Genomic DNA, 57,671 nt, shown 5'->3' with positions numbered 1-57,671 from the left:
CGCCGGTTGATGAACCCGGTTCGCCGTTCGACGTACCGGTTCGCGACCACTTGAAGCGAATATCGGCCGGTTCGCAGCTTTAATTGGATATCCAAGGCGTCCCCCTCCTGTTCGCGCGTTCCATCCTTACGAGCGGGAAGTGCGATGGCAAAAGAAGATCCCGAAAAAAGAAACGGCCCGCAGCTTGAAATGAGTCTATCACATTGAAGCGCAAAATCAAGATGCGAAAGCGGGAGCAGCCGGAGGGAGCCGGGCCGCGAAGAAAAACGTCCACCGCCGTATTTCGAGGATGCAAAGAAACGTAACGGACGCCACGGAGCTTATTTCGCGAAAATCGGCCGTTCTCCAATCGCAACGGACACCACCTGCGCTTATTTGCTCCGAACCGCCGGCCAAAAGGGGGTTTTTCACTAAATAGCTGAGCCTGTGTCCGTTACAAAAAAAATAAGCCGAAATGAGGCTCAATAGCGGCCGCCATGACCGTTAGACCTTGGAACTTGGGCCAGTCCCGCCGCAGGCAGCAGGAAACCCGCTCCGGCTTCGGCGCTTAAGCGAAGGTCGGGACGGACGGTCTTTTCTGTGCAAACCGAACTTTTTGGTTGTGCCGAAACGGCAGCGGAGAAGAAAAACGGGATGGAAATGCTCCCGCTAGTTTCGGTCATTTCCCGTTTCCGGGCAAAACAACGGGAAAACGTCCCGCTACATTCGTCCAAACCGCGCTTTTCGCCGACTCGGCGCCAATTTACCTGGAGCTTTTCCAGGTATTTCGACAGTCTTGCCTACAGCGGAGCGAGTTAACGGGAGGTTTTCCCGTTCACCGCCCGGCAGGATAAAGATCAGCCGGACACGGAAACGAAAGGCGCCGCTCGCCCCATGCTTTAGCGTTCTTTTCGTTTGCTCCGAAAAGATATAAACGCTTGACCAGGAAACAAGAGCAGCCCGCCGGACTCAGGTCCGACAGGCTGCTCGCTGCGCTTACAACGCGGGCACTTTGGCGAAATGGTTCGCCACTTTGCGGATCGCGCGGACGATGTCTTCGACGTCCTGCTCGGTGTAAAACTCGTTCACGCCGAACCGGATCGCCGTCTGCAAAATCGCTTCCGCGTTCGGGCACAATCCTTCCTCGTACGTAATGCCGGTCAGGTCGAACGGGAAGTGGCTGCCGAGGTACGCCTGCCGCTTCTGGAACAGCGGCTGCATGTACATCACCTGCGGGATGTAGCCGGCCGAGTTCGGAATGCCTTCGGCGGCCAGCGCCTTGCTGAATTCTTCTCGCGTGCACGTCAGCTTCGACTCGTCGACGCGCATCATGTAGAACCAATACGTGCCGTAGTTGCCGGCTTCGACTTTGTGCGGCTCGATGCCCGGCAGTCCGGAGATGCCGGCGGTGATCCGGTCGCCGAATTTGTTGCGCTGCTCGCATATCCACGGCAGCTTTTTCAGCTGCGCGATGCCGACGGCGCCCTGCAGCTCGGTCATCCGGTAGTTCGGAGCGACGTAATGCAGCTCCTTCTGCACCGTGTCGCCGAACCGTTTGAAGTTTTTGTCCGCGAACGCGTGCGTCGTCAGGAAGTCCTGCTCGTCGCCGGAATTGACCGTCACGATGCCGCCGTCGCCGGTCGAAATATGTTTGAAGTCGTTCGTGCTGAAGCAGCCGTAATCGCCGATCGTGCCCGCCAAACGGCCTTTGTATTTCGTCAAATAGCTTTGCGCGCAGTCTTCGATCACCTTCACGTTATGCTTGCGGGCGATCGCCATAATCGCGTCCATATCCGCCGGATTGCCGGCGAGATGAACGACCAAAATCGCCTTCGTGCGCGGCGTGATGCGCGCCTCGATCGATTTCGGGTCCATGTTGTACGTATTCGGATCGAGGTCGGCGAACACCGGAATGGCGTTTTGGTACAAAATGCCGATCAGCGTCCCCTGGTCCGTAATCGGGCTCGTAATGACTTCGTCGCCGACGGTAACGCCCGCGGCGCCGAGCGCCACGTGAATCGACGCCGTGCCCGACGTCGTCGCGACGCTGTACTTGACGCCGTACAGCTCGTTAAAGTTCGAGAGAAACGTTTTCACCTTTTTGCCGAAATGGTAAAACAGCGTATTTTGCTCGAGCGCCTCCAGAAGCTCCTTCGCTTCGTCCAAGCCGAACCGCTTGCCCGTCCCGAACGGCGTCGTCTTCGTCTTCGGTCCGCCGTGAATGGCGAGCTTTTCCTGACTCATCGTGCACGTCCCCTTTATCCCTTGGAATGCCTTCATTATAGTATCCGGGCTTTTCCGCTACACGCCAAATTGTGTAGGAAAATAGGTCAAAAATTGCTACAATGGGATCAATCAAAACGACCTTCGGCGAGGGACGACGCGCATGACGACTTATCCGATCTTTCAGGACAGTTTGCGGCTCAGCACGTTCAAAAAAGGCGAGTTTCCGCTCTTCATCACGCATTATCCGTTGAAGCACGGCTATCCGAACCACCATCACGAATTTGCGGAAATATCGCTCGTGACGAGCGGCAACGGGACGGAAATCGTCGGCGGCGAGGAGCACCGGCTGCAGCCCGGCAGCATATGCCTGCTGCCGCCTTACCATCTGCACGCGCTCCGGCTGGACGACGGCAAGCCGCTGTATAAATTTTGCTGCATGTTCGATATGAATTCGCTGTTTCAGCCCGCTTTCGCCGAAGTCGGCGGGTGGCTCGTCAAGCTGTCCGACGAAACGAAGCCGTATTACGACCTGCCTCCGGACGCGTTCGAGGCGATCAAGTCGGTCTTATCCGCGCTCGAAGCGGAATCGGCTTCCTCGTCGCTCGGCAAGCAAGGCTTTATGCGCATCAAGCTGCTGGAAGCGATTTATTTGTTTTTCCGCCATCATCCGGCTTTCGCCTCGTTCGGGCAACCGGTCGAGCTCAGTCCGGTCGAGTGGGATTTCGTCAAATACGTCAACACCCATTTCATGGAGGAAACGATATCGCTCGAGGAGGTCGCGGGCAAATTCGGCGTCAGCGTCTTCGTCGTTCGCGGGGCGTTCAAGCGGCTGCTCGGCAAAAATTTTCTCGAGTATTTGCACCAGCTGCGCATTCGCCGCGCCTCCAGCCTGCTGACCGCGACCGATATGTCGGTGGCGGAAATCGCCTACGACGTCGGCTTTTCGTCGCTTCGCTCGTTTACGCGCGTGTTCAAGGAGACGACCGGACTCAGCGCGACCGATTACCGGAAAAAGCAGCGCGAGCGGGCGGAATGAAGCGGTTTGCGCCTTTTGTCCGGACAGCTACGGCTCACCTTAACTTAAACCGTGCGAAAACGCTTTATGCAAAAAACGGGCGACATCAGCCGCGCGGAATACCGGTGCTTCCAAAAAAAGAAGCCGCCCTGAAGCAGCTCCACCATTCGATAAATCACTTCGTCAAGGAATCTGTAATTATTCCGCTTCAACAAAATCTTTATCGGTTGCAACGTAAGGGCGAGAATTGTTTTGAATAATTCGGACCGCGTTTAAACCGATCATTTGAGCGGGTATGGACGTGTTGCCGTCCGGCAAAATGGGAGAGACGGATAGATCGGCTACTTTCAGGTTTTTTGTACCGAACACGTCCAGATTTTCGTTGACGACTCCGTCCCGAACACTTTTCGCCATTTTGCATTGCCCGCCGTAATGGTAGAAGTTCGAATAAGAAGCTCTGGCGTATCCACTAAGCTGTCTTCTTTTTTCCTCCTCGTCGGGAATCGTAAAGATCGCTTCGGGCGGATATACCACTTTATGAATGCCGCTGTTTTTCCGTCTGGCCTCTTTAATAATATTGTACAAGTTGATATATTGATCCACCATGAAATCCAGATCGTTCGTACCCGGCTGCAGCGGATTGAAGGTAAACGACGGAAGGGCTTCGGGATCGCTATGAGCGGCCATGATCGTCCCCCTGCTTCTCGGATTCAGGTCAACTATGCCGAAGCTCATAATATTGACAGGCTTCGTCACATCAAGTTCCCACCCGTTGCTGGCCACTTCCTGGGCGGGAAGAAAGATCGGCGCGGGCACTCCTTGCAGCTGCAAGCGGCGGCCCTCCGAGCTTTTCCTGTGCTCCGATTTAAAGGCGCCCAAGGCGATAGGCTGATTCGGATCGGCTGCCGCTATCGGCAATATTTGAGACGTATCCACTTCAACTCCGAGTCCGACATACGCGTGAGTTTGCAAATGGTAGCCTACGTTCGGATTTTCGATTAACGGAGCGATCCCCGCACGAATCAAATCGCGCGATTTTCCGATCCCCGACCGCTGCAAAATGACGGAGGAGAAAAAGCCTGCCGAAACGATAACGCCTTTTCGGGCAAACGATCGATGCGAAACGCCGTCTTTGACATAATCGACGCCGACCGCGACGAACGACCCTTCCTTTTTCCTGAATACGATTTTGTTCACCGTCGTTTTGGCGAAAATGACCAGCTTTCTTTTTCCAACCCCAACCTCGTCGGGATGCCGTTCATTGCCTTGAGTTACAATACTTTCGTTCAAGTACCCCGTTGCCGTCGACGAGCGGGCAATCCTGCCGCCGACTTCTTTCTGGGTAAACTGGTTTTTGTAAAACGTGCAGTCTCGCACCCCCGTGTTATAGTCCTCTACAACGGGAATACCCAATACTTTTGCCGTCGCGTTGGCCAACGTTTGAATAAGTCCGTTCGAAGGAATGTGCTGCTGTCTGACGAATATCGGCCCTTTTCTTCCTCTTTCGTTCGGATTTTGCGTTTGTCCGGTATACGTTTCATTTTCGATAAACAGAGAACGAACTTGATTGTAGCTCCATTGTTTGCTGCCGACAAGAGCCGCCCACCTGTCGTAAAGCTCCCGGCTCCCGCGGATGGCGAGCATATAGTTGACCTCCGAGCTCCCCCCGATCACCCGACCGTTGATCGTTGTAAGCTGCCGCTGAATGGACGGCTCCGCTATGGATAAAAGGTTGAGGGCGTATTTATTGTCGGTTGACAAAGGAATGGCCTCCAAAACGTTCGGACTGCTTAACTGCGTCGTACTGTTAATTCCCGGCTCGAGAACGAGCACGGAAGTTTGCTTGTCATCCGTCAATTTTTTGGCTATGACTCCGCCCGCCGTTCCGGCGCCGATGACGATATAATCGAAAACGTTTTTCTTGATTGCTTTCTTCTTATTGTGTCCCGTTACTTGCTCTGACCCGCCTGCCGCCATGGCGCCGTTCTTTTTGCGCAATTTCTTTATTTTTTTAGATTCCATCACTCTCTCTGCCTACTTTCAAGTAAAGTGACTATCTGGTAGTCAACATATGGAGATAGTCTCTCTTTTGTGTAGGTAGAGAACCAAACGATACCGCTTATTTTTCCGATCGTCCGCTAGTCCGGCCGTTATTCGCCGCGCGCATTCAGCCAACATTCAGCCAACTTTCATGCTCGTTTCAGTTTGTTTTCACTTGAAATTAAGAAACCGACGGTACGATATTCCATGTGAAGGAGGTGAGCGACCGGTCCCGCCGAAGTCCGGACCAACCGGCTTCCCGCCTTCGCCGATACCGGCGGAGCGACGATCCCAACCAACTATAACGGAAACGGAGTGGAGAACGAATGAAACGACTGAAAACGATAACGGCGACGACGATGGCACTTGCGATTACACTGGGCGGCGGCTTGTGGGCGAGCAGCGCCCGCGCGGCCGATACGGCTCCCGATACAACGCAAACGCAGCAGCTTCAAACGGACAAAACGTTCGGAAAACGTCTCGAACGGGCGCAGTGGTCCGGGACGAACGGAACGGCAAACGGAACGGCGGACAAGCCGATCCGCAAAGGACATATGCGGGTCAAATCCGACGAAATCGCCGCGCTGCTCGGTTTGACGCAGGACGAGCTGGGCGAAGCGGTCAAATCCGGCAAAACGATCGCCGCGATCGCAAGCGAGAAAGGCGTCGACGTCCAAACCGTCATCGACGGCATCGTCGCGGCCCAGACGGAGCAGCTGGACCAGCTGCTCGCGGACGGCAAGCTGACGCAGGAGCAGTACGACAGCCGCAAAGCCGGGCTGGCCGACTTCGCCGCGAAGCTCGTGAACGGCGAAGCGGGCGGCAAAGGCCGGGTCCACATCAAGCGCTTCGCCCCGCAAAACGGCGACGGCGCGGCAGCCGAAGCTTCGGACTCCGCGGTATCGTAAGCAAAGCAAAAGAGGACGGCCCCGTGCCGTCCTTTTTCTATGCAAGCATCAACAGGACGCGGCTGCAAACGGCCTCCCTTGTTTACTATCCCCCGCTTTTTGGAAAATATCAGCGGAGAGTCAAGGTCTTTGGGGACCGCTCAAGCGAACGCACCCGGCATTTCGGCCCGACCCGCTATCTTCGTCAAGCCGCTTTCGTATTCACTCTTATCGTCGGAGCGTTCCACAGCTCGTTCCATTTTTTGATGGCGGCGATCATGATGACGATGCCGAGCACGAGCATAATGATGGACAGGATGCCGTTCAGCACGTTGTAGCCCGCGTTCGACGGGTTCAAGTAAACGTTCGCGACCATCCAATACCCCGCATACATGACCGTCACGAACAAATAGGCGAGCGGAATCATGCAGGTGAGCGCATACCAGCGCTTGTCGGCGATTTTCAGGATGACGGTAGCCCCGACGATCAGGCCGATCGCAGCCATCAGCTGGTTCGATACGCCGAACAGCGCCCAGATCGAGCTGATGTCGCCCGAAACGAGCAGATAGCCCCACAGGAAGCAGGCGAGCGCGCTGGCGAAAATCGAGCCCGGCAGCCAGTCGGCTTTTTTGAGCGGTTTGTACAGCTCGCCGAAAAAGTCCTGGATCAAGTAACGGGCGACCCGCGTTCCGGCGTCGATCGCCGTCAGGATGAACACCGCTTCGAACATGATGACGAATTGGAAAAAGTACGACGACAAATGGCTGAACCACGGAATTTTCGTAAAAATGTACGTCATGCCGACGGCGAGCGTCACCGCTCCGCCCGTCCGGCCTTCCAGATTGAGCCCGATTTTCTCGGCGAGCTCCGGCAAATGGACGACGTCCATGCCGAGCGTCTGGAACACCTTCGGTGTCGAGTTGATGGCGACATAGTCGGCCGGCTGCAGGGCGGTCGCGGCGACGAGCGCCATAATGCCGACGACGCATTCGACGAGCATCGCGCCGAAGCCGACCGCTTTAATGTCGCTCCAGCGGTTGATCATTTTCGGCGTCGTCCCCGAGCCGACGAAGGCGTGGAAGCCGGATATCGCTCCGCAGGCGATCGTGATCGAGACGAACGGCCAGACCGGACCGGCCAAAATCGGGCCGCCGCCTCCGACGAACGACGTAAACGCCGGGAACTGGATCGCCGGATTAATGATGAACACGCCGACGATGAGCGCGATGAAGACGCCGATTTTCATAAAGCTGCTCAAATAGTCGCGCGGCGCGAGCAGCAGCCATATCGGCAACGCGGCGGCGAAAAACGCGTAAATCGGCAAAATGTAGCCGAGCGTATGCGTATCGAGCGTAAGCAGGTCGCCGAGCGCCGTTTGCTGAATGGACGGGCCGGCGAACACGCCGATCATGAGCAAAATGAAGCCGAGCGTCGAAGCGAGCTTCAGGTTGCCGGTTTTTTTGTACAAAATGCCGACGAACATCGCGATCGGAATCGTAATGGCGACGGCGAACGTCCCCCACGGGTTGTTTTCGAGGGCGTGCAGCACGACCATCGACAAGCCGGCCATCGTAATCGTAATGATGAACAGCATCGCCAGTCCGGTGCAGAAGCCGGCGACCGGGCCGAGCTCTTCCTTTGCGACCTCGGAAAGCGATTTCCCGTTTTTGCGCATCGACGCGAACAGGACGACCATATCGTGCACGGCGCCGCCGATGACCGCTCCGATGAGCAGCCAGAGCAAGCCGGGCAAATAGCCGAACTGCGCGGCGAGAATCGGGCCGACGAGCGGACCGGCCGCGGCAATGGCGGCGAAATGGTGTCCGAACGTCACCCATTTGTTCGTCGGCACATAGTCTTTGCCGTCCTGAAGCTCGTGCGCCGGCGTCGGCTTGGCGTCGCTGAGCTTTAATACTTTGGCAGCCATAAACGTCCCGTACAGACGGTAGGCGATCAGAAGAATACAGATCGATCCGATAACAATTGAAATCGCATTCATGCAGGCGCGCCCCTTTCGTAGTTCGTAATCCCGATTATAGATGGTGAAAACGAACATTGGCGGTTTTCAGCGCAGAACGCGCGAGAAAGGGCTTAACTTGCACAAAACCGGGCTTGAGGCGCACGATGCGAGCCGCGGGCCGCATAAGAACCGGGCTTAGCGGCATACATTGTCCGTCCCCGATCCATCCGATAGCCCTAAAGCCCCGAACGCCTCGCTAAAAGCCGAGCAGCTGCTTCAGCTCCTTCATGTACGTCCGGCTGACCGGCACGGTCGACCCGTTCCGCATGATGAGATTGCAGGTCGAGTGAAACCACGGCTGAATTTCGACGACGGCGTCGAGGTTGACGATAAACGCGCGGTGCACGCGGAAAAAGGGGCCGTCCTCCAGCTTGCGCTCGAGCGAGGCGAGCGGCTCGTTCACCCGATAGGCGCGCTCGTCGGTCGCGATGATCGTCTTCCCGTCCTCGAAGCCGACGTAGACGATGCGGTCGACCGAAAGGAGCATAATGCGGTCGTCGACCGAAACGGGGAGCCGTTCGAGCCTTTCCTTCGCTCTCGGCCGGCGCGCCGGTACGATCGAGGCGGCCCGGCTTTCCTTCAGCTCGGTCCGTTTGAGCAGTTTGTCGACCGTCCGCTTGATCCGGCTTTCTTCGAACGGCTTCAGCACGTAATCGATCGCATCCAGCTCGAACGCCTGAAGCGCGTACTCGTCGTAGGCGGTCGCGAACACGATGTCCGGCGCCGGCTCGTCGACCTCCTCCGTCAGCCGCTTGGCGATGTCGACCCCGTTCTCTTCGGCCAGCTGAATGTCCAGGAAGACGACGTCGGGCCGCAGCTCGCGAATGAGCCGCAGCGCCGTCTCGAACCGGTCCGATTCCCCGACGACGTCCACCTGGCCCGTCCGGCGCAGCAAATAGGCGAGCTCGTCGCGAGCGATCGGTTCGTCATCCACGATCAAAGCTTTCAGCATAGCGATCCTCCCCTTGCGAATCCTGTATCGGCAGCCGAATCGTCACCTTCGTCCCCTCGCCCGGAACGCTTTCGATGCGAAAGCTGCCTTTCGCTCCGTAAATTTCGTCGATTCGCTTGCGAATGTTATACAGCGCCGTCCCCGTCCCTTCCGCGGACTCGACCGTCTTGCTGCCGAGGGCGTCGAGCAGCCCGGGCTCGATTCCGCGGCCGTTGTCTTCGGCGACGAGCGCCATATGCCCGTCCTCGCGGTACGCCCGCAGCACGATAAGCGCGCTGCCGGCCGGCGTTCGCGCGGGAAACGCGTAGCGCAGCGCGTTTTCGACGAGCGGCTGCAGCGTGAACGGCGGCACGCCGACCGGCTCGAGCGACGGATCGATTTCCATCCGCAGCGCGTATTTGTCCGGAAATCGGGCCTGCTCGATGGCGAGATACGCCCTCACATGCTCCAGCTCCTTGTAGAGCGGAATCAAGATTTGGCGCGCCCCCTGCAAATTGCTGCGGAAAAATACGCTGAGCTGCAGCAGCAGCGTCCGCGCCTGCTCCGGATCGGTCCGGCACAGCGCGGAAATCGTATTGAACGCGTTGAACAAAAAGTGCGGATGCACCTGCGCCTGCAGCGCCTTGATCTCCGCGTCTTTCAGCAGCTTGCGCTGCCGCTCCGCCTCCGCCAGCTCGAGCTGCGTCGAAAACAGCTTGCCGAGCCCTTCCGCCATTTCGCGCTCGGCGCGGTCGAGCGTGCGCGGATTTTTGAAATACAGCTTGAGCGTGCCGACCGTCTGCTCCCGCACCTTGAGCGGCAGCACGATCGCCGCCTGCAGGACGCAGTCCGGCTTGCTGCATTGGATTTGCTGGCGCGAGCCCGCTTCGCCGGTCGTCCCGGTTTCGAGCACCTGCCGCGTCAGCCGGGTCGAGATGCTTTGCAGCGCGATATGATGATCCGCCCCTTCTCCGACGTGGGCGAGCACGCGATGGCGGTCGGTAATCGAGATCGCGTCGGCGTTCGTCCATTTCAGAATGACGTCGGCCGCATGCCTGCACGATTCCGGGTTCAGCCCTTGCCGGAAAAAGGGCAGCGTTTCGTCCGCGATCGAAAACGCCTGCTGCGTATGCAGCGCGCGGGTTCGCGATTCTTCCCGCAATATCGATTGAATGATCAGCATGAACAAAAACGTGCCGAAGCCGTTGACGACGATCATCGGCACGCCGATGACGCGCACGAGCGCGACAGCGGCTTCAAGCGGACGCGCGGCGAGCAATATGATGCCCATCTGCGCCGCTTCCATCGAAATGCCGATGACGACGGCTTGCCAGAGCGCCTTGTTTTCCCATACGCGGATTCGTCTGCCGATCCATCCCGTCACGATGCCCGCGAGTATGCTCGACAGCCCGCAGGAGAGCGCCGTAAAGCCGCCGAGCGTAAACCGGTGCAGCCCGGCGATGAGACCGACGCCCGTCCCGACGAGCGGGCCGCCGAGCAGGCCGCCGATGACGACGCCCATGATGCGCGTATTGGCGATCGCCCCGTCCGGGCCGATCCACGCTTGCCAGGCCGCGGACGAAATCGAGCCGCCGCCGCGAATTTGCACGCCCGTATAGTTGCTGAGCACCCCGAACGCGCCGAATATGAGGATAAGGCTTATTTTTTCCGTATAGCCGTGCTCGTGATAAACGATGGAGCGAAACGACTTCAGCCGGGAGAGCAGGATCGCCACCATCAGCAGCAGGCCGACCCGTTCCAGCATGAGCGGCAGCAAGCCGATCACGACACCTCACACTCCTTCGTTCGACAAGATCTTTCGCATAAGCGCGAACGTACGATATTCGTCCATTATACTCGTCCGAGTTAGTTTACAGTACTCCCGATTTCGTTATTCCGTTTTGAAAAATACGGAAAGAAAGGGAAACGAAAAACACCCGATCGCGTCCGATCAAGTGTTTGCAGGGCGCGCCGCGTTACGCCTTCAGCGCCCGGTACCGTCCGCGCGCTCGAGGCGGGACTGCTGTTGCGGCGGTAATCGCTCGGCGAAAAAGCGGGTGCCGGAAAGACGAAAAAAAGGAAAAGTCCGGCTCGCCATGAACCGGACTTTTGCCTCCTTGCCGCTACCTCCTTTCGCTAAAGCGCCCCTTCTCCCCGCTGGATCAAGGCCGCCAGCCGTCGTCGCCGCCCAAAACGGCGCCTGCGTCGTACTCCGCCGCCTCCCGCTCCGACAGCTGGCGCGACCAGCCGACGCGGGCTTGCGGCGCCGCTCCCGGCCCGCGGCTGTCGTATTCGGCGTACCGGGCCGTCTTTTCCCGTTCCGGGTCCCGCCAATTGTGCCAGCCGGCCGGTATGACGAGCCCGTCCATCCAGGTGCGGATAAACGCGACGCTCGCATGCGGACGCCACGGCCTGCCGAGATAAACGTCCTTCACGCCCGGATCGCCGGTAATGCGGCAATCGAGAAACACGTAGCCGAACCGCCGCTCCGGCGGCGTCGACGCCGCGGTCAAATAGCTGCCGCTCCGCTTGCTGTGAATGACGCAGCGATCGAACACCGCCGTCGCCGCCCCGAAAATAAAGTCGACGTCGCCTTCGATCCGGCAATTCTCGTAATACTGCCTGCCTTCGGCCGTATACAGCGTATCCTGGTAGCCCAAAAACGTCACGTCGCGAAAGACGGCCTTGTCGCTCTGCACGAAGGCGGCCACCGCCTGACCGGTTCCTTGGCCCGAGTCGTTTTGGATCGTCAACCGTTCCGCGGCGAACCGGTCGCCGTAGACGAATACGCTGGCGCTGCGAAACGTGCCGAGCGGCTGGCCGTCGTCGCCGGGCGTATGCGCGTTGTCCGAATTAACGAGAACGGTGCCGTCGCGGCTTTCGCCGACGAACCGGACGTTCGTTTTCGACTGCGGAACGACCAGCTTTTCGCGGTAAACGCCGTTTTTAATCGATATCGTGACCGGCGTCTCGGAATAATCGGGCAGCCGGTCGACCGCCTCCTGAACGGTCGTAAACTGACCGCTTCCGTCGCGGGCTACCACGATCGGATCATTCATTTCGCGAAGCGTCATCGGCGCATCCCTCCTTCATCGATTTGGCGCGCTCGAGCAGCGCCGGAATCCGCACCCCGAAGCAGTACGACTGTCCGACGTCTTTTCCGGAGCCGGAAGGAACTCCCGCGCTATGGGCAAAAGCGCTCATCGCCTTCGCGAGCAGCTCCCCGTCCCCGGAGTACAGATAGCCGTACAGGACGGCGGGCGTCACCATTTTGTCGGTTTTGGCGTTATGAACCCGCTCCCCGCCCGACAGCATCGAATGGGTATATTCCCATGCGCCGACGTCCGGCAGCCAGTTCAGCCTCGCAAGCCGCCGGGCCGCTCGCACGACCGTTTCTTTGGCCCGAACGTCTCCCGTCGTTTGCTCGTACAGGACGAGCGACTCGAGAACGGGCGAGCCGATGACAAACGTGCCCCAGTTGTTTTTCGTCGTCGGCCGGCTCATCGTCCCCTTGAAGTCGCCCTCGAGCGGGTCGTGGCAGTCCAGCACCGTGCGGACGAGCAGGCTCGCCGCCTCCAAATAAGCCGGCTTCGGAAATGTGCCGTACGCCGCCAGCATCGAAACGACCGGCCATGTGATGCCCCGCTCCGTCCCTTCCGCCACGCCTCTGCCCAAAATATCGGCGCTCCACGTATCGGCGACCTTCAAGGCGACGTCTCTCGCCCGCAAATCCCCCGTGAAGCAGTAATATTCCAGCAATCCGCGAATCCAGGCGTGCGAGCCGAGCTTCGGCGTCTCCGAATTATGCCGCTCGCCGTGCTGATGCACTTTGCCCGCATGCGGACCGGCGTGGCAGACGTCGATGTCCATCATATGCCGCGCGGCCGGCAGCGCGTACCGCTCGAACCAATCCCGTCCCGCGCCGCGGAGGAAATGAAGCATGCCCACATGGGCGTAATCGTACTCGCCGTTGTTCCATACGCCCGGCTTGCCGTATTGGTCGTCGCCGAAGTTCCGGTCTCCGTACAGACGCAGCGCATCGCGCCGGCGCAGGCAGGAAGCGAGCGTATCGTCCACCGCTTTCTCGTAGTCTTCGTACCGGTCGGAGCGCGGAATCAGGTCGCCCAGCGCGCCGCTATCCGTGTACCAGTCCCACGGGGCGAGCGCGAGCATCGGGCGGTGAAACGCGGCGGACATGCGGCGCGCCGCTTCGTCGCTCAAGTCCGGCGCGGCGAAGGCGAGCAGCAGCTCGTGCGTGCGCGCTTCCCCCGGAGCGAGCGAGTAACGGTCCAGCATCTGATTCGCCGGAACGAACGAATCTTTCGTATCGGACCGCCCGGGCAGCAATCCGATCGTCAGCTCGTCCCCGTTCGTCTCCACGCTTTTCGGATAGGTTTCGGCAAAATGCCGGATCGTCGCGACAACGGCCGCGCGCCCGTTTCGCGCGGCGAGCCAGCCGTCGTGCCGACCGTTCTCCCGCCGATGCTCGGGCGCCGCCGGGTCAAGCGCGCCGCAGCCGTATTCGTCTTCGGCATAATGTATGATCCCGAGCGTCCGGCCGGGCGCGACGCCGTCTTGCTCGTACAGGACGCCGTCCCCGCCGCCCGCCGATATCCGCTCGACCGGCATCGGCAGACGGAGCGCCAGCTCCGCAAAATGAGCGCCGTCCGGTCCGGCGGCGACCGTATGGGTCAGCTTCAGCTCCGTTTTCCCGCGATACGCTTCGATCCGGATCTCGTACGCCAACCGGCCCCGCAGCCCGTCCTCGGCGCCCGATTCGGCGGCTTCGCCCGCTTGCGGCTGCTTCGGCGCCGGTACGTAGCTTCCGGCGATTTTGACGATCGCCCGCTCCGTGCCGTTTTCCTCGACGATCCGTTCGCGCGGCTTTCCCGCCACGTACCTCGTTCCGCCCGCTACGGTTTCCGCCGTACCGTACAATCCGCCCTCGGCGGACGAAACCGGCCGCCACGCTTCGCCCGCTTTCACCTCAATGCCGCTTACGAGCGCGCCGTCCGCGCCGATCGTGCCGCGCCAAACGCCCGTATCGAGCAGCACGCCTTCCGGCGTTTCCGTCGCGATACGCCGCGGCGCAGTGCCGTCGTCGAGGCCGACGTCGTCCGCCCTCGGCTCTGCGACGAGATCGTACCGCCGCTCCGCGCCCGCTTCCGCGTCCGTCCGGAAGTGGAGCAGCGCCCATTTCACGGCGATGCCGTCCTCCCAATGGGCGAGCGGAGCGAATTGGGCCGGCACGCGCCGGCCGTCCTGGTCGTAAAGCGCCAGATCGCCCGCACGGCGAAGCCCCGCCGTTTTCGGCACGGGAATCCCCGTCGCGACCGGCTCGTTTCGCCGCGGAAACGGCAGCGTGTTGCGGACCGACAACGTAACCAGCCGGTTCATGCTCGTCCCCCCGTTTCTTCGCAGCCGCCGGATCGGCCGGAATCGCCCGGCGATTCGAGCGGCCGGTAGCGAAAGCGGCGGAATACGGCGGTTCCTTCCCCCGCGGCGTCCAGCCCGACGCGCAGGCTGAGAAAGCCGCCGAACGTATTGTGATGGAAGCCGGAGGCGTCGGCCGTTTTGTCGTATTTGCGCCAATGAACGCCGTCCTCGCTGTAATGAAACGATACGATATGCCGGTCGTTCCGTATGCGCACCCTTACACGGTCGCCCCTGCACGGAATCGAGGCGTACGATTTGTGCGAACGGAAATGGCGCACTCCGCCCGCCGACACCCCGATGCCGAGATAGGCTTGCTCGTTGTAGTACAGCATCAGCCTGCCTTCGGCGCCGCCGCGGACGATCACGTCGACTTCCGCTTCATAGGCGCAATCGCCCGCCATGTACAGAAGCGGCGCAGGAGGGGATTCGCCCGGCGCGCCGTCGACGCGCAGCTCCCCGCCGCCCGGACGGAATCGCTCCCGCCGCGGTTCGCCGTACCACTGCCAATGCAGGCCGAGCCGGTCGTCTTCCCAATCGTCGCCCGCGACGTGTCCGCCGGCTTGCGGCTCCGCTCCCTGCGCGGCGGCTTTTGCAAGCTCCGTCCGTTCCGCGCCGGTTCCCGAGGCGATATTGTACCAGCCGTCGGCGGTCCATTCGACCTTCTGCAGCAGCGTTTGACGGCCGAGCGTATGAAAGCCGTTCAAATAGCCGTGGTACGCGATATACCAGTCGCCGTGCGGCGTATCGGCCAGCGTGCCGTGGCCGCGCGACCACCAGCGCTCCGACGCGGAGGCGGTACGGACGATCGGATTGTAGGGCGAATGCTCCCACGGCCCCCACGGCGTCCGCGATCGGGAGGAGACGACCATATGGCTCGTCGGCGGGCCGGCGGTTCCCCCTTCGGCGGCGGTCATGTAATAATAGCCGTTTCGGTACGTCGCCTTCGGCCCTTCCAGACCGAACGCCTCCACCTCCCATTCCGCCGGATAATGCCAGCCTTCGTAAACCCGCCTCGGCGGCCCGACGACCGACATTCCGTCGTCCGACAGCGGGACGATGTCGATCCCGGACACGTACAAATACCGGTTGCCGTCCGGACCTGCGACATGGCCGGGATCGATCCCCTTCAGCTTCAGGTCGACCGGCCGGCTCCACGGGCCGTGCGGCGAATCCGCGGTCACGACCCAATTGGTGCGGGCGGCGGGAAAGTAGATGTAAAACTTGCCTTCATGACAGACGAGCTCCGGCGCCCAGACGTCGCCGACGTATTCGTGCAGCGCGGCGGATATCGGCGTCCAGCGGAGCAAATCGCGGGAATGCCAAACGATCAGCCCGGGCACGTGCTTGTATGACGTATGCGTCATATAGTAATCGGCGCCGACGCGGATGATCGACGGATCGGCATAATTGCCCTTCAGCGCCAAAACGACCGGCGCTTCCGCAATGTCGGCGTTCGCGGTACGATGCATGGACGGTTCGCCCCTTTCTCCTTTTCGCTGTCGGCGCTTCCTGCGGCAAAAATCGAAGGGAGTCCGCCCGCGCCCGCGTCCCCCCTTCCGCTTTCGGCCGGCGTTCGGCGCCGGTTATTTCGCCTTCAGCTCGGCGATTTTTTTGTCCGCCTGGTCTTTCGCCTGCCGCAGGGCGGTATTGATGTCGATTTTGCCGGTAGCCAGGTTCACGATATGCTGGGTCGCGGCTTTTTCCACGTCGGCGTCGTACGGCGTCTTGCGCATGACCGGCGCGAACTTGTTGTGGAAGGCGGCCTGCAAGTTTTTGCCTTTGTACGCGTTCGTGCCGTACGCCTTCTGGATGTCCGGATTTTTCAGCACGGTCATGTTGCCCGCCTTGGACGCTTCCGTCTGGAATTCGTCGGAGAGCAGGTACTTGATGATTTTGAAGGCGTCGTCTTTGTTTTTCGCGAAAGACGGAATCGCGAAGTAGGTCGGATACGACTGGCTGCCGACGTCCGGACTGTCCGGGTACGTCGGGTACGAGGCCATATCCCAGTTGAAGCCCGCTTTCGCGAAATTGGCGTTCCCCGCATGATGCTGAATCGTGCCGAGCATCGCCGCCTTGCTGTCGTAAAAATCTTGGGAATCGGCGACTTTGTCCCCCTTCGCGGCCATGAACGACCGATAGCCCGGGTCTTCCGCCGGAACGTACAGCGGCTCGAATATTTTTTTCCACTTCTCGTCGTCGTACGTGGACAGTCCCGTTTTCGCATCGACGTACGGCATGCCCAAGCTGTTCAGCTTGATTTGATGCTGGCCGGACAGCGCGAGGCCGACATACGTCACGCCGTTTTCGGTACGGTTCAGCTTTTTGGCGGTATCGTAAATTTGCGGCCACGTCATGCCGTCCTTCGGATACGCGACGCCGAATTTGTCGAAAATGTCCTTGTTGTAGTAGAGCACCAAGTTCGTGTTGAACACCGGCAATCCCCACAGCTGGCCGTCCGCGTTGTTTTTCATCGAATCGATCAGGCTCGGCTCGATCCGGTTCAGATCGAGGCCGTACGTTTTGACCATGGCGGAAAGATCGTACTGAAACTTGAATACCGGAACCTCGTTGAAAAAGGAGCCGATCGACCGGGTGTAAATGTCGATGTTTTCGCCGGCGGTAATCAAATTTTCCAGCCGGATCTCTTTGTTCGTCAGCTTGTAATTGATCGTCACGTTCGGGAACTTTTTGCGGATCGCATTGCCGAACAGGGCGTCCAGCTGATCGGCCGTCGTGCCGCCGGCGTCGGTGATGTCGATCGTGACCGGCTTGTCGATCGTATCGGTCGCCTTGCCGCCGCCGGCATCGGCGGCGCCGGAGCCCGCGCCGTTTTCTTTATCCGTCCCTCCGCAGCCGGCGGCCGCCGCCGCGAGCAAGCCGAGGACGACGGATAACGTTACGTGTTTTTTGAACATGCAAACCCTCCTCTTATTCGTTCTGACCGGTCCGACCGCGAGGATACAGCGCTTTCCTTTGCCTGAAGGACAATGGCTTCGCGCGAACGGCCGCCTCCCGCGCTTGCCGTCTTTATGCGCGCCGCCTTACGTTCGGAGCCCGGCAGCGGCGCTGGGGCGGTCCGATCCGCAGGCGGGCCGTTGCGCGAAAGCGTTTACCCCTTCTCTAGCTTCAACGAGCAACAAGCGAGCTTTCCTTTCGGATAGCCTGTTACCGCTTTCAGTATATCGCACATAAGTGCTATATTCTTCATATTTGGATGTCATTATGCGATATAAATTGATTTTAATTGTCTTATTATACCCGAAACGGCAGCGGAGCGGGAAACGAGACGGAAATGTTCCCGTTATTGTCGCCGGTTTCCCGTTTCCGGGTAAAAACGGGATAACGCCCGTTGCAAGGGTCCATGCCGTGCTTTCGCCGATGCGGCGCCATCTGAACCGGGGCTTCTCCCGTTCGTTCGAAACGACACCGATAGGAGAGCGAGTAAGCCGGAGATTACGAAACGGAAAACGCCGAAACGGGAACGCATAACGGCCGCTGTGTCCGCACGGCCCGGCCCCCGTCCGGCTCGCTTCTTGCCGGTTTCGAACATAGGCTAACGAACCGAGACATCGTTATCGGAGCCGAATGCGGCGCTTTACTTTTGTAACGAACTCCAATAATGCTATTGCCGGCAAACCGGTCCGATTTCCTCCACTTTCGGCTCGATAACGATACGAGGATTCGTTAGCCTGAAAAACGATCGTTTTTCCGTCCCATAAGCATCGGACGATTCGTTAGCCACTGAACCCGGTTCCGCCGGCTGCGAAGGAGCGGGCGAAAGGCTCCCAAGCGGTCAGGACGGCCGCTACAGCGCCTTAACGATATAGGCGCGCCCCGTCTCCGTCGGAAACGAGATCGTCTTCGTCGAGCCCGAATCCGCGACCGAATCCGCATCCGCATCCGCGTCGGTCTCGATCGGCCGGCCATCCGCCGATACGCGCGCCGCGTTTCGGTCCAGCATCAACCGGCAGCGGCCGCCCAGCGCGGAGCGGATCGCCGCCGTCCGCAGCTTACCGCCTTCCCATTCGATATCGACGACGAAGCCGCCTCTCGCCCGCAGCCCTTCCGCGCGTCCCGACTCCCACGCCTTCGGCAGGGCGGGCAGCAGGCGAATATAGCCCGCGTGGCTTTGCAGCAGCATTTCGGCGATGCCCGCCGTCCCGCCGAAATTGCCGTCGATCTGAAACGGCGGATGGTTGTCGAACAAGTTCGGCAGCGTCGATTGGCGGAGCAGCTCCATTACGTTCGCGTACGCCTGCTCCCCGTCCTCGAGCCGGGCCCACATGTTGACGATCCATGCCCGGCTCCAGCCGGTATGCCCTCCGCCGTGCGCGAGCCTGCGCTCCAACGCGACGCGCGCCGCCGCGGCCAGCTCCGGCGTTTCCTTCACGGTGATCGCGCTGCCCGGATGAAGGGCGAACAGATGCGAAATGTGCCGGTGCCCCGGATGCTTCTCCTCGTAATCGGCAAGCCACTCCTGCAGCTGGCCGTGCTTGCCGACGCAAGGCTCCGGCAGCCGGGCCAGCGTCTCCCGGAACGGCGCCGATTCGCCGCCCTCCCCGAGCAGCTGTCCGGCCTCGACGACGGCCTCGAACAATTCCCGCAAAATTTGGCTGTCCATCGAAGGACCGGCGCACAGCTGCCCCTGCTCGCCGTTTGGCAGCACATACGTATTTTCCGGCGATACCGAAGGACACGTGACGAGACGGCCGTCCCCGCTATCGATCAAATAATCGAGGAAAAATGCCGCCGCTTCCTTCATCGTCCCGTAGCAGCGGGCCAAAAAGTCGCGGTCGCCCCCGAACCTGTAATGCTCCCATAAATGAAGGCACAGCCACGCCGCTCCCATCGGCCAATGCGTCGCAGGCAAATAAATGTCCTGCGGCGCCGTGTCGGCCCAAATATCGGTGTTGTGATGGGCGACGAAGCCGCGGCAGCCGTACATGCGCCGCGCGGTAACCCGGCCGTTGACGCGCATCCGCTCGATCAGGTCGAACAGCGGCTCGTGGCATTCCGCCAAGTTGCACGTCTCGGCCGGCCAATAATTCATCTGCGTATTGATGTTGATCGTATATTTGCTGTCCCAGGGCGGACGCATATGCTCGTTCCAGATGCCCTGCAAATTGGCGGGCAGCGAGCCCGGACGGCTCGACGCGAGCAGCAAATACCGGCCGTATTGAAAATACAGCGAAACGAGCCCGCTGTCCTCTCCGCCCTCGCGGACGCGTTCCAGCCTTTCGTCCGTAGGCAGCTCCGCCGCGGCGGCCGCGTCGTCCGAGCCGCGGATGTCCAGCCGCACCCGCCCGATCGGGGCGGAAACGTCCGCGACATGGCTGCCGCGCAGGGCATCGTACGTTTTCGCCGAAGCCTCCCGCACCGTTCGCATGCACTCCGCTTCCGGATCGGCACGGCGAAACGTCGTTTCGGCCGCCAGCAGCAGCGTGACGCGGTCCGCCCCTTCGACGAGCAGATGCTCGCCGATCGTCCTAACGCTTCCGCCCTCGGGATAGGCGGCCAGCACCGCGCAAAAGTCCGAGCCGCCCCGGCCGCCGCAATGGCCCTTCATGACGAGCATCCGGCCTCCGCTCGAGCGAAGCTCGTCCACGTAACGCTGCTTGCCCCGCGTCAAACGGGCGGCAAAGGAGATACTGCCCTTGCGATCCGCCGCCAGGCGGACGACGAGCACACGATCGGGATAGCTGGAAAAATACTCTCTCGTATGGCGCACCCCGCCAGCCGTATAGGAGACGGCGACGACGCCCGCGGCGAGGTCCAGCTCCCGGCGATAATCGCCGTAGCCGGCGTGATCGAGCTGAAGCGAAAGTTCGCCGAGCGGCATATAATGGCGCTGGCTTTCGGGCGTGCCGGACAGCGCCATGGCGGCGAGACGATGCGCCTCGCCGAGCCGGCCGTCCAGAATAAGCCGCCGGATCGCCGGCAAATGCTCGAGGGCGTCCGGATTGTTGCGGTCCGCCGGCCCCCCGTACCAGACGGAATCTTCATTGAGCTGAATGCGCTCCCGGTCGGGAATGCCGAACACCATGCCCCCGAGGCGGCCGTTCCCGATCGGCAGCGCCTCGTTCCATTCGGCGGCAGGCTTGCGGTACCATAAGAAGGGACGGTTCGCGTCGTTCATCGTTTTATTCCCCCTTCGACCGTTCTTCGACCGCCGATACGCGGAACCAATCGACGTCGGCGTATCCGCCGACCGCGGAGGCGGGGCGCTGCCCGGAGATCGCGAACAGCCCGGTTTTGGCGCCGACCCAATGGCCTTTCCGCGCCTCGAACACCGGCGCTTCCGCCGGACGGAACGACACGCCGTCCGCGCTCCAGGCGAACGCGCAGCGCGCGCCTTCCGTCACGGTCACGCGCAGGTACAGCGCGCCGGAGTCGCCGCCCCCGTCCGCTTCTTCATTGCCGACGCTGACGCCACCCCCGCTTCCGTTTCCGTTCCGCGCCGTCTTCTCCCGCCACAGCTCGCTCTCGCCCTCCTTGTCGCCGACCGTCAGGCTGACGGCCAGGCCGCCGGCGCCGTCCGCGGTGCGCAGGACGCTCAGCGTCGCGTAGCTGTAGCCGAACACGACGATGCCGGCCCGTTCGCCGGCGGCAAGCCGGGATCCGTCCAGCTTGGCCGTCGCCTCGAACGACGGCGCGGGAAACTTTTGCAGCAGCAGCTGCGGAGCCATATACAAGCCCGGCGCATCGTGCGGCGCCTGTACGGCATACAGCCGCAGATGGCTCGGCCTCTCTTCGAGTCGGTACCAGCTCTCCTGCGGATTCGCCTGCCACTGCCATTGCAGCCCGAGCTCCGCCGCGTCGAACTCGTCCGAAGCGGCCGGCGTCTCGATCGGATACGAGCGCCCGACATTCGGCTTCCGCATGCGCAGGACCGGTTCGCCGACGCCGTCCCCGTCGCGATCTTCGCCCATCAGCGGCCAGCCGTCGCGCCAACGGACGGGCTGCAGATGGACGATGCGGCCGTACGCTCCTTTGTCCTGGAAATGCAGAAACCACGATTCCCCCGAATCCAGCTCGACCCATCCGCCCTGATGCGGACCGTTGACGGGGGTATCGCCCTGGCGCAGCACGATTTTGTCCTCGTACGGACCGAACACGCTTTTCGAGCGGAACACGACCTGCCAGCCGGTCGCCACGCCGCCGGCGGGAGCGAAAATGTAATAATAGCCGTCCTTCTTGTACAGCTTCGGTCCTTCCAGCGTCGGATGGTCCCGCTCGCCGTCGTAGACGATCGCCCCTTCGTCCAGCAGCCGCGTGCCGTCCGGCGACATGCGGCAAACGCGCAGCTTGTGCTTGATCCCGCACCGGCTGTTCGCGTAGGCGTGCACGAGATACGCCCGACCGTCGTCGTCCCAGAACGGGCACGTGTCGATCAAGCCTTTGCCTGCGTGAACGAGATGCGGCGGAGACCATTCCCCGGCCGGATCGACCGCCGTCGTCATGAAGATGCCGACGTCCGGATCGCCGTAAAAAATCCAAAACTTCCCGTCATGATGCCGGATGCTCGGCGCCCATACCCCGTTTCCGTGCTGCGGCTTGTCGTAGCCGGGCAGCTCCATCCGGCGGATGGCGTGACCGATCAGCCTCCAGTTGACCAAATCGTTCGAGCGCAAAATCGGCAGCCCCGGAATATGGCCGAAGCTGGAGGCGGTCATATAAAAATCGCCGCCGACCTTTACGACGTCCGGGTCGGAATAATCGGCATGCAGCACCGGGTTCGCGAACGTGCCGTCTCCCTGGTCGGACACCCACGGCTCACGGCTTGACAATCGATCGGTTATGCTCATCTTCGTTTCCTCCTTCATCGTCGCGCGCAAGCGTCTTCCACAGCCAATCGTACGATTTCGCGCCGCTGATTTCGTGTCCGCCGGCAAAAAAATCGGCCTCGAGCTTATCGCCCGCTCCCGCCGCCGCATAAATGCGGCCGAGCCGCTCGTACGCCTTGACCGCGCCTTCCGCCGGAAACACCTGGTCCCGGGCCCCGGACTCGATCAGCAGCGCCCTCGGCGCGATCAGGCCGAGCAGGTCCGGCATTTCCGCGTCGAGCAGCACGCCGGGAATGTAGTTGTCCACGCAGTGGGCTCTCGTCAAAACGCTGTCCGCGAACGTATTCGCGTAGCCGCTGACGACGGCCGCCTTCACGCGCTCGTCCAGCGCGGCGGTAAATCCGGCGACGAGTCCGCCGCCGGAAATGCCCATGCAGCCGATGCGCGCCGGATTTACGTCGCCTCGGGACTGCAAGTAGTCGATCGCGCGCATCGTTTCGTACATGCGCACTCCGGCGATCGTCATCCCGAGCATGAGCAGATGGACCGACAGCCGCAGACACGAGCTTTGCTTCGGGCCGGCCGCCTTGTCCTCGGGGAATCGCCTGTCGCCGAAGCCGAGCAGCTCCGGCGCCGCGACGACGAAGCCGCGCCGGACGAGCTCCACCGCGAAATCGCGGTGCAGCGTCGGATCGCCCGCCCGCTCGGAGCCGTCCGGCTCCAGCCCGACGATTTCCCTGCTGCCGTACCCGTGGCCGTGGCAGGCGACGACCGCGGGCGTTCCCGGCTTCGCTCCGTCGGGAACGAGAACGTACATCGGCATCCGCACGCCGGCATACGTCGTCACTTCGACCTTCTCGCGCACGTAGCCGTCTTTCCGCGTCCGCTCCGTCACGGTATGCGACGGGTCCGGCTCTTTCCCTCGCTCCGGAAACCCGCCGAGCCGCTGCGCGAATCGCCCGGCGAGCCGCTCCCGCCAGCCGGGCCAGTCGGCGGCGTCCGGCCCGAGCTCGTCCGAACGAATGCGCCCTTGCGACAATTGCCGCAGCACATGCTCCGGTCCCTGCATAACTACCCCTCCGTTTACATTTTCGGTTCGGTAAAGTTAAAAGCGTCTTGATTCTCGCTTCAATTCGTGAAAAAATTGATTTAATTTGCGATATCGAAAGGAGAACGTCCCCGATGATACCCGATACCCCGCCCAAATACGAAATCGACGACGCCGCCTTCTCCATCCAACGGATGAAACGGTCCGGCTATTCGAAGATGCCGCGCCCGCACGTCCACGATTTTTACGAGCTGTATTATTTGCTCAGCGGGGAACGGGTTTACTTCATGAACGGCAGCGTCTATCTCGTCCGGAAGGGCGATCTCGTCTTCGTCAGCCCCGGCGACCTTCATTCGACGGCCAGCTCGGAGGTGCTCGAGTTCGAGCGGGTGCTCATCCACGTCTCGGCGCCGTTTCTGGCCGACCCGGGAGCCCGCGCGTCCGACCTGCTGTCCGCCAATCGTTCCGGCCTGATCCGCTTCTCCATCAAGGAACAGGCGCGCGTGGAGCGGCTGCTGCTGCAAATGATGGCGGAATGCGAAGAACGGCAGCCGGACTACGACATTTGCGTCCGCGCTTCGCTGCTCGAGCTGCTCGTCTGCATCCGGCGGGCGGAACGGCAGCAGCATCGGCCGTCCCCGCAGGCGGACGCCCATCCGATGCACCAAAAAATATCGGAAATCGCCGCCTATATCCACGAGCATTATCCCGAGCCGATCACGCTCGAATCGGTCGCCAAAACGTTTTACATCAGCCCTTCTTACCTCAGCCGCGTCTTCGTCAAGCTGACCGGCTTCCATTTCCGCGAATACATTCAAGTGGTGCGCGTCCGCGAGGCCGAGAAACGGCTGAAGCAGACGAAGGACAAAGTGCAGGCGATCGCCGAGCAGGTCGGCTTCGAGCATATCGCCCATTTCAACCGGATTTTCAAAAAGCAAACCGGCCTCTCCCCGCTCCGGTACCGCAAGCACAGCTGACACGCCCTTGCGTCGGCGGCGGGACAAGCCGCGCGCGCCGAAGCCGAATGCGCGGGCTCCCGACAGCCGGATAACGGTCGAGCCGGAGCGGCGCCGAAGCTCCCGGCGCGCGGCGATTCGCCGCATGACGGCGGTCGGCAACCGCAGGGCGGGCGTCATTCCGTCCGCACGCGGCCGGCCTTCACCTCCGGCGCGAGCTCGAGCGTCCGCCCGAACGGGGGCGGCTCCAGCCCGCGGCAGACGATGCCGTCCGACCGCGGGCCGGAAACGCGCAGCAGGCAGCCGCCATCGCCGCCGTTCCCGCTCCCGCTCCCGCTCCCGCTCTCGCCGGACAGCCGCTCGATCCGCGCGCCGACGCAGTCGTCCAAGACGACGAGCGGTCCGCCGCTTGTGCGGATGTGCGCGTTCCGCAGCGTCATGCGGGCCGCGTTCGCGCACCGCGCCCCACGCTTGCCGGAAAAGCGGAAGCCGTCGATCGTCAATCGCTCGAGCGGCATTTCCGGCAGCCCGTTGACGAGCAGGCCGGTTTCGGCGCCCGCACACCAAACGTCCCCGATCCGGATATCCCGGAAGACGGGCGTCTCCTCCGAGACGGGTACCGGCGTTTTGCCCGCTTCGCCCGACCCTTCCTTCCCTTCGTAAAACAAATGGAACGATACCGCTTCCGCTTTGATGCCGAGCATCCGAATCCGTTCGATCCGGATCCGTTCGACGACGCCGCCGCGCCCTCTCGCGCTTTTGAACCGAAGGCCGATGTCGGTGCCGATAAACGTGCAGTCCGACACCGTCACGTCGCGGACGCCGCCGGACATTTCGCTGCCGATGACGAAGCCGCCGTGGCCGTGATAGACGGTGCAGCCGCGCACCGTAATAAACTCGCACGGCTTGCCCAACGCACGGCCGGCGGCGTCCTTGCCCGATTTCAGGCAGATCGCGTCGTCGCCGACGTCGAACGTGCAGTTTTCGACCAGCGCGAACCGGCACGAATCGAGATCGAGCCCGTCCCCGTTTTGCGAATGCCACGGATTGCGGACCGTAACGCCGCGAACGGTAATATGCTCGGACGCCCACGGATGCAGGCACCAGGCCGGCGAGTTTTGAAACGTCGGCCCTTCCAGCAGCACCCTGCGGCAATGGCGCAGGCTGAGCAGCACCGGCCGCAAATAGTCGCGCACCTCGCGATAGGCGGCGATGTCCGTCCGCTTCTCCCGGCGCAGGCGGGCCACGATCTCCGCGCCGTTCATCGCGGCTTCGGACGGCCACCACATGCCGCCCGCTTCATCGACGACGCCGCCGGACGCGACCAGCTTGCTCCACTCGCCCGCGGTCAGCTTCGCTTTTTTGACCGGCCGCCACGCCTCGCCTCCGCCGTCGAAAATGCCCGGGCCGGTAATCGCCACGTCGTGCAAACGCTCGCCGTCCAGACCGGAGCGGCAGCGGAACGATTCGCTGCCTTCGTAGCTGGACATCATGAGCGGGTAGTCGTCGAAATCGGTACTGAACCGGATGAGCGCCCCCGCTTCCGCATGCAGCTCGATCCGGCTGCGCAGCTCGATCGGCCCGGTCAGCCATATGCCGGGCGGAATGACGACCCGTCCGCCCCCGGCTTCGGAGCACGCCCGAATCGCCCGGGCAAACGCTTCCGTATTGCTGTGGAGGCCGTCGCCGACGGCGCCGTAGTCCGTAATCCGAAAGCTTGCCTCCGGTATTTGCGGAAGCTGAACGATCGGCATGGCAAGGCGCTCCTTCCCCGTCTGTTCGATCCGTATGCTCATCCTTTGCTCTCCCTTCCGCTCTGAACGCCCCTATTATAGAACATGGAACCACTATTTTACTTGCACCGGATCGTCCATTTTCGCCGTAAATTGACTTTATATGTCCTTTTGCCGAGCCGGACCGGCGGCTTCCCGTTCTGCGGGGCGAAACTTTCGCGGGCGATGCGCCGTATTCATGTATACTGTAATCGTACATCGCGGCAAGAAAGGAGCGCACCCCGTTGTCATTCCCGACCCCGGACAACCGAAAATGGTACCGGAAAAAAAGAAACGCCGCCCGCATCGGCGCGGCGGCGATCTGGCTTGCCGGCAGCGCGGCGATCGCGGCGGCGTATTCGGCGGACGAACGTCTCGTCCTTTGGACCCAGCTCGGCATCGGATGCGCCGCGCTGTTGTTTTTCAGCTTTTTGACGCCGTATGTCGTCCGCCTGGCGAAACGTCGACGCTACCCGAAAGGGTATAACCTCTTATTCGCCGCCGTATTCGCCAGCATGCTGCTCTATATCGCCGTTCTGCTCGGCGGAACCGTGCTCGACATCGCACAAGGACCCGTCACGACGAAAGCGACCGTAGCGGACCGATGGGATCCGAGACGCGGCGGAGACCAAGTGCGGTTTGCCGACGGAAGCACGTACGAGGTGTTCAAGGAGTACGTTCGGCTGGAGAAAGGACATACGTATACGGTCAAATTGTTCAAGCACAGCAAAATCGCGATCGGCATCGAACGGATCGACGTCAATAACAGATAGCGCCATGCCATTCGCCTTCGAGCGGCGCGGGAGGAGGCACCGGCAGCTTCAGCTCCTGTGCGGCGATTCGAAGGTATTTGACGGAATACGGCACCCGGATATCGGACGGAGATGCGTTATACCCCAAATAAAAGGCCGGATCGACATGATTCAGCAGCTTCAAGTCGTTCCGGTACAAGGCCGCGTCCCACCGAACGTTCGAGATCGAGCGGATGACCGCTTCAACGGGCCACTCGGTTTCTTTGGCTATCGCCGGCGCGGCCCGATAAGGCTCCTCGCGAAACAAACGGCCGGCGAGCAAATGCGCCTTCATGTAGGCCACGGTTACATCCTCGTGGGCGAGAACCCAACGTTCGTCGGCGGCCACGCCGGCCAAAAGGCCCGAGGCGAGCTCGCGCTGAAAGACCGCAATGCCGATCCCCTCGTGCCGAACGAGACTTAAATAAGGCTCCCACATCATCGTCGCGTTCAATCTGCCTTGACGCAAGCTCTCGATGCTGTCGTCGATCGAACGGTGGATGATGTTCAGCTCCGGCAAGCGATGGGATTCCAGCAGCTTTCTTAACCGGTACTCCGCATTCGTACGAAAGGTGGTTGCGATGGGGAGCGTGGCGAGCTCGGACAAATCGTTCAGAACGGTCCCGTTCGGCACGACGAACGCGAATCCGCCCCCTCTCGGGGATTTCCCTCCGGCCGCGAGCAGAACGGGATGGAAGTCGGGCATGATTTGGCTCAGCAGCCGGCATACGGACAAGGCATAATCGCCGAAGGTGGCGATTTGGATTTGCCCGGCCAGCATCCCTTTCACGAGCTCCATGCCGTCCTTGGCGCGATGCCACCGGACATCGATCCGGTCGCTCGGCCGAATGCGACCGAGCTCCTGCTCGAACAGCCCCAACTCCTTGATGACGATCGGACTCCACATATGCGTCGAAACGGGCGTATACCCGACCGTGATCGCCAAGACCGGCGGGGCGTCCTCGGGAACGCGCCGCATCCGGCTCAAGCCGCGGTACCAGCGCTGCAGCTCGTTTTTGTCGAAGTAAATTTCTTTCCCGATCTTGACGCTGGGCATCTGTTTGGTTTTGCGCCAGCGATCGACCGTCGAGCGGCTGACGTCCAGTTGTTCCATCACCTCTCGAATCGATATATATTGAAATTGGTCTTTGAGCACGATCGAATCCCCCGCATTGTAAAATAATGGGCATTATCGTCAATAATGGTCATTCCACACTTATTTTCGTCAAATCGTTGACAAGCAGCATCGTTATTCCTAGTATAACGATAAGAATAGAAAGATATCAACGCCGTTATCGGCTAATGAGGAAAGGAAGGATCGATTTGTCGAACACAGTAAGCGCGGAATGGCTCCGCGAACGGCTGCGCGATCCGGACTTGGCAATCGCCGACTGCCGATTTGTGCTCGGCGATCCGGCGGCGGGCAAGCTCTCGTATGAGAACGGTCATTTGCCGGGAGCGGTTTATTTCGATCTGGAGCGGGATTTGTCCGGTCCGATCGGCATCCACGGCGGAAGGCATCCGCTGCCCGAAGCGGAGCGGCTCGCCGCCAAGCTCGGGGCTGCCGGGATCGGCGGGGCCTCGACCGTTGTCGCCTACGACGATCAAGGAGGCGCCATGGCGTCGCGACTTTGGTGGATATTGAACTATTACGGTCACACGCAAGTCTATGTGCTGGACGGCGGCTACGGCGGCTGGATCCGTCGCGGATATCCGCTCGAGACGGAAGTCCGGTCCCGCCCCGCCGAAACGTTCGTTCCGCGGCTTCGGCACAATTGGCTTGTGGACGCGGCGCAGGTCAGACGGAGATTGGGGGACGAGGCCGCGATACTCGTCGATTCGCGCGATGCGCGAAGATATCTCGGGATCGAGGAACCGATCGACAAGGCGGCCGGCCATATCCCGGGCGCGGTCCATTACGATTGGAAAAGCGTCTTTACCGCGGAAGGAGCTTTGAGGGAGCCGGCGGAGCTGCAGGAGCATTTCCGGGCGCTCGATCCGGCTAAAGAAATCGTCGTCTATTGCGGGTCCGGCGTCACCGCATGCGCGAACGTTCTCGCCCTGACGGAAGCCGGATACGCGAACGTCAAGCTGTACGGCGGGAGCTGGAGCGATTGGATCACGTACCCGGACCATCCGATCGAAACACAACCGGAATCGAATAGCTGACCGGACAGCCGGAGGCTAAGATCGTCACAATGCGCGAGTCGCGACGGTCTTGGCCTTTTTTGCATCCAAAGAAAGGAGTCGTGAACAACAATGAGTCATCGATCGGGACAGATGCATCTTACGGTAGCGTTACAAGGGGCCGGCTATCACCCGGGGAGCTGGCGACATCCCCGGGCCGAGGCGGATCGATTGGTCGATCCTTCCTACTATTACAAGCTTGCGCAGACCGCCGAACGCGGCAAGCTCGATCTGCTGTTTCTGGACCTAACGGCGGTCGGCGAACGTCAACGGTTGGCGGGAAGCGAACCCGGTTTATTGCTCGAGCCCTTCACCCTGCTCGGGGCGCTCGCCTCGGTGACGGAGCATATCGGGCTCGGCGCCGCCGTATCGACATCCGTCATCGAACCGTTCGCCGTCGCTCGTCAATTGTCCGCTCTGGATCATCTCAGCGGCGGCAGGCTGGCGTGGCTGGCCGGCACCGCGGTCGATTTGGAGCCCAGACGACTTCGAGGCGGCCCGCCGGAGCTGTCGCGGCCCGAGAAGCTTGCCCGGCTGCAGGAATTTTTGCAGGTCACCGCTCGTCTGTGGGACAGCTGGGAGGACGGCGCGGTTATAATCGACAGAGCCTCGGGGCGTTATATCGATGCGGATAAAGTGCATTTGATTCGCCATGCCGGGAACTACTTCCGGGTACGGGGACCTTTAAGCATACCGCGCTCTCCGCAAGGGCATCCGGTCCGAATCGGACTGTACGGCGGAGACGATCGCCCGGACGACACGGATGTCGATACGTCGGAGCTTGTATTCGCCTCGACCCGATCCCTCGAAGAGTCCGTCGATTTCTACAAGACGTTCCAAACGCGTATTGCGGGAAAGGGGCGCTCCCCCGATAGCGCGAAGGTGCTGGCCGTCGTGACGCCGATTCTCGGATCGACCGAAGCGGAAGCCCGAAGCCGTGCGGCCGAACTCGCCGAGCTTGCGATGCCCGAGGGGGGAAAGGCTGCCGAACCGGGGAGAGCGCAGCCGTTCGTCGGGACACCGGAGCAGCTGGCGGACCGGCTGGAAGCGTGGTTTCTCGCCTACGGCAGCGACGGGTTTCACATTCAGCCGGCTTTGCTGCCCGGCGGGCTCGAGGAGCTCGTCGATCAAGTCGTCCCTCTGCTTCGGCGCAAAGGGTTGTTTCGCGAACAATACGAGGAAGCTGCGCTGCGGGACCGTCTGGGGCTCCGGGTGCCTCGCGGGCGGCCCACTCGGGAGGAGGTGCGGCTATGAGCGGAGCGAAACAGCTTCATCTGGGCGTGTTTCTGTTGAATACCGGCCAGCAAACGGTCGGATGGCGCCATCCCGAAACGGAAGCCGGCCGGATGCTCGACGTTACGTTTTACCGGGAATTCGCCAAACTTGCGGAAAGAGGGAAATTCGACACGATTTTGGTGCTGGAGCAAATCGCGATCGGCGAACAGAACGGAAAGGTTGCGGAGGAGCGCCCGATCCCGACACCGGATACGTTGACCTTGCTGTCGACGATGGCTTCCGCGACGGAGCGCATCGGATTGACCGCCACGTTGTCCACGACGTACAACGACCCGTTCCATATCGCATCCAGACTCGCGACGCTGGATCATCTGAGCGGGGGCCGGGCCGGCTGGAATATGGTCACTTCGCAGGATCCCCGTATCGCCTCCCAATACAGCAAAGAAGCTCATATGGATCATGCCGAAAGGTACCGGCGCGCCGACGAATTCGTAGAGGTCGCGATGAAGCTTTGGGACAGCTGGGAGGACGACGCGGTGCTGGCCGACCGACGAGCCGGCCGATTCGTCGATCCCGGCAAGGTGCGCGATATCGGGCATAACGGCGAATTTTTCGCCTTTAGCGGCTCTTCCTATGTTCCCCGCCCGATTCAAGGCCATCCGGTGCTGTTTCAAGCGGGGTCCTCGGGCAGCGGGATGCAATTCGCGGCGCGGAAGGCGGAGGTCGTGTTCACCGCCCAAGACAATCTGCATGACGCCCGGGCTTACTACGCGAAGCTTAAAGGGATGCTCGCGCCGTACGGACGAAAGCCCGAGCAGCTTCATATTTTGCCGGGGCTCGCACCGATTCTCGGCTCGACCGAACAAGAGGCGAAGGAACGCGAAGAGCGGTTCAACGAGCTCGTCCTTCCGGAAATCGCCGTCAAAACGTTGTCCGGTACGATCGACATCGACTTGTCGTCTTACCCGCTCGACGCTCCGTTTCCTTATTGGGAAATCGATCCGGAGTCCAACAACAGCAAAAAAAGCAGGCTTCAGCTGCTGAAGGATCTGGGGGAACGGGAAAAGCCGACGATCCTGCAAATGAGCCGCCACGTCGTTTCCGCGGGAGGACATCATACGTTTACCGGCACACCCGAGCGACTGGCAAGCATGATGGTGGAGTGGCTGGACGAAGGAGCGTGCGACGGCTTCAATATTATGCCGTCCCATTACTTTCGCGGGCTGGCGGAGTTCGTCGATCACGTCGTGCCGATTTTGCAGCGGAAGGGCCGGTACCGATCCGAGTATGCGGGCCGTACGCTGCGCGACCATCTCGGCCTCGCCCGGCCGGTCAACCGCCTGTCGGGGCTGCATTCGCAAGCTTCCATCTAAACGATTTATCGGGGGAGGAACCACCATGCAAACCATCATCCGCAGACGTCTTCATTTGCCGCTCGCCGTTCTGCTGCTTTTATCGATTCTTACAGCCTGCGGGCAAGCGTCAACCCAACCATCCGCGAGCGGCTCGGCCGGCTCGGCGTCCTCCGGCGGCGGTGCGCCCAAAGTGATCAAAGCGGCGTTAAACACCGTACCGGTGCCGCTCTTCAGCTATTTGGACGAGAACAACAAGCCGGCCGGCTTCATGATCGACTACTTGAAGGAGCTGGAGAAGAAGCTGCCGGAATACAAATTCGAGTACGAGTCCGTCGACAACGAAAGTCAATTGATCGGAACCGATACCGGCAAATATGCGTTCGCCGCGAACTTCTGGTTCAAAAATCCGGAACGCGAAAAAAAATATTTGTACCCTCAGCAGGAGTTCGGCTACTCGATTACGGCGCTCGCGGTCAAGCCGGAACGAAACGATATCAAGACGCTGGACGATCTCGTCGGCAAGAAGCTGGTCCCGATGACTCCGGTATCCGGTTTCCGCTACATCCTGAAGGACTATAATCTGAAGCATCCCGGCAAAGAAATCAAGATCGAGGACGTGGAGAAAACGACTCCCGCCGACGATTTGAAGCTGGTCGAGTCGGGCAAGTACGACGCGCATTTTTTGAACGTCGTCCATTTCGAAGACGCCGTGAAGAAGCTCAATCTGAACTTGAAAATTGGCGGAGTCATATCGAAGGAGCCGGTCTACTTGCTGTTTAACAAAAACCAGACGGAGCTCGCCCGGAAAATCGACGAGACGACGGCGGAGCTGATCCGGGACGGCACGCTGCCGAAGCTGTCGGAAAAATGGTTCCGGGTCGACGTGTACAAAAGTTTGGAGTATGTTCAGCAGGGCTATCGGTTCCGGAAAGACGGTTAATCGGTCATGAACGCATCCGGGTGGGACACTACGCTATCTTTGATCCAACGAATCGCCGAAAGGCTTCCGGTTACGCTCACGATTATGCTGCTGTCGCTCCTGTTCGGGCTTCTGCTCGGCTTCGGCCTCGCCGTCGTCCGCATTCAGCGCAGACCGATCCCGTACGCCATCGCGACGTTTTACATCTCGTTCATGCGCTGCACCCCGACGATCGTTCAGCTGTTCCTGGTCTACTACGGTTTGCCGCAGCTGTTCGCCGTATTCGGCGTCGACGTGAACGACTGGGACAAGCTCGTTTTCGCGGTCGTCACGTTCGCGCTGCACAGCGCCGCCTATTTCTCCGAGGTCATCCGGTCGGCTTACCTTGCGGTCGGCGTCGGTCAGCAGGAGGCGGCATACAGCATCGGCATGAGCCGCGGCCAAACGCTGAGACGGATTGTGCTGCCGCAGGCATTCGGCATCGCCATTCCGAATTTGGGCAACAACGTATTGATTTTGTTGAAGGAAACGTCGCTTGCCTTCTCCATCGGCATCGCCGACATGATGGGGCAGGTACAGATCATTTTGGGCAACAACTACGGCGCGAACAGCTTCCGGATGTATATGATCGTTTCGCTCATTTATTGGGCTCTGAGCATCGCGATCGAGCGAGGGTTCGGGCGATTGGAGAAGCGTTTCCGCAAAGGCCGTGTCGGCCTGTCGGGGTAAGGAAAGGAGGGCGTCCGCATGGACTTTGATTGGCGGTTCGCGATCGAACAATTTCCGCAAGTGCTGAAGGGCGTGCCCGCGACGATGCTGGTGGCGGTCGTCTCGATGCTGCTCGGTACGCTGCTCGGCTCGATCGTCGCCCTGTGCAGATTGTATCGGGTGCCGGTACTGGATAAGCTAGGCGCCCTGTACGTGTCCTTCGTCCGCGGCACCCCGCTGCTCGTGCAAATTTATGTCGCGTTCTACGGAACTCCGCTTGTGATCGACTTCCTGCACCAGGAATGGGGATGGCGGCTGCCGCTGCAGGAGCTGTCTCCGCTCGGCGTCGCGCTGTTCGCGTTTACGCTCAACTCGGCGGCTTATCAGTCGGAGGTCATCCGGGGAGCGCTCGGCGCGACGGATTCCGGCCAGATGGAAGCGGCGCTGTCCGTCGGGATGACGACAACGCAAGGTCTGCTGCGAATCGTGGCCCCGCAGGCCATTGTCGTCGCGCTCCCGAATTTGGGCAATATTTTTATCAATCTGATCAAAGGAACCTCACTCGCCTTCGCGATCAAAGTCGTCGAGATTATGGCCCAGGCGAAAATCGTTGCGGGCGAAGGCTACCGGTACCTGGAAATGTATGCGGCCGCTTCGGTCGTTTACTGGGTCCTATGCTGGTTCTGCGAGAGAGGGTTCGCCTGGCTGGAGAGCAGGTTCAGCCGCCATGAAAGGAGAATGTCCCTATGATCGCCTTATCGAATATAACGAAATCGTTCGGCCGAAACCAGGTGCTGAAGGGGATCGATCTAACCGTGCGAAAGGGCGAGGTCGTCGCGATTCTCGGGCCGAGCGGCTCGGGCAAAACGACGCTGCTGCGCTGCTTGAACTATTTGGAGAAGCCCGATGAGGGCATCATCTCCGTCGGCGATTTCTCCGTCGACTGCAAGCGTGCGGGGAAAAAGGATATTCTGCGGCTCCGCCGGAAGACGGCGATGGTGTTCCAGCAGTACAATTTGTTCAAGCATATGACCGCATTGGAAAACGTGATGGAAGGGCTGGTCGTCGTCAAGAAGCTGGCCCGGGGGGAAGCGAGAGTCCGAAGCGTCGGGCTGCTGAACAAGGTCGGACTCGGGAACAAGCTGGATGCGTATCCGTCGCAGCTGTCCGGCGGGCAGCAGCAGCGAGTCGGCATCGCGCGGGCGCTGGCGCTCAACCCGGAGGTGATTCTGCTCGACGAGCCGACTTCGGCGCTCGATCCGGAGCTGGTCGGCGAGGTGCAGTCGGTCATCCGCGGCATCGCCAAGGAAGGGATCACGATGATCATCGTGACCCACGAGATGGGCTTCGCCCAGGACGTCGCCGGCCATGTCGTGTTTATGGACGGCGGCGTAATCGTCGAACAGGGCAAACCGAACGAGCTTTTCCAGACTCCGAAGGAGGAGCGAACCAAACAGTTCCTCAATCGGATTCGGCCGGAATTGAACTATTCGATATGAAGGGCCGTTCATTGCCCGATTACAACGGATTGGATTCGATCGGAGGGCGGGCGTTCTTTTGATATTCCTGCCCCCATTCCCTCATAAGCATAATGATCGGAATCAGCGTTTTGCCGAAATCGGTAAGCGAATATTCCACCTTCGGAGGGACCTCCGGATAAACTTTGCGGCTAATCACGCCGTCCTCTTCCAGCTCGCGCAGTTGAAGCGTCAACATTCGCTGGGTAATCCCCGGACAGATGCGTCGGAATTCGTTAAACCGCTTTTTGCCGTCCATCAAATGATATAACAGAACGCCTTTCCATTTCCCTCCGATTACGTCCAGCGTATATTCCACCGGGCAAGCCGCATCTTTTCCTTCGGGACATAGTCCGAATCCGCCTTTTCGGTTTCGCACGCGGGTCGCCTCCCTCCAGGTATCATTTTTGATCGTATATCACATTAATGTGCGTACTTTTAAAAAAGAGTGCATTATTTTATTATTAGGAGCATAGCGGGCGCCCGTCAATATCCGATGCCAAAGAGGAGCGTTACACATGATCAATGCTGCAGAAAAGAAGGAAGAAATTTTGACCGCCTATACGTTCAGACACGCCACGTAGGAATTTGACAGCAGCAAAAAAATAAGCGATTCCGATTTCGAATTTATTTTGGAAACGGGACGCTTGTCGCCAAGCTCGTTCGGCTTCGAGCCGTGGAAATTTGTGGTGGTCCAAAATGCCGCCCTTCGCGAAAAGCTGCGCGAACACGCCTGGGGGGCCCGAAAGCAGCTCCCGACGGCAAGCCATTTCGTTCTGATTTTGTCCCGATTGCCGCAAGATATGGCCGCGGATTCGGACTACATTCGAGATATGATGAAAAACGTGCAGCGTTTGCCCGACGAAGTTGCGGAAGGCAAAGGAAACGCGTACGACAAATTTTTGAAATCCGACTTTGCGTTGGAGGACAACAAGCGGGCAATGTTCGAATGGGCTTGCCGGCAAACGTATATCGCTCTGGGCAATATGATGACCGCGGCCGCTCAGATCGGAATCGACTCTTGTCCGATCGAAGGGTTCGAGAAAGCTCCGATTGAGCGGATCCTCGTTGAAGAGGGCGTGATGGACCCCGACCATTTCGGGATTTCCTGCATGGTCGCGTTCGGCTACAGACTGCGCGAGCCTCGCGAAAAGACACGGCGTACGACGGAACAAGTCGTGGAGTGGATCCGGTAAGCGTCGTCGCGATTCCTGCTGCCGCACATAAAAGGATGCCGCGAATAATGGCAGAGAAAAGACGTTCGGGACCGACTTTTCGAGAGACAAAACCCAAACAGGGTTCGCCGGTCGAAAATAAAGGTCCCGAACGTCCGCTATCTGCGGCCTTCCTTCACCGCATCGGTTCGCCTAGCGGTCCCGAAAGACCGCTTACGCATGAAACTCTTGCCCGCAGCGAACTTCCTTCACATAGCCCGCGCGAATGACGAAATCGCCGAAATGCTCGCCTTCGTTGCGTTCCTTCGCATAATGGCCGATGATCGGCCGCAGCGACTCCAAAATTTCCGTTTCGCCGATATTTTCCTTGTACAGCTTGTTCAGCCGGTTGCCGGCGAACCCGCCGCCCAAGTACATGTTGTATTTGCCCGGCGCCTTGCCGATAAACGCGATTTCCGCCAGCATCGGCCGTGCGCATCCGTTCGGACAGCCGGTCATGCGGATGACGATATCTTCTTCCTGCAGCCCGTTCTCGACGATGATCGGTTCGATTTTGTCGAGCAGCTCCGGCAAATACCGCTCCGATTCGGCCATCGCCAGCCCGCACGTCGGAAGGGCGACGCACGCCATCGAATTGCGCCGCAAGGCGGTATGATGGGCGCCGTCGGTCAGCCCGTACTGCTTCGCGAGCTCTTCGATCTTTTTCTTCTTTTGCGCCGTGACGTTGGCGATGATCAGGTTCTGGTTGGCGGTCAGCCGGAAATCCCCCGTATGCACTTTGGCGATTTCCCGCAAGCCGGTCATGAGCATATGATCGCCGATGTCTTTGACCCGGCCGTTTTGGATGAACAGGGTGAGATGCCATTTGCCGTTGCTGCCCTTCACCCAGCCGTACCGGTCCCCGTTATGCTCGAAATGGTACGGACGCGCCGCCTCCAGCTCCCAGCCGAGCCGCTTGTGCAGCTCTCCGATAAACCAATCGATGCCGCGGTCGTCGATCGTATATTTGAAACGGGCGTGCTTCCGTACCGCGCGGTCGCCGTAATCGCGCTGGATCGTCACCGTCTTCTCCGCCACGTCGACCGCCTGCTCCGGCTTGCAGAAGCCGATCACCTGGGCGACCTGGGGATACGTTTTCGGATCGCCGTGCGTCATGCCCATGCCGCCGCCGACCGTCACGTTGAACCCCTGCAGCTTGCCGTCGTCGTTCAAAATGGCGATAAACCCGAGGTCTTGCGAAAATACGTCCACGTCGTTCGAAGGCGGGACGGCGACCCCGATTTTAAATTTCCGCGGCAAGTACACCGGTCCGTAAATCGGCTCCTGCTCCGTTTCGCTGTCCTGGCTGTCCAGCACCTTTTCGCCGTCCAGCCAAATTTCGAAGTACGCCCTCGTCCGCGGATTGAGATGCTCGCTGATTTGCCGGGCCCACTCGTACACTTCGCCGTGCGCCTCGGACTGGTACGGGTTCGGGTTGCACATGACGTTGCGGTTCACGTCGCCGCAGGCGGCCAGCGTGCTGAGCATCGCGTCGTTCACTTCGCGGATCGTCTTTTTCAGGTTCCACTTGATGATGCCGTGCAGCTGGAACGACTGCCGGGTCGTCAGCCGAATCGTTTCGCCCGCGTATTGACAGGCGAGGCGGTCGACCGTAAGCCATTGCTCCGGCGTGACGACGCCGCCCGCGGCGCGGACGCGCAGCATGAACTGGTAAGCCGGCTCGAGCTTTTGCTTTTGCCTCTCGTTTCGCAAATCCCGGTCGTCCTGCATGTAGCTGCCGTGAAATTTCATCAGCCGGTTATCGTCCTCGGGGATCGATCCGGTGATCGGGTCCAGCAGCGTCTCTTCCAGGCTGCCCCGCAAATAGTTGCTGCTCCGCTTAATATGCTCGACCTCGCTGTGCGGCGCGCTATTCGGCGAAAGCAAATTGTTGTCGGACATGCTTGCTTCTCCTCCCTGCGATCTTCGGGATCAATACACGTCCCGCTGATAACGTTTCTGCTGCTGCATGCGAATCAAATATTGCTCGGCTTCCTCGGGGGCGAGTCCGCCCTCCTGCTCGAGAATGGTGGCGAGCGCCGCATGGACGTCGTGCGCCATCTTCTTCTCGTCGCCGCAGACGTACACGTACGCGCCTTCCTGCAGCCATGCGTACAGCTCCCGGCTCTTCTCGAGCATCCGGTGCTGCACGTACACTTTGCGGTCCGTATCGCGGGAAAAGGCGACGTCCATCCGCGTCAGCACGCCGTCCTTCAGCAGTCGCTGCCATTCGGTCTGGTACAGGAAGTCGGTGGAGAAATGCTGGTCCCCGTAAAACAGCCAGCTTTTCCCGCCCGCTCCCGTCTCCGCCCGCTCCGCCATAAACGCCCGGAACGGAGCGACGCCCGTTCCCGGTCCGATCATGACGATCGGCGTGTCGGGATGCTCCGGAAGCTTGAAGTTCGGATTGTGCTGAATGAACACCGGCACCGTATCGCCGGGCTGCACCCGCTCCGCCAAATGGACGGAGGCGACGCCGTACCGGTCGCGGCCGCCCGCCTCGTAGCGAACCGCGCGAACGGTGATGTGCGCCTCGTCCGGCGACGCCTTCGAGCTGCTCGCGATCGAGTACAGCCTTGCCGGCAATTTGCGCAGGATCGAGACGAACGATGCGGCCGGGATTCCCCGCAGCGAGTAGTCCTGAACGAGATCGAGCAGATCCCGTCCGGCAATGTACGCCTTCAGCTCCGTTTCGCAGCCCGCCTCCAGCAGCTCCTTCAGCTTGTCGTTTCCGGTAAGCTCCTGCGCTTTGGCCAGAAGCGGCTTCGTCAGCACCGTAATTTCGTAATGGCGGAGCAGCGCTTCGCGCAGCGAAACCGTCTCGCCGTTTTTCGGAGCGGGAACGCGCTCGTCGGCGTTCCAGCCCATCGCCTCGATCAGCTCGTCGACGAGACGGGGATGATTTTCCGGGTAGACGCCCAGGCTGTCGCCCGGCTCGTATTGCAGATTCGAACCTTCGAGCGACAATTCGATGTGGCGGGTTTCGCGCGCCGAGCCGCGTCCGTTCAAGTTCAAGTTTTCGAGAACTTCGGCCATGAACGGGTTCGTCCGCGAATATTCCGATTCCGCCGCCGTAGCGGACGCGGTCGCAGCGCCGCCGATTACGGCCGCGCCGGACGATGCCGCCGCAGACGCGCTCAGCGTCTCGATCACTTGGTTCATCCAACCCGCCGCAGGCTCGTCGAAATCGACGTCGCAATCGACGCGCGGAACGATCCGCTTGGCGCCGAGCTCCTCCAGCCGTTTATCGAAATCTTTGCCCGTCTGGCAAAAAAATTCGTACGACGTATCGCCGAGAGCCAGCACGGAAAACCGCGTATCCTCAAGCCGCGGAGCCCGCTTGCTGTGCAAAAACTCGTAAAACTGCACGGCGTTGTCCGGCGCGTCGCCCTCCCCGTGCGTGCTGACCAGCACGAGCAAATATTGCGTTTTTTTCAAATTGTTCGTTTTGAAATCGCTCATCGCGGAGAGCGTCACCGTAAAGCCGCGCTCCTCCAGCTTTTTGCTCAGCTTTTTGGCCAATCCGTGGCAGTTGCCGGTTTGCGAGCCGAACAGCACGGTCGCTTCCTTCACCGCAGCCGCTCCCGCATCGGCCGACGCCGCCTGCGCCGCAGCCGGCGCGCCGTTCGCCGCCGCCCCCCCTTGCAGCGCGGCGAGATAGCCGCTCAGCCAGATGCGCTGTCCTTCCGTAAGCGTAGGCAGCAGCCGATTGAGCAAATCGGCCTGCTCCTGGTTAAAAGGACTGTTCGTCATTCGAAGTTCCAACTCGATCCTCTCCGTCCGCTCCGTTTTCCGCATGAATCGACAAAATGCGAAATCCTAGTATTCGCATCCATTATTCCTTCCCTTGAACCCTACCATTTCAAGCGGAGCGGGTCAATTAGAATGATCTTATAGGATTTATCAGGATTCCTGATAAAAGCAAAGTCCCCGCGGATTATTCCGCCGGGGACCCGGGCGCCTTCGCCTGCGGTTCGGAGGCGAGCACCGCGTCCAGCGCCGCCTGTTCCCGCTCCTGCATGGCTTCAGCGCTTCGTCGACCGTTGCCGATCCGTCCAGCACCTTGTCGAATTGTTCCACGATGATCGCTCCGTAAACGGCCCGGAACGGCATCGGAAGTTTACATTTCTCCAGTATAAGTAACTGGAATACAAACATAAAGAAACCGGCATCCGCTCATGCGAATGGCCGGTTCCGTTTTGATCCTGCCCGACTTGCAGCCCTCAACCTTAAGCCCGCACGTACCTTTCGTCCTTCACTTCGTCCTGCAGCCGGTACAGCTCTTGCTCCAACAGTTCCGCCACGCGGGCGTAGTCCGGATCGTCGTATACGTTGATCATTTCGTAAGGATCTTTTTTCAGATCGAACAGCTCCCACTCGGGGGGCATCGGGATATCCTCGGAGCCCGCGGTGCCGAGCGCGTCCGCGTAGTAATAAATGAGCTTGTACTGCTCCGTCCGGACGCCGTAATGGGCGTACACTTTATGCTCGGACAAATGCATCCAGTACCGGTAGTACATCGACGTGCGCCATCCCGCCGGGTGTTCGCCGCGAAGGATCGGGCGGAAGCTGACCCCTTGCATCGACTCGGGGACGGCGATGCCCGCGTAATCGAGAAACATCGGGGCGAAATCGACGTTCAGCACCATCCGCTTGCTTACGCTCCCGGGCGCGATTTCGCGCGGATACCGGATGACGAACGGCATTCGCAGCGACTCCTCGTACATGAACCGTTTGTCGTACCAGCCGTGATCGCCGAGGAAAAAGCCTTGATCCGACGTATAAATGACGATCGTATCGTCTGCCAGCCCTTCTTCATCCAGGTAGTCGAGCAGCCGCCCCACATTGTCGTCGACGGATGCGACGCAGCGCAAATAATCTTTGATATACCGCTGATATTTCCAGCTTTTCAGCGCGGCCCCTTCCAAACGCCCGGGGGGATCCGTTTTCAAGTCCCGCTTCGTCAAATCGCGGTCGATCCGCATCTCCGCGGCGGCGGCGGCGCTCGCCCGGTTCGAATAATCGTCGTCGAACGTCTCCGGCTCCGGAATGTCGATCTCTTCGTACAGGTGCGCGTGCTTGGCATCCGGAATCCACGGCCGATGCGGCGCCTTGTGATGGCACATGAGGAAAAACGGCTTGTCCTTGTCCCGCCCCGCGATCCAGTCGATCGACTTGTCCGTAATGATGTCGGTCGCGTAGCCGGAAACGGCGATCCGCTCGCCCATCTCGATGAAAGCAGGGTCGTGGTAGTCGCCCTGCCCCGGCAGCACGCTCCAAAAGTCGAAGCCGGTCGGATCGCTGTCCCCGCCGTGGCCGAGATGCCATTTGCCGATGATCGCCGTTTGGTAGCCGTGCTGCTTCAGCAGCTTGGATACCGTAAGCTGCCGGCCGTCCAGCCGGTCGGAAAGCGTCTTGACGCCGTTGATATGATTGTACGTTCCCGTCAAAATCGACGCCCGGCTCGGCGTGCAAATGCTGTTCGTGCAGAAGCAGTTGTCGAGGCGCATGCCCCCGTCCGCGATCCGGTCGATATTCGGCGTGCTGTTGATCCGGCTGCCGTAGCAGCTCATCGCGTGGGCGGCGTGATCGTCGCTCATGATGAACAAAATGTTGGGGCGTCTCCCGGCTTTCGGTTCCATTCCGTTCGCTCTCCTTCCATCGTTCGCGCTTTCACCCCATTATATCGAAGCCCGCCCGTCGCGAGCCATGTACGATTCTCCGATTCGATGTACAAAATCACATCGTAAAGCGGCCCGTCTCATGCTACGATAGAAACGACGAATGCGACTGGAAAGGACTGCTGCCGGCATGCTGATGCTACGATCCGCCTTTTACGACGACATGATTCCGAACTGGCGCATGGCTCCGGTCGCCGTGGCGTACAATATCCTCGTCCTCGTCGTACACGGAAGGCTGATTTATTCGATCAATCGGGCGAAAATCGTCGCCGAGCAAGGCGATCTCGTCTTCATTCCGAAAGGAACGTTTCGAGGCGCGGAAAACGACGGACCGCATCCTCATCGCAAATATTCGGCGCTGTTCAGCCATTCGTTCCCCCCCGGCACCGTCCCCTTGTTCGATGCCGGCCGGTTTGCGATCAAACGGATTCGCGGCTTCGATGACGCCGCCAAACGGTTCGAAGCGCTGCACCGCGAAATGCGGGAAGAACGGCCGATGCACGAATTCATAGCCGCCGGCATTTTGCAGGAGCTCGTCGGCATCGCGAGCCGCGAAGCGGAGACGACGGACATGTCCCCGACGAAATGGCGGCTCGCCGACATCCTGCAGCGTCATATCCGCGAGCATTACCGCCGGCCGCTCCAGATCGGCGAGCTGGCCGTGCTGATCCGGCGGTCGCCGAACTATACGATTTCGCTGTTCAAGGAAGCGACGGGACAAACGCCGGTCCATTACATGCAGCAGCTGCGCATCGCGGAGGCGCGCAATTTGCTGCTCAGCACCGATTTTACGATAGCCGAAATCGCCGACTACCTCGGCTTTTACGATACGTCGTATTTTTACCGCACGTTCAAAAAGGTGACGGGCCTGTCTCCGTCCGCTTTCGCCGCGCGGCGGGCGGCGTCTTCGCCCGATGCCGGGAGCGCCGATGTTCCGTAAACGCGAACGGCCTTTATCCCCGTTGGAGGATAAAGGCCGCCGGTTACAGCTCCAGCTTCTTCGCTTTCTCTTTAATGTAATCCGCCGTCCGCAGCGCCAGCGACATGACCGTATTCGTCGGATTGCCGCCGCCCGACGTGACGAACAGGCTCGCATCGCATACGAACAAGTTCGGGATATCGTGGGTTTGCCCGTACGAGTTGGCGACCGAGCTGCGCGGATCGTCGCCCATCCGGCAGCCGCCCATCATGTGTGCCGTATCCGGAACGACGAACTCGACTTTTCCGCCCGCCGCCTCGAGAATCGAGCTCATTTGGCCGACCGCGTGGTCGATCAGCTTCCGGTCGTTGTCGCCGTAGCCGAACGTCACCTTCGCCCGCGGCATGCCGTATTCGTCCTTCTCGTCGGTCAACGTAACGCAGTTGGCCGGGTTCGGCAGCACTTCCCCTACAAGCGTCACTCTTCCGTAGTAGTTGTAGTCGAGCAGCGTTTCCCTGAGACGCTCGCCCCAGATCGGTCCGCCCTTCGCCTTCGAGACGCCGCTCGCAAACTCGACGGGCCTCGCGCCGTGCGCATGAAGCGTATATCCGCGGGCGAAGCCGCGATTCGGATCGGTGCGATAAAACTCCTGGGTCGTCGCCAGGACGGGCGTCCCTTTATACAGCCGAATTTCTTCGTCGAATTTGGCGTATACGTCGTTGCTGCTGTGCACCATGATCGACTTGCCGACCATCCCGCTGCTGTTGGCGAGGCCGTCCGGGAAGCGCGCGTCCGCCGAATGGAGAAGCAGCCGCGGCGTTTCGACCACGTACGCCGATACGATGACGAGCTTCGCCTTCTGCTCGTACGTTTTGCCGTCGTGTACGAACACGACGCCTTTCGCCCTGCCGTCGTCCCCCATGACGATTTGCGTCACCATGCAGTCGGGGAGCACGTCCGCTCCGGCCTTGACCGCTTTCGGAATATGGACGATCAGCGTGCTGAACTTGGCGTCCGGCATGCAGCCTTGGTTGCAAAATCCGCGATTGATGCACGGCGGCCGCCCTTCGAACGGCGCGGACAAAATCGCCAGCGGAGCGACCGAGGAGCGAATGCCCAGCTTGTCGCACCCGTTCATGAACATGTACGCGTTCGGGCTGAGCGGTTCGCGTTCCGGGTACGGATACGGGCCATGGTAGTTGCCCCACGGAAAATGCTTCGGGCCGGAAACGGCGATTTCTTTCTCGATCCGCGAATAATACGGCTCCAAATCGTCATAGCCGATCGGCCAGTCGTCGGCGACGCCGTCCAACGTTTTCGCTTTGAAATCGACGTCGTGAAAGCGAAGAAACACGCCCGTAAAATGAACGGTTCCCCCGCCGACGCCGCGGCCGGAATTGTTATGCCCCATCGTCAGCGGGTCGCCGCCGTCCACGATGCGCGTATCCTGCCAGCCCAGCCGTTTCATCGACAGCTCGTCGCTCGCAAAATCCCGCTGCGCATCGCGCATCGGCCCCGCGTCCAGCACGACGACGCTCATTCCGGCCTCGCTCAGCTCCTTCGCCAGCACGCCACCGGCCGCCCCGGCGCCGACGATGACGACGTCCGCCGTTTCGCCCGCATATTTTCGTTTGATCATTCCGGCTGCGCCTCCCACGGGTCCAATTGGCCGAGCTGCGTTCGCACGTAACCGCGCGGATAGGCGGGACCGGCATAACCGATCTCGGACCAAATGCGCGGATGCGAGCAATACGCCTCGATCGTCAGCGTGCACAGCTTGCGGAACAGCGGCTCCTGCGGGATGCCGGCCCATGCCTCGCTCGGCTCCGCGGCGTTTTCGCTGATTTTCCGCAAGTAGGCGGCTTGCTCCGGCTTGTCCAGGCTCATGAACGTAGTGGAGTGCCGGAGCAGCACGCCGCGCTCGATCGCCTTCAGCCCGCTGCGGATCAGCTCCGGGGCGGGAGGGACGCCCGCCTTCCGCTCGCTTTCGCCGATCGGCTGCCGCAGCGTTTCGTCGATATGGCGGAGGATGAATCGGAGCACTTCCTGCTTCTCGTCGTCGACGAGCAGCGAACAGATGCTGCGCAGCATTTCCGCCTCGACGAGCGTCAAAAACTCGTACCGGTCGTTCGAGCTTAGCCGGGACGTCACGATCGCTTGCGTATGATCGTCCCACTCGTCCCGCTCTTTCATCACGTCAAAGGACGGGTAACGGCTTCTTTTCGTCGTCACGCGCTCACCCTACCTTCCAATACAGGGCGATCAAGCCGAGAACGCTGAGCGCGGAAAACAGGAGCGGAAGCGTAATCGGCGGACCGATCAAAAAATTGCGCAAAGCCCAGCCACCGACCCGAACGCCCACTCCGCGAAAATGGTAGTAGAAGCCGACCAGCCCGGCGAGAAGGCCGACCCACATGAGCGCCAAAAACAGCGTCCGCAGCCAATCCGCGTAATACGAAACGAGCGCAAGCCCGACTATAAAAAACAGCGGGGCGGCGATGACGGGGGCCCACATCGATTTATGGTTGAAATTTTGCCGGTAATGAAACATCGTCACCTGCACGCCGATGACGAGAAACGCGATGCTTACGAACAAAATGACAATGCGGTCCAAAGACCAGTTCGGCCAATTCATGCGGGAACCTCTTTTCATGTTCGGGATGTTCGGTTGTACTATTTCCATCCGATGGAAAAACTATTCCAAACGATGCATATGGCAGCAAGTTTTTCCTTGCCGCCGAAATGTTCAACCAAACGGTTGAAAGGCGAGCTTCGCGCAGAGCAGTTAGTTCGGCACCGTTTCCGCGACCATCTGTCGCTCCGCAGCTTTCGAGCCCCGGCGTAGTTCGGCGTACTGACAAGAATTAGAAAAGTTCAGCTAAGGGGAATATCGTGGGGATGATGCTGACTTGGAAGTCTGCGAGGACAACCGAACGAACTCCGCAATATAAATGAACCTTATATTACTTGCTCGCTTTGCGGCACCCCCTGCGCGATCGTCTCAAGAAGACGGTCGGCTGTCCTTGCTTGTACAGTTCCTCGACGATCTCCTCGTCCGTCCGGCCGCCCCGGATCACTTCGCTTTCGCCGATCGCCACATAGTCGGGATGCTCCCGGACGAACGCGAGCAGCGGCATCGGCTCTACACCGCTCATGCGGAAGATGAGCGAAACCGGCTGCAGCTCCCCGTCGGGCGTGCCCAGCTCGAACGGCGCCCCGGCCATCGCGCACAAGTCGCCGTCGCCGGAGCAGTCGACGAACGCAGCAGCCTCTACGACGGCGCGTCCCCTTTTATTACGGAGGACGACGCCCTTCGCCCGTCCGCCGCCGTCCAGAATGACGTTTTCCATCATCGTATGCAGCAGTACGTCGACGCCGTATCGGCGCAGCACGTTCATGACCGCGATCTGCATGACGACCGGATCGAAGCAAATGTAGCGGATCAGCCTCCAATCATTGAAGGCGCCGACGTAGCCGTCCAGCTTCTCGAGTTCCTCGATGAGCTCGTTCAGGACCCCGCCGACGATCCATTCGCCTCGTGCATTGATCGCGCCGTCGATCGTCATGCCGCTCAGCAGTTCGCCGCCGACCGTCGGGCCGGCGTCGACGAGCAGCGTACGCACGCCGTTTCTCGCCGCGCCCGCGGCCGCCGCGACACCGGCGCAGCCTCCGCCGATCACGACGACGTCGTATTGTTGATGATGCAGAACTGCTTCCATTTGTCTCCCCTTCCTCCCACAGTATTATACCCGCTTCGCCTCCGCCGTCGCGGTCGAATGTGGCCGAAGCCAAGCATCCTCCCAATCGCTTTTCGATCGCCTTCGCGATGCCGCCGGCTCCGCGGCCGCGCCCTTGATCCAGACAATGTCGATCGAACGGCTTGGAATGACGATGCGGACGACGTCGCTAGTTCCTGCTTTGCATCGGTTTAAACCTCCCGGCCATCATATCATAGCGCGATATTGTCGACAATATATAAAATATAATATTGAATGGATTGTGAGCCTCGGTAATTGCCGGCATCGAAAAAGATACGACGGTATCTGATGATATTGGAGCTTTTGCGAAGTTAGATGAGTGGTAAAGGTTATATGTTTCAAGCCTTGCATGTGCGTACAGACATATTAGTGGAATATCATACGGGGGTGATGAGGGTTAATTTGTATTGGACGTAGCCGCCCGAATCATTCGGCACTGGGTGGTGTAAAAAAAGACCCTGAGGATTATCTCCTCAAGGTCATAGTGCATACCTGCCTACAATTCCTCTAGTTTGAGTCCCAGATCGCGGAAGAGCGAGCCAAATCCTTCTTTCTTAGTCTCCCCACAATGAAATAGGATGTTTAAAGGTGTTGGAGGAGTGGAAGTTGCACCAAAATCCCTTCCATTCTCCCATTCTTGAACTGTGCTTGATAGTGTATTGACGAAGGTCACAAAATCGCCCTTCTCAAGATGCAACCTAATCCCCCCACTCTAACCGGAATTCCTCCATCTATTCCGTCGACAGGCAGGTATTGGCTCGAGGTAACGGGAAAAGCTCCCGGCAAATCGCCGCATTTTTGGCGAAAAGCGCAGTCCGGACGAAGGTAACGGGATGTTTTCCAGCTAAATGGTCCCGATAACCGGGAACCGGGAAAAAGAACGGGAGGTTTTCCCGGCCAACCTGATCGTTTCCGCTCAAGGCCCCAACGGCAGCGGCGGCATCCCCAAACGAAGCACAAGCTGCCGCCGCGCAGCGTGAAGGCGCACGAGCGAAGCCTCCGCCTAAAGGGCTTCCTTTGCCGCATATTACCCCCCTCGCAATTCCCCGCCCCCGCGCACCGCAACAAAACCGCAACAACAAAAAAAGCGACCGCACAGCCGCCTAACGGCACTGTACAATCGCTTTCTTGCCCTACCGCGCATCCGACATTTGCCGCCGCTCCTTGTACTGCAGCTCGAACAGCTTGTAGTAATACCCCCGCTGCGCCAAAAGCTGGTAATGGTTGCCGACCTCGCGCACTTTGCCTTTGTGCATGACGATGATTTGGTCGGCGTGCTGGATCGTCGACAATCGATGCGCGACGATGAGCGTCGTCCGGTTTTTGGATATCGCCTTGAGCGCGTCCTGCACGACGAGCTCCGTCTCGGTGTCGATGTTGGACGTCGCTTCGTCCAAAATCAATATTTGCGGCCGGAACACGATCGCCCGGGCGAACGACAGCAGCTGCCGCTGGCCGAGCGACAGGTTGACGCCCCTCTCGCCGAGCGGGGTCGCAAAGCCGAGCGGCTGCTTGCGGATAAATTCGTCCATATGGACCATCCGCGCCGCTTCCTTGATCTGCTCGTCGGTGATCGACGACTCGTTCAGCCGGATGTTCGAGGCGATGTCCCCGTTGAACAGAAACACGTCCTGCTGGACGACGCTGACCGCCTTGCGGAGCTGGTCGAGCGGGATGTCGCGAATATCGATGCCGTCGATCCGGATCGATCCTTTCTGGATTTCGTAAAACCGGTTGATGAGCGAAATGATCGAGCTTTTCCCCGCCCCCGTCGCGCCGACGAACGCGACCGTTTGCCCGGGCTCGATTTTGAACGACACGTCGCGCAGTACCCATTCGCCTTCGTTGTAGGCGAACCAGACGCGGTCGAATTCGATCTCGCCGCGCACGTGCTTCGGCAGCGGCTTCGGGTTTTCGCTGTCGACGATGGCGGGCTTCTCCCCTAGCATTTCGAAAATGCGCTCCGCGCCGACCATCGCCGTCTGAATTTGGTTGTATTTTTCCGCCAAGCTCATGAGCGGGTTGAAAAATTGGCGCACGTAATGGGTGAACGCGTACACGATCCCGAACGTGATCGCGCCGTCGATCACCGAACGGCCGCCGTACCAGATCAGCAGCGCGATCGCGAAATTGCCGAGAAAGCCGACCGCGGGCTGGAAAATCGAGTTGACGATGACGCCGCGAAGGCCCGCCTTGAAATGCTCCCCGTTCAGCTCGCGGAACTGCTCCAGCTGACGCTCCTCCCGGGTGAACAGCTGGGTGATGCGGATGCCGGACAAGTTTTCCGACAAAAACGAATTCAGCCGGGCGAGCAGCAGCCGCACTTTCCGCTGCGCCTCGCGGACGACGGTCCGGTACCAGAACGTCATGCCGAACAACAGCGGAATGACGATGATCATCAGCGCGGTCAGCTTCAGGCTCATCTGCATCATGATGACGAGAATGCCGAACAGGACGATCACGTCTTTGACCAGGTTGACGATAACCTGCGTGTACAGCTGGTTGAGCGTTTCCGTATCCTGGGTGACGCGGACGACGAGCCGCCCGACCGGGTTGCGGTCGAAAAACGACGCGGACATCCGGCTCAAATGCTCGAACAGCTGGTTGCGGATCCGGTAAATGATATGCTGCCCCGTATACTGCAGCAAATTGGACTGGATGTAGTTCAGGATCGCTCCGCCCAGCACGGCCGCCAAAAACAGGATGCCGAGCGATAGCAAGCCGTTCGTGTCGTGCTCGCGAAATTTCAGGACGTCCGCCTCGTCGAGCCGTACCGCCGCATACGTCCGGCCGTCCGCTCCGACGAGCTCCGCGCGCTCGCCGTTTTGCCGCACGTCCGGCTGCTCCGCCGGATCCGGCCAGCCTTCGGCCAAATACGACGCGCCCGCCGCTTCGACGATCCGCATCTTCGCGAAAGCCCCGTTCTCGGGCGCAGTCGGGCTTTCGGCCGAACCGTTCACCCGCACGTAAGCTTTGTCTCCCACGACGATCGGCTTGCCGTATGCCTTCAATCGGTCCGCTTGATCCGCCTCGGTCGCATACATCGGCTTGTGCAGTCCGCCGATATGGTCGTCGATCGCGACCTTAATCAAGTACGGCCGGGCCAGATCGGAGGCGACGATCAGAAACGCGAGACCGATGCACAGCGCGATCATTTTCCAATGCGGCACCGCATAAGCGAGCATTTTTTTCAGCAGCTGGCGGTCCTTCATATCGACGACAGGCTTTTCCGCGTGTATGCTCATCCCGCTCGCCCTCCCGTCGCCACGCCGCGTCCGGCATGCCGCTCCGGCGAAACGCCCGCCTCATCGCCGCCATGCCGCCGCCGCTCGCCGTCGTCCGAGGCGCCGTTCGCCCCCTCGCCGGCTTCCGCTTCCCATTCCCGCTCCTGGCTCCGCACCGCCTCGTCCAGCAGCTGCTTATGGTACAGGTCGGCGTACAGGCCGCCGAGCGCCAGCAGCGAATCGTGCGTGCCGCGCTCGACGATCCGGCCTTCGTCCAGCACGACGATTTGATCGGCCGACTGCACCGACGAGATACGGTGCCCGATGATGATCGTCGTCCGGTTGTCCATGACGTGGCCGAGCCCTTCGAGGATCCGGTCCTCCGTCTCCGTATCGACGGCGCTCAAGCTGTCGTCGAAGATGAGAATCGACGGCTTCTTGATGATCGCCCGGGCGATGCTGACGCGCTGGCGCTGGCCGCCCGACAGCGAAATGCCCCGTTCGCCGAGCGCCGTCTGAAACTTGTTCGGAAACTCCACGATGTTGTCGTACACTTGCGCCAGCCGGGCCGCCTGCTCGATTTCGTCGTCGCCGTACGGCTTCGGGTCGAAGCCGATATTGTCGCGGATCGTCGTCGAAAACAGAAACTGGTCCTGCGGCACGATGCCGATATGGCTGCGCAGCACATGCAGCGGAATTTCGTGAATGTCCCGCCCGTCGATCCAGACGGTTCCTTTCGGCGGGTTGTACAGCCGGACGAGCAGATGGACGAGCGTGCTTTTGCCGCTGCCGACTTTGCCGACGATCGCGAGCGACGTCCCTTTCGGCACCCGGAGCGAAATGTCCCGCAGCGCCGGCTCGTGCGCCTCCGGATAGCGGAACGACAAGCCGCGCAGCTCGATATCCCCCTCGATCCGCTCGATCGAAAAATCCGCGTCCGAATCGTCGGCCACGTCCGGCCGCGTGTTCAAGATCGCGAGCAGGCGCTGCTCCGACGCTTTGCCGCGCTGCATCGTATTGACGACTCTGCCCAGATTCTCGATCGGGCCCATGAGCAGCGACAAAAACGAGTTGAACGCGACGAACTCGCCGAGTGTAATCCGGTCGTGCAGCACCATAATGCCGCCGAGCACGACCGACACGAGAAAGCTGAAGCCGACGACCGCCGAGCTGAGCGCGCCGAACAGCGAGTTCGATTTGACCAGCCTGCGGTTCATCGCGACCGCATGCCCGTTGTCTTCGCGAAACAGCCGCGTTTGCTCGCCCTCCTGCCGGAACGACATGACGACGCGAATGCCGGCGACGAACTCCTGCACCCGGCTCGTCAAGCTGCCGATCGCCTCCTGCACGTCGACCGATTCGCGCTGGATGCGCCGCCGAAACCGGTACGAGAGCACCGCCAGCAGCGGCAGCGGCAGCAGCGTCAGCAGCGTGAGGATCGGATCGACCGCCACTCCCATCGAAACGATCGTCATCGTGATGATCACGATCGCCTCCAGCGTATTGAAAATGCCCCCTTGCGTCACTTCGCGGATGACGCTCACATCGCTGATCGCGTGCGACATCAAATCGCCGACACGGCGATTTTTGAAATAGTGGGTCGACAGCGTCTCCCAATGCCGGAACAGGTCGTCGCGAATTTGCCGGTCGAGCAGCCGGGACAGCCGAAACAAAAAGATGCGCGACACCGAACGGAAAAAGGCGATGCCGAGTCCGGCCAGCAGCATCCACAGGGCGATTCGAAGCGCTTCCGCATAGGTCAGCAGCGACATCTCCAATCGGTCCGTAAACGTGCCGAGCAGCGTCGGAATGACCAATTGCATCATGCTCGATATGGACAATAATGCAAAGCCGAACACATACGAAAAACGGTGATCCTTGACGTGCTTCCAAACGATATGCTTTCTCTCCAACCGCTCTCCCCCCAAGTCGCAAGCCAATTACAGTCGCGAAGGCCGATTCTATTTGTAAGCTTACAGAACCGGCTTGGGAGAAGCCATGGATTTACATGCTCGAAACAATGGACTATCCGATCATTTCCACGATTGTCGATTTTGGCGAAAGAGGCGCAAATCGCCGTGACCGACCGCCGTCGGAAGGCCATACAATGCCGATGACCGAACCGTTCGTGCAAACGAATGAAGGGCTAGCCGTTCGTTCGGCGAAAATGCCAAACGTGGACGCGCGGCAGGCCGCCCGGAACGAAATCCTCGAGCGCCGTCCACGGCCGCTCCGGGCGTTCGACGCGGGAGCGCTTGAATTCCACGTACCGGTCCGCATCGACGTTCGGCCACAGCTCGACGAACAAATTCGGCTGATCCGTCCCTTCGTAATGCTGGAGCTCGGGATACGCGCCGGCCCATTCGCGAACCCAGCTTAAGTATGCTTCCCGCTTTTCCGGGAACACTTTATATTCGACAAAAACGATTCCCACTCTACCGTCACTCCGATCGTTTATTGCGCCGGAACACGCGCTTCGGGCGCGGTTCGTTCGCTCCGGACGGCGAAAAAAAATCGAATTGTTTTCGACGTCGTTTTTTTATTTTACCGGAGATCGTGTTATGATAACAATGAAGACCGATGAGGAGGAGACAGTTTTGGATACAGGCACGCATCTGGTAGTCGGACTCGGTTTGGCAGGACTCGCATACGTCGACCCCGCCGTTGCCGCGGATCCCGCTTTGGCTACCGCCGTCTTGATCGGCACCGTGCTCGGCTCGCAGGCACCCGACACGGACGGGCTTTTACGGTTTCGCAGCAACGCATCCTACATCCGCAACCACCGCGGGAAGTCGCACAGTTTGCCGGCCGTGGCCATATGGACCGCGCTGATTACGCTCGTGCTCGCCGTCTTGTTTCAGGGCATCTCCGTTCCGCATTTGGCGCTGTGGGTATTTATCGCCGTCGCGTTCCACGTGTTCAGCGATCTGTTCAATACGTACGGAACCCAGGCGTTTCGCCCCATTACGGAAAAATGGATATCGTGGAACATTATTCATATTTTCGATCCGATCATCTTTTGCAGCCACTTGATCGCCATTTTCATCTGGTCCGTTCATTTGGCTACGCCGCAGCAAATATTTCCGGCGCTATACGTCCTGATCGCCTTGTACTATGTGTGGCGCACGCTTGCGCACTTCGCGATCGGGCGTCGGATCAAGCTGCAGGACCCGCAGTACGATCCGAGCCACCGTTATATATGGATTCCGACGATTCATCTGTATACGTGGAACGTGGTCAAACAGACCGGACCGGGCGATTACGTGCTCGGCGAATTCCGCGGCGGCAAGCTCAGGTGGGTCGACAAGGCGCACTGCCACAGCCATGATGCGATCGACGCGTCGAAAAACCATCCGGACGTGCAGTCGTTCCTTTATTTTACGTCCACCGCGTGCGCGGAAATGAGAGAGCATTCGTGGGGATACGAAGTCCGCTGGACCGACGTGCGGTACCGGCACCGCAAGCAGTACCCGTTCGTCGCCGTCGTGCTGATGGATAAGCAATACGAGCCGATCGACTCCTACGTAGGCTGGCTGAGCGAAGGGCGCGTCGAGAAAAAGCTGAAAATAAGCACGTATTAGACCGCAAAGGCCCCCGATCCGGGGGCTTCGTTGTGCCTTGCCGAACAGCGCAAAGTCCGAACGATATTTTTTGTCGGTTCGGCATGTCGCTGTTCGCTTTCGCCATTCTGCAAACGATAAAAAGCCCAAGGGACGAGTCCCTTGAGCTTGTCATAACGCAAGTCCGAAAGAAGTCGATTAGCGGGTAGCTCCGCCGGAAAGTTGTTGTTCGGCGATTTGCACCAAACGACGAGTGATGTTTCCTCCGATAGCGCCGGCGTCGCGAGTAGCCATCCAGCCCATGTAGCCGTCTTGCGGGATTTGGATGCCCAGTTCTTGAGCGACTTCGTATTTAAGTTGATTCAAAGCTTGGTTTGCTTGAGGAACTACCAGTTGGTTGCTGCTGCGGGATTGACCAGCTGCCATAATAAGATGCGCTCCTTTCAATCTGCGGTGTGTGTGTGTGATGTATTTTGCAAGCTTGCAAGCTTATTATGTTTCGATTAACAATTAATATGCATCCGTTTTGACGAAACTTTGAATCGCGATTTCAACCAAAGGAGGATACGGATGAACCGCCTTCTCTCGTTATTGTTCGCCTTGGTCGGCACGGCGCTGCTCGTCGGCATCGCGGCCGCGATCAGCTACGGCAACGCCGCCGCCGTCTGGCTTTGCTCGATCGGCTCCGTGGCGTTTATCGGATACGGCTTCGCGCTCAAGGCGAAGCTTCGCCGCAAACGGCAAGAGACTCCGACCGAATGACGGCGGAGCCTCTTAAGCTTTCGGCTATGGCGAGCGGGTCCCCGGAGGAGGCGGACCTGCCCGTTTCCGGTTTTACGGCAGGACGAATCCCATCTTTTCTTTGACTTCGCGCACGGTGCGGTTGGCGATGTCGGCGGCCTTTTCGGCGCCTTGGCGCAATATGCGGTGCAGCTCCCCGGAGGCGCGAATGTCTTTGTAGCGCCGCTGCAGCGGTTCAAGCGCGGCGACGACCGCTTCGGCCAAATCTTTTTTGAACGGCCCGTAGCCTTGTCCGTCGTACTTCGCTTCGATCTCGGCGACGCTCAATCCCGCGCAGTGCGAGTAAATGCTGATCAAATTGCTCACTTCCGGCTTCGTTTGCGGGTCGTACTTGATTTCCCGGCCGGAGTCGGTGACGGCGCGGCTTATTTTTTTGCGGATGACGTCCGGCTCGTCCAGCAGCGCGATCATGCTGTTCGGATTCGGGTTGCTTTTGCTCATCTTTTTGGAGGCGTCGTCCAGCGACATGATCCGCGCTCCGACTTGCGGGATGTAGGGCTCGGGAACGACGAACTGCTCGCCGAACCGGCCGTTGAACCGCTGCGCCAAATCGCGCGTAATTTCCAGATGCTGCTTCTGATCGTCCCCGACCGGCACGAGATCGGCGTTATACAGCAAAATGTCCGCCGCCATCAAAGCCGGATACGTGAACAGTCCGGCGCCGACCGATTCTTTGCCGGCCGCCTTGTCCTTGAACTGGGTCATCCGCTCCAGCTCGCCCATATAGACGAGCGTCGTCATAATCCAGCCGAGCTCGGCATGCGCCGGAACGTGCGACTGCAAAAAGACGCTCGCCTTCGCCGGATCGATGCCGGCGGCGATGAACAAGGCGGCGACCGCCTCGGTTTGCTCCCGCAGCGCGGCGGGCTCCTGCGGCACCGTCACCGCGTGCAGGTCGACGACCATAAAGTAGCAATCGTGGTCGTGCTGCAGCTTGACGAAATTTTGCATCGCGCCGATATAGTTGCCGAGCGTCAGCTTCCCGCTCGGTTGAATGCCGGATAAAACTCGTTTCATTCGCGACAAACCTCCTTGTAGTTCTTTTCGCTTACAAAAAACAAAAAGCCCCCCGCCGCAAGGGACGAGAGGTCGTGGTGCCACCCTAATTCGCCGTCCGACGCCGAGAGGGCCGGCGGACAGCCTTAGCCGTTCCGATAACGGGGAACGTCCGTTCCGCCTACTGCGGCGACCGATCGCATCGGCCCGCCGTTTCGGCTTCATGCTCCAGGACCCATTCCGCATTCGCTTCCGCGCCGGTTCGCAGCTTCCACCGGCTCTCTGCGGCGGCCGCGAATGCGTACTCGCTCCTGTCATCGCTTGCCTATTCCGCGCATTAGCGGGTTTCGCGGTGAAGAGTGTATCTCTTCAGGCGAGGGCAATATTTTTTCATCTCGATCCGCTGCGGATGAGTTTTTTTGTTTTTCGTAGTCGTATAATTGCGGTCACCTGTTTCGGTGCACGCCAAAGTAACGATAACGCGCATCGTACACACCTCCTTTTGTCAGTCGAACGCGAAAAAACCGCATAGCGGCGGGTCGGTCCGCAAATCTGTTCCCTATTACAGCATAACATTTATAATACCAGCAATGCCGCCTGTAGTCAATTCCGCAAGCTCGCTCCGCGGCCTGCGGGAAAGCCATTTTTACGTTTCGGACGCCATAGGATAAAACCCGCAACATGCTGACGAAAGCTTCCGGTTCAAAAATTTGGATGACTGCATCATTTAGAAGCGATTGAATGAACGGGAAAACCTCCCGTTATTTCGTCGGATTCCCCGCTGCCGGACACTTTAACGGGAAAGCCTCCCGATAATTTCGTCAGGACCGCGCTTTTCGCGGATGCGGCGCGGATTTAGCGGGAGCTTTTCCCGTTCAATCGCACCAATGCCTGATAAGGGACGAAGTAACGGGAGAAAATCCGGCTATACGCGTCGGTTTGGCCAGCTTGCACGAGTGAGATGGCCGGAACGCGTCCATTGCGATCGGCACCGAGACCGGCGCCCCCGCGCGCAAAACGAAACGATACGAAACGTGCGGCCTATATTTCGCTCTTGTCGTTGCGCCGGTCCAACCGTTATAGTCGAATGGAGGACAAACGTTTCCAAAGCGAGGAGGCATCGTGGTGTCAAACGCAAACGAAAGCCGCTCCGTGGAGGAGCATCGCCGGGAAGCGCCGGCGTCGGTGCGCTGCATGGTCGTGACCGTTTCCGACACCCGCACCGAACAAACGGACAAAAGCGGCTCGCTCATGCGGCAGCTGCTGGAAGAGGCCGGCTATACGGTAGCGGCCTGCCGGATCGTGAAGGACGAATACGAGCAAATACGCCGGCTCGTCCGGGAAGCGGCCGAGGACGAGGCGATCGAGGCGGTGCTTCTGAACGGCGGTACCGGAATCGCCGTGCGCGACACGACGTACGAGGCGGTGCGCGATTCGCTCGATAAAGAAATGCCCGGCTTCGGCGAAATTTTCCGCTATTTAAGCTACGTCGAAGATATCGGCTCCGCGGCAATATTGAGCCGCGCCGTCGCCGGCGTATGCGGCGGCACGGCCGTCTTCTCGATGCCCGGCTCGACCGGGGCGGTCCGGCTGGCGATGAGCAAAATCGTGGTGCCGGAGCTGCGCCACGTCATGAGAGAAATTTACAAAGACCGCAAGTAAACGCCGCCCTCGGCTTTCGGCCGCACGGTGCGCGAAGCCCGTCTATCGGCCGCGTAAGCGAAACGATCCGCTTATGCCCGCCCGGAGGCGGGCTCTTTTTTGCCGTTTTCGGCGCGGCGAACCCGTTGTCCTAACGCCGCCTTTGTCCGCATACGTTATACTGTCCCGGACCGTCCGCACCGGTATCGGGGCGAGCCGCGCGCCGATCTTTTCGACCTGCGTCCGCACCATCGCGCGAATTAGGAGGACAGGAGGTTTCCGCTTGCAAACGATACTGCGAAAAGGGCCGTTCGTCGCCGCAGCGGCTTGTCTCGTTCTGCTTGCGCTCATCGTCGCCCGCAAACGGCCGCCGGACTTCGGTACGCTCGCCGCTTTTCCTTGGAGCGGCTTCAAAACGATCTTCATCAGCATTTTGCTCGAGGCGGTGCCGTTCGTGCTGCTCGGGGTGCTCGTCTCCGCGCTGCTGCAAGTATTCGTTTCGGAGCGGACGGTTCGCCGCTGGACTCCCCGTCATCCGGCGCTCGGCGTCCTGTTCGCCTGCACGCTCGGCATCGTCTTCCCGCTGTGCGAATGCGGCATGATTCCGATCGTCCGGCGTCTTATGCGCAAAGGAATGCCGGTTTACATCGCCGTCACGTTCATTCTGGCCGGACCGATTTTGAATCCGGTCGTCTATGCCTCCACCTTCGCCGCCTTCCGCTCCCATCCGGAAATGGCGTATTCCCGCATGGGGCTCGCTTTCCTCGTCGCCGCGGCGATCGGCCTTCTCGTCCGGGCGTTCGTCCGACGCAGTCCGCTGAAACGGGAGCACCCGGGGCTCGCATCCGGAGCGGACGAAGGCGGCGGCGGACGGCACGACCACGGCCGTTCCGCCCGCGGAGCCGCGCACGTACACGGCGCGCCGGGATCGGGCAAGCTCGCCGCGACGTTCGGCCACGCGTCCGACGAATTTTTCGAGATGGGCAAATATTTGCTGATCGGGGCCATGCTGACCGCCGTCATCCAGTCGGCCGTCGAACGGGAAAGCCTCGCCGCGATCGGACAAGGGG

The 57,671-nt window shown here is 60.2% G+C and carries 45 protein-coding genes and 1 pseudogene (2 of these 46 running past the window's edge); 17 read left to right on the top strand and 29 right to left on the bottom strand.

Annotated elements, in window-relative coordinates; all coding sequences use genetic code 11:
* Together PV407_RS14960 and PV407_RS14955 are read right to left on the bottom strand one after the other, a co-directional pair.
* Positions 1 to 95: the start of a helix-turn-helix transcriptional regulator gene (locus tag PV407_RS14960; protein ID WP_332090727.1), read on the bottom strand. Its footprint begins 772 nt before the window's first position; 95 of the gene's 867 nt are visible here — the first part of the coding sequence; its start codon is at positions 93 to 95; its stop codon lies off the left edge, out of view.
* Between the two features lie 880 nt (positions 96 to 975).
* Entirely contained in the window at positions 976 to 2,223 is a 1,248-nt protein-coding gene (locus PV407_RS14955) for a DegT/DnrJ/EryC1/StrS family aminotransferase (RefSeq protein WP_332090726.1), read from the bottom strand.
* A gap of 142 nt (positions 2,224 to 2,365) precedes the next feature.
* Here PV407_RS14955 and PV407_RS14950 point away from each other — a divergent pair, with 142 nt between their 5' ends.
* Positions 2,366 to 3,241, top strand: a complete 876-nt coding sequence (locus PV407_RS14950) for an AraC family transcriptional regulator (protein ID WP_332090725.1) — start codon at positions 2,366 to 2,368, stop codon at positions 3,239 to 3,241.
* A 177-nt stretch (positions 3,242 to 3,418) separates the two neighbouring features.
* On the opposite strand, the gene PV407_RS14945 is transcribed toward PV407_RS14950, so the two are convergent.
* A complete protein-coding gene (locus PV407_RS14945; protein WP_332090745.1) occupies positions 3,419 to 5,197 on the bottom strand; it encodes a GMC family oxidoreductase in 1,779 nt (592 codons plus the stop codon).
* Between the two features lie 389 nt (positions 5,198 to 5,586).
* On the opposite strand from PV407_RS14945, the gene PV407_RS14940 reads away from it, so the two are divergent.
* Positions 5,587 to 6,168: a hypothetical protein gene (locus tag PV407_RS14940; protein ID WP_332090724.1), complete on the top strand. Its 582-nt coding sequence runs from the start codon at positions 5,587 to 5,589 to the stop codon at positions 6,166 to 6,168.
* Between the two features lie 184 nt (positions 6,169 to 6,352).
* On the opposite strand, the gene cstA is transcribed toward PV407_RS14940, so the two are convergent.
* The 10 genes from cstA to PV407_RS14890 all read right to left on the bottom strand — a co-directional run bounded on the left by cstA (position 6,353) and on the right by PV407_RS14890 (position 23,387).
* Positions 6,353 to 8,146 (bottom strand): carbon starvation protein CstA, encoded by a 1,794-nt coding sequence (gene cstA, locus PV407_RS14935; RefSeq protein ID WP_332090723.1) that lies wholly within the window; start codon positions 8,144 to 8,146, stop codon positions 6,353 to 6,355.
* Positions 8,147 to 8,363: 217 nt separating this feature from the next.
* Positions 8,364 to 9,119, bottom strand: coding sequence for a LytR/AlgR family response regulator transcription factor (locus PV407_RS14930; RefSeq protein WP_332090722.1), 756 nt, complete (start codon positions 9,117 to 9,119; stop codon positions 8,364 to 8,366).
* Positions 9,094 to 10,884 carry a sensor histidine kinase gene (locus PV407_RS14925; RefSeq protein ID WP_332090721.1) on the bottom strand — a complete coding sequence of 597 codons (1,791 nt, stop codon included), beginning with the start codon at positions 10,882 to 10,884 and terminating at the stop codon, positions 9,094 to 9,096. The genes PV407_RS14930 and PV407_RS14925 overlap by 26 nt, the downstream gene beginning before the upstream one ends.
* A 376-nt stretch (positions 10,885 to 11,260) precedes the next feature.
* Positions 11,261 to 12,172 (bottom strand): pectinesterase family protein, encoded by a 912-nt coding sequence (locus tag PV407_RS14920; RefSeq protein WP_332090720.1) that lies wholly within the window; start codon positions 12,170 to 12,172, stop codon positions 11,261 to 11,263.
* Positions 12,150 to 14,495, bottom strand: coding sequence for a hypothetical protein (locus PV407_RS14915; protein ID WP_332090719.1), 2,346 nt, complete (start codon positions 14,493 to 14,495; stop codon positions 12,150 to 12,152). The genes PV407_RS14920 and PV407_RS14915 overlap by 23 nt, the downstream gene beginning before the upstream one ends.
* Entirely contained in the window at positions 14,492 to 16,003 is a 1,512-nt protein-coding gene (locus tag PV407_RS14910) for a family 43 glycosylhydrolase (RefSeq protein WP_332090718.1), read from the bottom strand. Before PV407_RS14910 ends, PV407_RS14915 begins: the two co-directional genes overlap by 4 nt.
* A gap of 114 nt (positions 16,004 to 16,117) precedes the next feature.
* The gene (locus tag PV407_RS14905; protein ID WP_332090717.1) at positions 16,118 to 17,449 is read right to left on the bottom strand and encodes an ABC transporter substrate-binding protein; all 1,332 of its coding nucleotides are present in this window, start codon (positions 17,447 to 17,449) and stop codon (positions 16,118 to 16,120) included.
* 890 nt (positions 17,450 to 18,339) lie between these two features.
* Positions 18,340 to 20,670, bottom strand: coding sequence for a glycoside hydrolase family 95 protein (locus PV407_RS14900; protein ID WP_332090716.1), 2,331 nt, complete (start codon positions 20,668 to 20,670; stop codon positions 18,340 to 18,342).
* A gap of 4 nt (positions 20,671 to 20,674) precedes the next feature.
* Positions 20,675 to 22,339, bottom strand: coding sequence for a glycoside hydrolase family 43 protein (locus PV407_RS14895; RefSeq protein WP_332090715.1), 1,665 nt, complete (start codon positions 22,337 to 22,339; stop codon positions 20,675 to 20,677).
* Entirely contained in the window at positions 22,308 to 23,387 is a 1,080-nt protein-coding gene (locus PV407_RS14890) for a dienelactone hydrolase family protein (RefSeq protein WP_332090714.1), read from the bottom strand. The genes PV407_RS14895 and PV407_RS14890 overlap by 32 nt, the downstream gene beginning before the upstream one ends.
* 113 nt (positions 23,388 to 23,500) lie before the next feature.
* Between PV407_RS14890 and PV407_RS14885 the strand changes: the two genes are divergently transcribed.
* On the top strand, positions 23,501 to 24,343 hold the full coding sequence (locus PV407_RS14885; protein WP_332090713.1) for a helix-turn-helix transcriptional regulator: 843 nt from the start codon (positions 23,501 to 23,503) through the stop codon (positions 24,341 to 24,343).
* A 155-nt stretch (positions 24,344 to 24,498) separates the two neighbouring features.
* Here the strand turns inward: PV407_RS14885 and PV407_RS14880 are convergent, their stop codons facing one another.
* Positions 24,499 to 26,118 carry a glycoside hydrolase family 28 protein gene (locus PV407_RS14880; protein WP_332090712.1) on the bottom strand — a complete coding sequence of 540 codons (1,620 nt, stop codon included), beginning with the start codon at positions 26,116 to 26,118 and terminating at the stop codon, positions 24,499 to 24,501.
* Between the two features lie 221 nt (positions 26,119 to 26,339).
* On the opposite strand from PV407_RS14880, the gene PV407_RS14875 reads away from it, so the two are divergent.
* Entirely contained in the window at positions 26,340 to 26,867 is a 528-nt protein-coding gene (locus PV407_RS14875; protein ID WP_332090711.1) for a hypothetical protein, read from the top strand.
* On the opposite strand, the gene PV407_RS14870 is transcribed toward PV407_RS14875, so the two are convergent.
* Positions 26,854 to 28,041, bottom strand: coding sequence for a helix-turn-helix domain-containing protein (locus tag PV407_RS14870; protein ID WP_332090710.1), 1,188 nt, complete (start codon positions 28,039 to 28,041; stop codon positions 26,854 to 26,856). The genes PV407_RS14875 and PV407_RS14870 overlap by 14 nt on opposite strands.
* Positions 28,042 to 28,208: 167 nt before the next feature.
* Between PV407_RS14870 and PV407_RS14865 the strand changes: the two genes are divergently transcribed.
* The 7 genes from PV407_RS14865 to PV407_RS14835 all read left to right on the top strand — a co-directional run bounded on the left by PV407_RS14865 (position 28,209) and on the right by PV407_RS14835 (position 34,789).
* Positions 28,209 to 29,054 carry a sulfurtransferase gene (locus PV407_RS14865; protein WP_332090709.1) on the top strand — a complete coding sequence of 282 codons (846 nt, stop codon included), beginning with the start codon at positions 28,209 to 28,211 and terminating at the stop codon, positions 29,052 to 29,054.
* 90 nt (positions 29,055 to 29,144) lie between these two features.
* The gene (locus tag PV407_RS14860) at positions 29,145 to 30,326 is read left to right on the top strand and encodes an LLM class flavin-dependent oxidoreductase (RefSeq protein WP_332090708.1); all 1,182 of its coding nucleotides are present in this window, start codon (positions 29,145 to 29,147) and stop codon (positions 30,324 to 30,326) included.
* Positions 30,323 to 31,681 carry an LLM class flavin-dependent oxidoreductase gene (locus PV407_RS14855; protein WP_332090707.1) on the top strand — a complete coding sequence of 453 codons (1,359 nt, stop codon included), beginning with the start codon at positions 30,323 to 30,325 and terminating at the stop codon, positions 31,679 to 31,681. The genes PV407_RS14860 and PV407_RS14855 overlap by 4 nt, the downstream gene beginning before the upstream one ends.
* A 25-nt stretch (positions 31,682 to 31,706) precedes the next feature.
* Positions 31,707 to 32,603 (top strand): transporter substrate-binding domain-containing protein, encoded by an 897-nt coding sequence (locus PV407_RS14850; RefSeq protein ID WP_332090706.1) that lies wholly within the window; start codon positions 31,707 to 31,709, stop codon positions 32,601 to 32,603.
* A gap of 39 nt (positions 32,604 to 32,642) precedes the next feature.
* Positions 32,643 to 33,311 carry an amino acid ABC transporter permease gene (locus tag PV407_RS14845; RefSeq protein WP_332090705.1) on the top strand — a complete coding sequence of 223 codons (669 nt, stop codon included), beginning with the start codon at positions 32,643 to 32,645 and terminating at the stop codon, positions 33,309 to 33,311.
* An 18-nt stretch (positions 33,312 to 33,329) separates the two neighbouring features.
* Positions 33,330 to 34,040 carry an amino acid ABC transporter permease gene (locus PV407_RS14840; protein WP_332090704.1) on the top strand — a complete coding sequence of 237 codons (711 nt, stop codon included), beginning with the start codon at positions 33,330 to 33,332 and terminating at the stop codon, positions 34,038 to 34,040.
* Positions 34,037 to 34,789 carry an amino acid ABC transporter ATP-binding protein gene (locus tag PV407_RS14835; RefSeq protein WP_332090703.1) on the top strand — a complete coding sequence of 251 codons (753 nt, stop codon included), beginning with the start codon at positions 34,037 to 34,039 and terminating at the stop codon, positions 34,787 to 34,789. The genes PV407_RS14840 and PV407_RS14835 overlap by 4 nt, the downstream gene beginning before the upstream one ends.
* Positions 34,790 to 34,808: 19 nt before the next feature.
* On the opposite strand, the gene PV407_RS14830 is transcribed toward PV407_RS14835, so the two are convergent.
* Positions 34,809 to 35,186: a winged helix-turn-helix transcriptional regulator gene (locus PV407_RS14830; RefSeq protein ID WP_332090702.1), complete on the bottom strand. Its 378-nt coding sequence runs from the start codon at positions 35,184 to 35,186 to the stop codon at positions 34,809 to 34,811.
* Between the two features lie 139 nt (positions 35,187 to 35,325).
* Here PV407_RS14830 and PV407_RS14825 point away from each other — a divergent pair.
* Positions 35,326 to 36,003, top strand: a pseudogene (locus PV407_RS14825) (NAD(P)H-dependent oxidoreductase).
* Between the two features lie 192 nt (positions 36,004 to 36,195).
* Here PV407_RS14825 and cysI read toward each other — a convergent pair.
* From cysI to PV407_RS14810, 3 genes are all read right to left on the bottom strand, one after another.
* Entirely contained in the window at positions 36,196 to 37,923 is a 1,728-nt protein-coding gene (cysI, locus tag PV407_RS14820; RefSeq protein WP_332090701.1) for an assimilatory sulfite reductase (NADPH) hemoprotein subunit, read from the bottom strand.
* A 30-nt stretch (positions 37,924 to 37,953) separates the two neighbouring features.
* On the bottom strand, positions 37,954 to 39,786 hold the full coding sequence (locus PV407_RS14815) for an assimilatory sulfite reductase (NADPH) flavoprotein subunit (RefSeq protein ID WP_332090700.1): 1,833 nt from the start codon (positions 39,784 to 39,786) through the stop codon (positions 37,954 to 37,956).
* Positions 39,787 to 40,250: 464 nt separating this feature from the next.
* Positions 40,251 to 41,663, bottom strand: a complete 1,413-nt coding sequence (locus PV407_RS14810) for a sulfatase family protein (protein WP_332090699.1) — start codon at positions 41,661 to 41,663, stop codon at positions 40,251 to 40,253.
* A 169-nt stretch (positions 41,664 to 41,832) separates the two neighbouring features.
* On the opposite strand from PV407_RS14810, the gene PV407_RS14805 reads away from it, so the two are divergent.
* Positions 41,833 to 42,642: a helix-turn-helix domain-containing protein gene (locus PV407_RS14805; RefSeq protein WP_332090698.1), complete on the top strand. Its 810-nt coding sequence runs from the start codon at positions 41,833 to 41,835 to the stop codon at positions 42,640 to 42,642.
* Positions 42,643 to 42,685: 43 nt separating this feature from the next.
* Here the strand turns inward: PV407_RS14805 and PV407_RS14800 are convergent, their stop codons facing one another.
* The 7 genes from PV407_RS14800 to PV407_RS14770 form a co-directional block, all read right to left on the bottom strand.
* Complete coding sequence (locus tag PV407_RS14800; RefSeq protein WP_332090697.1) at positions 42,686 to 44,260, bottom strand: GMC family oxidoreductase; 1,575 nt, start codon at positions 44,258 to 44,260, stop codon at positions 42,686 to 42,688.
* Positions 44,257 to 44,853, bottom strand: a complete 597-nt coding sequence (locus tag PV407_RS14795; protein ID WP_332090696.1) for a gluconate 2-dehydrogenase subunit 3 family protein — start codon at positions 44,851 to 44,853, stop codon at positions 44,257 to 44,259. The genes PV407_RS14800 and PV407_RS14795 overlap by 4 nt, the downstream gene beginning before the upstream one ends.
* A gap of 4 nt (positions 44,854 to 44,857) precedes the next feature.
* Positions 44,858 to 45,256 (bottom strand): hypothetical protein, encoded by a 399-nt coding sequence (locus tag PV407_RS14790; protein ID WP_332090695.1) that lies wholly within the window; start codon positions 45,254 to 45,256, stop codon positions 44,858 to 44,860.
* 328 nt (positions 45,257 to 45,584) lie between these two features.
* The gene (locus tag PV407_RS14785; RefSeq protein WP_332090694.1) at positions 45,585 to 46,340 is read right to left on the bottom strand and encodes an FAD-dependent oxidoreductase; all 756 of its coding nucleotides are present in this window, start codon (positions 46,338 to 46,340) and stop codon (positions 45,585 to 45,587) included.
* A gap of 1,172 nt (positions 46,341 to 47,512) precedes the next feature.
* Complete coding sequence (locus PV407_RS14780) at positions 47,513 to 49,624, bottom strand: ABC transporter ATP-binding protein (protein ID WP_332090693.1); 2,112 nt, start codon at positions 49,622 to 49,624, stop codon at positions 47,513 to 47,515.
* A complete protein-coding gene (locus PV407_RS14775; protein ID WP_332090692.1) occupies positions 49,621 to 51,516 on the bottom strand; it encodes an ABC transporter ATP-binding protein in 1,896 nt (631 codons plus the stop codon). The genes PV407_RS14780 and PV407_RS14775 overlap by 4 nt, the downstream gene beginning before the upstream one ends.
* Positions 51,517 to 51,749: 233 nt before the next feature.
* Positions 51,750 to 52,037: a hypothetical protein gene (locus tag PV407_RS14770; protein ID WP_332090691.1), complete on the bottom strand. Its 288-nt coding sequence runs from the start codon at positions 52,035 to 52,037 to the stop codon at positions 51,750 to 51,752.
* A 163-nt stretch (positions 52,038 to 52,200) separates the two neighbouring features.
* Between PV407_RS14770 and PV407_RS14765 the strand changes: the two genes are divergently transcribed.
* Positions 52,201 to 53,184, top strand: a complete 984-nt coding sequence (locus tag PV407_RS14765) for a metal-dependent hydrolase (RefSeq protein WP_332090690.1) — start codon at positions 52,201 to 52,203, stop codon at positions 53,182 to 53,184.
* 177 nt (positions 53,185 to 53,361) lie between these two features.
* On the opposite strand, the gene PV407_RS14760 is transcribed toward PV407_RS14765, so the two are convergent.
* Positions 53,362 to 53,589 (bottom strand): alpha/beta-type small acid-soluble spore protein, encoded by a 228-nt coding sequence (locus PV407_RS14760; RefSeq protein ID WP_332090689.1) that lies wholly within the window; start codon positions 53,587 to 53,589, stop codon positions 53,362 to 53,364.
* A 144-nt stretch (positions 53,590 to 53,733) separates the two neighbouring features.
* Here PV407_RS14760 and PV407_RS14755 point away from each other — a divergent pair, with 144 nt between their 5' ends.
* Positions 53,734 to 53,925, top strand: a complete 192-nt coding sequence (locus tag PV407_RS14755) for a DUF5325 family protein (protein ID WP_332090688.1) — start codon at positions 53,734 to 53,736, stop codon at positions 53,923 to 53,925.
* A 72-nt stretch (positions 53,926 to 53,997) separates the two neighbouring features.
* Here the strand turns inward: PV407_RS14755 and trpS are convergent, their stop codons facing one another.
* Positions 53,998 to 54,981: a tryptophan--tRNA ligase gene (gene trpS, locus PV407_RS14750; protein ID WP_332090687.1), complete on the bottom strand. Its 984-nt coding sequence runs from the start codon at positions 54,979 to 54,981 to the stop codon at positions 53,998 to 54,000.
* A gap of 316 nt (positions 54,982 to 55,297) precedes the next feature.
* Positions 55,298 to 55,447: a 50S ribosomal protein L33 gene (gene rpmG / locus PV407_RS14745; RefSeq protein WP_332090686.1), complete on the bottom strand. Its 150-nt coding sequence runs from the start codon at positions 55,445 to 55,447 to the stop codon at positions 55,298 to 55,300.
* A gap of 707 nt (positions 55,448 to 56,154) precedes the next feature.
* Here rpmG and PV407_RS14740 point away from each other — a divergent pair.
* Together PV407_RS14740 and PV407_RS14735 are read left to right on the top strand one after the other, a co-directional pair.
* A complete protein-coding gene (locus PV407_RS14740; protein WP_332090744.1) occupies positions 56,155 to 56,622 on the top strand; it encodes a MogA/MoaB family molybdenum cofactor biosynthesis protein in 468 nt (155 codons plus the stop codon).
* 262 nt (positions 56,623 to 56,884) lie between these two features.
* Positions 56,885 to 57,671, top strand: partial view of a permease gene (locus tag PV407_RS14735; RefSeq protein ID WP_332090685.1) — the 5' portion only. 269 nt of this gene lie beyond the right edge of the window; only the first 787 of its 1,056 coding nucleotides appear in the window; it begins with the start codon at positions 56,885 to 56,887; its stop codon lies beyond the right edge, outside the window.

It is taken from the genome of Paenibacillus sp. GYB003 (assembly GCF_036577625.1).
In the GTDB taxonomy this organism is placed as follows: Bacteria; Bacillota; Bacilli; order Paenibacillales; family NBRC-103111; genus Paenibacillus_AB.
This window is presented reverse-complemented; position numbering and strand designations above follow the sequence as displayed.

Excerpts from the sequence above, each read along its gene's own strand:
- PV407_RS14955 (WP_332090726.1), bottom strand. The coding sequence starts at position 2,223 with ATGAGTCAGGAAAAGCTCGCCATTCACGGCGGACCGAAGACGAAGACG.
- PV407_RS14950 (WP_332090725.1), top strand. The coding sequence starts at position 2,366 with ATGACGACTTATCCGATCTTTCAGGACAGTTTGCGGCTCAGCACGTTC.
- PV407_RS14945 (WP_332090745.1), bottom strand. The coding sequence starts at position 5,197 with ATGGCGGCAGGCGGGTCAGAGCAAGTAACGGGACACAATAAGAAGAAA.
- PV407_RS14940 (WP_332090724.1), top strand. The coding sequence starts at position 5,587 with ATGAAACGACTGAAAACGATAACGGCGACGACGATGGCACTTGCGATT.
- cstA (WP_332090723.1), bottom strand. The coding sequence starts at position 8,146 with ATGAATGCGATTTCAATTGTTATCGGATCGATCTGTATTCTTCTGATC.
- PV407_RS14930 (WP_332090722.1), bottom strand. The coding sequence starts at position 9,119 with ATGCTGAAAGCTTTGATCGTGGATGACGAACCGATCGCTCGCGACGAG.
- PV407_RS14920 (WP_332090720.1), bottom strand. The coding sequence starts at position 12,172 with ATGACGCTTCGCGAAATGAATGATCCGATCGTGGTAGCCCGCGACGGA.
- PV407_RS14915 (WP_332090719.1), bottom strand. The coding sequence starts at position 14,495 with ATGAACCGGCTGGTTACGTTGTCGGTCCGCAACACGCTGCCGTTTCCG.
- PV407_RS14910 (WP_332090718.1), bottom strand. The coding sequence starts at position 16,003 with ATGCATCGTACCGCGAACGCCGACATTGCGGAAGCGCCGGTCGTTTTG.
- PV407_RS14905 (WP_332090717.1), bottom strand. The coding sequence starts at position 17,449 with ATGTTCAAAAAACACGTAACGTTATCCGTCGTCCTCGGCTTGCTCGCG.
- PV407_RS14900 (WP_332090716.1), bottom strand. The coding sequence starts at position 20,670 with ATGAACGACGCGAACCGTCCCTTCTTATGGTACCGCAAGCCTGCCGCC.
- PV407_RS14895 (WP_332090715.1), bottom strand. The coding sequence starts at position 22,339 with ATGAGCATAACCGATCGATTGTCAAGCCGTGAGCCGTGGGTGTCCGAC.
- PV407_RS14890 (WP_332090714.1), bottom strand. The coding sequence starts at position 23,387 with ATGCAGGGACCGGAGCATGTGCTGCGGCAATTGTCGCAAGGGCGCATT.
- PV407_RS14885 (WP_332090713.1), top strand. The coding sequence starts at position 23,501 with ATGATACCCGATACCCCGCCCAAATACGAAATCGACGACGCCGCCTTC.
- PV407_RS14880 (WP_332090712.1), bottom strand. The coding sequence starts at position 26,118 with ATGAGCATACGGATCGAACAGACGGGGAAGGAGCGCCTTGCCATGCCG.
- PV407_RS14860 (WP_332090708.1), top strand. The coding sequence starts at position 29,145 with ATGAGTCATCGATCGGGACAGATGCATCTTACGGTAGCGTTACAAGGG.
- PV407_RS14855 (WP_332090707.1), top strand. The coding sequence starts at position 30,323 with ATGAGCGGAGCGAAACAGCTTCATCTGGGCGTGTTTCTGTTGAATACC.
- PV407_RS14850 (WP_332090706.1), top strand. The coding sequence starts at position 31,707 with ATGCAAACCATCATCCGCAGACGTCTTCATTTGCCGCTCGCCGTTCTG.
- PV407_RS14840 (WP_332090704.1), top strand. The coding sequence starts at position 33,330 with ATGGACTTTGATTGGCGGTTCGCGATCGAACAATTTCCGCAAGTGCTG.
- PV407_RS14835 (WP_332090703.1), top strand. The coding sequence starts at position 34,037 with ATGATCGCCTTATCGAATATAACGAAATCGTTCGGCCGAAACCAGGTG.
- cysI (WP_332090701.1), bottom strand. The coding sequence starts at position 37,923 with ATGTCCGACAACAATTTGCTTTCGCCGAATAGCGCGCCGCACAGCGAG.
- PV407_RS14810 (WP_332090699.1), bottom strand. The coding sequence starts at position 41,663 with ATGGAACCGAAAGCCGGGAGACGCCCCAACATTTTGTTCATCATGAGC.
- PV407_RS14805 (WP_332090698.1), top strand. The coding sequence starts at position 41,833 with ATGCTGATGCTACGATCCGCCTTTTACGACGACATGATTCCGAACTGG.
- PV407_RS14800 (WP_332090697.1), bottom strand. The coding sequence starts at position 44,260 with ATGATCAAACGAAAATATGCGGGCGAAACGGCGGACGTCGTCATCGTC.
- PV407_RS14790 (WP_332090695.1), bottom strand. The coding sequence starts at position 45,256 with ATGAATTGGCCGAACTGGTCTTTGGACCGCATTGTCATTTTGTTCGTA.
- PV407_RS14785 (WP_332090694.1), bottom strand. The coding sequence starts at position 46,340 with ATGGAAGCAGTTCTGCATCATCAACAATACGACGTCGTCGTGATCGGC.
- PV407_RS14780 (WP_332090693.1), bottom strand. The coding sequence starts at position 49,624 with ATGAGCATACACGCGGAAAAGCCTGTCGTCGATATGAAGGACCGCCAG.
- PV407_RS14760 (WP_332090689.1), bottom strand. The coding sequence starts at position 53,589 with ATGGCAGCTGGTCAATCCCGCAGCAGCAACCAACTGGTAGTTCCTCAA.
- PV407_RS14755 (WP_332090688.1), top strand. The coding sequence starts at position 53,734 with ATGAACCGCCTTCTCTCGTTATTGTTCGCCTTGGTCGGCACGGCGCTG.
- trpS (WP_332090687.1), bottom strand. The coding sequence starts at position 54,981 with ATGAAACGAGTTTTATCCGGCATTCAACCGAGCGGGAAGCTGACGCTC.
- rpmG (WP_332090686.1), bottom strand. The coding sequence starts at position 55,447 with ATGCGCGTTATCGTTACTTTGGCGTGCACCGAAACAGGTGACCGCAAT.
- PV407_RS14740 (WP_332090744.1), top strand. The coding sequence starts at position 56,155 with ATGGTCGTGACCGTTTCCGACACCCGCACCGAACAAACGGACAAAAGC.